At 73.4% G+C, this 55212-nt stretch carries 53 protein-coding genes and 4 pseudogenes (2 of these 57 cut by a window edge); 26 read left to right on the plus strand and 31 right to left on the minus strand.

Annotation, left to right across the window (positions count from 1 at the left end; genetic code table 11):
• The 7 genes in view from OHQ87_RS14305 to OHQ87_RS14335 are tightly spaced (each overlapping or abutting the next) and all read right to left on the minus strand, a layout consistent with a single transcriptional unit that may run on beyond the window.
• Positions 1-199: the beginning of a glycosyltransferase family 9 protein gene (locus OHQ87_RS14305; protein WP_328348567.1), read on the minus strand. The gene continues 782 nt to the left of window position 1, outside the view; 199 of the gene's 981 nt are visible here — the first part of the coding sequence; the start codon lies at positions 197-199; the stop codon falls past the left edge of the window.
• Positions 196-900, minus strand: coding sequence for an SDR family oxidoreductase (locus OHQ87_RS14310; RefSeq protein WP_328348568.1), 705 nt, complete (start codon positions 898-900; stop codon positions 196-198). Before OHQ87_RS14310 ends, OHQ87_RS14305 begins: the two co-directional genes overlap by 4 nt.
• A complete protein-coding gene (locus tag OHQ87_RS14315; protein WP_328348569.1) occupies positions 897-2405 on the minus strand; it encodes a PfkB family carbohydrate kinase in 1509 nt (502 codons plus the stop codon). Before OHQ87_RS14315 ends, OHQ87_RS14310 begins: the two co-directional genes overlap by 4 nt.
• On the minus strand, positions 2402-3175 hold the full coding sequence (locus OHQ87_RS14320) for a D-sedoheptulose-7-phosphate isomerase (RefSeq protein ID WP_328348570.1): 774 nt from the start codon (positions 3173-3175) through the stop codon (positions 2402-2404). Before OHQ87_RS14320 ends, OHQ87_RS14315 begins: the two co-directional genes overlap by 4 nt.
• Complete coding sequence (locus OHQ87_RS14325) at positions 3175-4392, minus strand: glycosyltransferase (protein WP_328348571.1); 1218 nt, start codon at positions 4390-4392, stop codon at positions 3175-3177. The genes OHQ87_RS14320 and OHQ87_RS14325 overlap by 1 nt, the downstream gene beginning before the upstream one ends.
• Positions 4377-5351 carry a glycosyltransferase gene (locus tag OHQ87_RS14330; protein ID WP_328348572.1) on the minus strand — a complete coding sequence of 325 codons (975 nt, stop codon included), beginning with the start codon at positions 5349-5351 and terminating at the stop codon, positions 4377-4379. The genes OHQ87_RS14325 and OHQ87_RS14330 overlap by 16 nt, the downstream gene beginning before the upstream one ends.
• Positions 5348-7117, minus strand: coding sequence for an HAD-IIIA family hydrolase (locus tag OHQ87_RS14335; protein WP_442930776.1), 1770 nt, complete (start codon positions 7115-7117; stop codon positions 5348-5350). The genes OHQ87_RS14330 and OHQ87_RS14335 overlap by 4 nt, the downstream gene beginning before the upstream one ends.
• A gap of 219 nt (positions 7118-7336) precedes the next feature.
• Here OHQ87_RS14335 and OHQ87_RS14340 point away from each other — a divergent pair, with 219 nt between their 5' ends.
• Both OHQ87_RS14340 and OHQ87_RS14345 read left to right on the plus strand, forming a co-directional pair.
• Entirely contained in the window at positions 7337-7777 is a 441-nt protein-coding gene (locus tag OHQ87_RS14340; RefSeq protein ID WP_328348573.1) for an SRPBCC family protein, read from the plus strand.
• A gap of 90 nt (positions 7778-7867) precedes the next feature.
• Positions 7868-8635 carry a polyprenol monophosphomannose synthase gene (locus OHQ87_RS14345; protein ID WP_328348574.1) on the plus strand — a complete coding sequence of 256 codons (768 nt, stop codon included), beginning with the start codon at positions 7868-7870 and terminating at the stop codon, positions 8633-8635.
• Between the two features lie 87 nt (positions 8636-8722).
• On the opposite strand, the gene OHQ87_RS14350 is transcribed toward OHQ87_RS14345, so the two are convergent.
• Positions 8723-10327, minus strand: coding sequence for a phytoene desaturase family protein (locus OHQ87_RS14350; protein ID WP_328348575.1), 1605 nt, complete (start codon positions 10325-10327; stop codon positions 8723-8725).
• 70 nt (positions 10328-10397) lie between these two features.
• Between OHQ87_RS14350 and OHQ87_RS14355 the strand changes: the two genes are divergently transcribed.
• On the plus strand, positions 10398-11831 hold the full coding sequence (locus tag OHQ87_RS14355; protein ID WP_328348576.1) for an aldehyde dehydrogenase family protein: 1434 nt from the start codon (positions 10398-10400) through the stop codon (positions 11829-11831).
• Between the two features lie 53 nt (positions 11832-11884).
• Here the strand turns inward: OHQ87_RS14355 and OHQ87_RS14360 are convergent, their stop codons facing one another.
• Complete coding sequence (locus tag OHQ87_RS14360; protein WP_328348577.1) at positions 11885-12286, minus strand: ChaB family protein; 402 nt, start codon at positions 12284-12286, stop codon at positions 11885-11887.
• Positions 12287-12452: 166 nt separating this feature from the next.
• Between OHQ87_RS14360 and OHQ87_RS14365 the strand changes: the two genes are divergently transcribed.
• From OHQ87_RS14365 to OHQ87_RS14380, 4 genes are all read left to right on the plus strand, one after another.
• Positions 12453-13433: a YihY/virulence factor BrkB family protein gene (locus OHQ87_RS14365; RefSeq protein WP_328348578.1), complete on the plus strand. Its 981-nt coding sequence runs from the start codon at positions 12453-12455 to the stop codon at positions 13431-13433.
• A gap of 65 nt (positions 13434-13498) precedes the next feature.
• Complete coding sequence (locus OHQ87_RS14370) at positions 13499-13915, plus strand: DUF2795 domain-containing protein (RefSeq protein WP_328348579.1); 417 nt, start codon at positions 13499-13501, stop codon at positions 13913-13915.
• A 52-nt stretch (positions 13916-13967) separates the two neighbouring features.
• Positions 13968-14429: an SRPBCC family protein gene (locus OHQ87_RS14375; RefSeq protein WP_328348580.1), complete on the plus strand. Its 462-nt coding sequence runs from the start codon at positions 13968-13970 to the stop codon at positions 14427-14429.
• A 128-nt stretch (positions 14430-14557) separates the two neighbouring features.
• Positions 14558-14824 carry a hypothetical protein gene (locus tag OHQ87_RS14380; protein ID WP_328348581.1) on the plus strand — a complete coding sequence of 89 codons (267 nt, stop codon included), beginning with the start codon at positions 14558-14560 and terminating at the stop codon, positions 14822-14824.
• 25 nt (positions 14825-14849) lie between these two features.
• On the opposite strand, the gene OHQ87_RS14385 is transcribed toward OHQ87_RS14380, so the two are convergent.
• On the minus strand, positions 14850-16166 hold the full coding sequence (locus tag OHQ87_RS14385; protein ID WP_328348582.1) for an MFS transporter: 1317 nt from the start codon (positions 16164-16166) through the stop codon (positions 14850-14852).
• 161 nt (positions 16167-16327) lie between these two features.
• On the opposite strand from OHQ87_RS14385, the gene OHQ87_RS14390 reads away from it, so the two are divergent.
• Positions 16328-16540, plus strand: coding sequence for a hypothetical protein (locus tag OHQ87_RS14390; protein ID WP_328348583.1), 213 nt, complete (start codon positions 16328-16330; stop codon positions 16538-16540).
• Positions 16541-16558: 18 nt separating this feature from the next.
• Here OHQ87_RS14390 and OHQ87_RS14395 read toward each other — a convergent pair whose 3' ends face one another.
• Positions 16559-17392: a hypothetical protein gene (locus OHQ87_RS14395; RefSeq protein ID WP_328348584.1), complete on the minus strand. Its 834-nt coding sequence runs from the start codon at positions 17390-17392 to the stop codon at positions 16559-16561.
• A gap of 174 nt (positions 17393-17566) precedes the next feature.
• Here OHQ87_RS14395 and OHQ87_RS14400 point away from each other — a divergent pair, with 174 nt between their 5' ends.
• The 3 genes from OHQ87_RS14400 to OHQ87_RS14410 all read left to right on the plus strand — a co-directional run bounded on the left by OHQ87_RS14400 (position 17567) and on the right by OHQ87_RS14410 (position 18656).
• The gene (locus OHQ87_RS14400; protein ID WP_328348585.1) at positions 17567-17833 is read left to right on the plus strand and encodes a hypothetical protein; all 267 of its coding nucleotides are present in this window, start codon (positions 17567-17569) and stop codon (positions 17831-17833) included.
• Positions 17834-17845: 12 nt separating this feature from the next.
• On the plus strand, positions 17846-17977 hold the full coding sequence (locus OHQ87_RS14405; protein ID WP_328348586.1) for a hypothetical protein: 132 nt from the start codon (positions 17846-17848) through the stop codon (positions 17975-17977).
• A 313-nt stretch (positions 17978-18290) separates the two neighbouring features.
• Positions 18291-18656: a DUF6401 family natural product biosynthesis protein gene (locus OHQ87_RS14410; RefSeq protein WP_328348587.1), complete on the plus strand. Its 366-nt coding sequence runs from the start codon at positions 18291-18293 to the stop codon at positions 18654-18656.
• A gap of 98 nt (positions 18657-18754) precedes the next feature.
• On the opposite strand, the gene OHQ87_RS14415 is transcribed toward OHQ87_RS14410, so the two are convergent.
• Positions 18755-19630 (minus strand): mechanosensitive ion channel family protein, encoded by an 876-nt coding sequence (locus tag OHQ87_RS14415; protein ID WP_328348588.1) that lies wholly within the window; start codon positions 19628-19630, stop codon positions 18755-18757.
• Positions 19631-19830: 200 nt separating this feature from the next.
• On the opposite strand from OHQ87_RS14415, the gene OHQ87_RS14420 reads away from it, so the two are divergent.
• Both OHQ87_RS14420 and OHQ87_RS14425 read left to right on the plus strand, forming a co-directional pair.
• Positions 19831-21957, plus strand: a complete 2127-nt coding sequence (locus OHQ87_RS14420) for an ATP-binding SpoIIE family protein phosphatase (RefSeq protein WP_328348589.1) — start codon at positions 19831-19833, stop codon at positions 21955-21957.
• A 125-nt stretch (positions 21958-22082) separates the two neighbouring features.
• On the plus strand, positions 22083-23378 hold the full coding sequence (locus OHQ87_RS14425) for a cation:proton antiporter (protein ID WP_328348590.1): 1296 nt from the start codon (positions 22083-22085) through the stop codon (positions 23376-23378).
• A 158-nt stretch (positions 23379-23536) separates the two neighbouring features.
• Here OHQ87_RS14425 and OHQ87_RS14430 read toward each other — a convergent pair whose 3' ends face one another.
• A complete protein-coding gene (locus OHQ87_RS14430; RefSeq protein WP_328348847.1) occupies positions 23537-24484 on the minus strand; it encodes an NAD(P)/FAD-dependent oxidoreductase in 948 nt (315 codons plus the stop codon).
• Between the two features lie 93 nt (positions 24485-24577).
• Here OHQ87_RS14430 and OHQ87_RS14435 point away from each other — a divergent pair, with 93 nt between their 5' ends.
• Positions 24578-24793 carry a DUF3072 domain-containing protein gene (locus tag OHQ87_RS14435; RefSeq protein ID WP_328348591.1) on the plus strand — a complete coding sequence of 72 codons (216 nt, stop codon included), beginning with the start codon at positions 24578-24580 and terminating at the stop codon, positions 24791-24793.
• Between the two features lie 2 nt (positions 24794-24795).
• Here OHQ87_RS14435 and OHQ87_RS14440 read toward each other — a convergent pair.
• The 3 genes and pseudogenes from OHQ87_RS14440 to OHQ87_RS14450 form a co-directional block, all read right to left on the minus strand.
• Positions 24796-24975, minus strand: a pseudogene (locus OHQ87_RS14440) (YfcE family phosphodiesterase); the annotation flags it as partial.
• A gap of 88 nt (positions 24976-25063) precedes the next feature.
• Entirely contained in the window at positions 25064-25843 is a 780-nt protein-coding gene (locus tag OHQ87_RS14445; protein ID WP_328348592.1) for an SDR family oxidoreductase, read from the minus strand.
• Between the two features lie 125 nt (positions 25844-25968).
• Positions 25969-27732, minus strand: a pseudogene (locus tag OHQ87_RS14450) (glycoside hydrolase family 15 protein); the annotation flags it as partial.
• 219 nt (positions 27733-27951) lie between these two features.
• Here OHQ87_RS14450 and OHQ87_RS14455 point away from each other — a divergent pair.
• A complete protein-coding gene (locus tag OHQ87_RS14455; protein WP_328348593.1) occupies positions 27952-28539 on the plus strand; it encodes a general stress protein in 588 nt (195 codons plus the stop codon).
• A 162-nt stretch (positions 28540-28701) separates the two neighbouring features.
• Here the strand turns inward: OHQ87_RS14455 and OHQ87_RS14460 are convergent, their stop codons facing one another.
• Complete coding sequence (locus OHQ87_RS14460) at positions 28702-28893, minus strand: DUF397 domain-containing protein (protein ID WP_328348594.1); 192 nt, start codon at positions 28891-28893, stop codon at positions 28702-28704.
• A pseudogene (locus OHQ87_RS14465) lies at positions 28884-29652 on the minus strand (DUF5753 domain-containing protein). The gene OHQ87_RS14460 and the pseudogene OHQ87_RS14465 overlap by 10 nt, the downstream one beginning before the upstream one ends.
• A gap of 422 nt (positions 29653-30074) precedes the next feature.
• Between OHQ87_RS14465 and OHQ87_RS14470 the strand changes: the two are divergent.
• The gene (locus OHQ87_RS14470; protein WP_328348848.1) at positions 30075-30344 is read left to right on the plus strand and encodes a hypothetical protein; all 270 of its coding nucleotides are present in this window, start codon (positions 30075-30077) and stop codon (positions 30342-30344) included.
• 797 nt (positions 30345-31141) lie between these two features.
• Here the strand turns inward: OHQ87_RS14470 and OHQ87_RS14475 are convergent.
• Positions 31142-31738, minus strand: a complete 597-nt coding sequence (locus OHQ87_RS14475; protein WP_328348595.1) for a DUF1684 domain-containing protein — start codon at positions 31736-31738, stop codon at positions 31142-31144.
• Between the two features lie 202 nt (positions 31739-31940).
• Entirely contained in the window at positions 31941-32468 is a 528-nt protein-coding gene (locus tag OHQ87_RS14480) for a GNAT family N-acetyltransferase (protein WP_328348596.1), read from the minus strand.
• 146 nt (positions 32469-32614) lie between these two features.
• On the opposite strand from OHQ87_RS14480, the gene OHQ87_RS14485 reads away from it, so the two are divergent.
• Together OHQ87_RS14485 and OHQ87_RS14490 are read left to right on the plus strand one after the other, a co-directional pair.
• A complete protein-coding gene (locus OHQ87_RS14485) occupies positions 32615-33097 on the plus strand; it encodes a MarR family winged helix-turn-helix transcriptional regulator (RefSeq protein ID WP_328348597.1) in 483 nt (160 codons plus the stop codon).
• A 10-nt stretch (positions 33098-33107) separates the two neighbouring features.
• A complete protein-coding gene (locus OHQ87_RS14490; RefSeq protein WP_328348598.1) occupies positions 33108-34094 on the plus strand; it encodes a pirin family protein in 987 nt (328 codons plus the stop codon).
• 91 nt (positions 34095-34185) lie between these two features.
• Here OHQ87_RS14490 and OHQ87_RS14495 read toward each other — a convergent pair whose 3' ends face one another.
• Positions 34186-34314, minus strand: coding sequence for a hypothetical protein (locus OHQ87_RS14495; RefSeq protein ID WP_328348599.1), 129 nt, complete (start codon positions 34312-34314; stop codon positions 34186-34188).
• A 133-nt stretch (positions 34315-34447) separates the two neighbouring features.
• Here OHQ87_RS14495 and OHQ87_RS14500 point away from each other — a divergent pair, with 133 nt between their 5' ends.
• Both OHQ87_RS14500 and OHQ87_RS14505 read left to right on the plus strand, forming a co-directional pair.
• A complete protein-coding gene (locus tag OHQ87_RS14500; RefSeq protein WP_328348600.1) occupies positions 34448-36037 on the plus strand; it encodes a phospholipase D family protein in 1590 nt (529 codons plus the stop codon).
• A 274-nt stretch (positions 36038-36311) separates the two neighbouring features.
• Positions 36312-37136 carry a SigB/SigF/SigG family RNA polymerase sigma factor gene (locus OHQ87_RS14505; RefSeq protein ID WP_328348601.1) on the plus strand — a complete coding sequence of 275 codons (825 nt, stop codon included), beginning with the start codon at positions 36312-36314 and terminating at the stop codon, positions 37134-37136.
• Between the two features lie 146 nt (positions 37137-37282).
• Here the strand turns inward: OHQ87_RS14505 and OHQ87_RS14510 are convergent, their stop codons facing one another.
• The 3 genes from OHQ87_RS14510 to OHQ87_RS14520 are packed head-to-tail and all read right to left on the minus strand — an operon-like array spanning position 37283 to position 40096.
• The gene (locus OHQ87_RS14510) at positions 37283-37876 is read right to left on the minus strand and encodes a GNAT family N-acetyltransferase (RefSeq protein WP_328348602.1); all 594 of its coding nucleotides are present in this window, start codon (positions 37874-37876) and stop codon (positions 37283-37285) included.
• Positions 37873-39393, minus strand: coding sequence for an APC family permease (locus OHQ87_RS14515; RefSeq protein ID WP_328348603.1), 1521 nt, complete (start codon positions 39391-39393; stop codon positions 37873-37875). Before OHQ87_RS14515 ends, OHQ87_RS14510 begins: the two co-directional genes overlap by 4 nt.
• A gap of 52 nt (positions 39394-39445) precedes the next feature.
• Positions 39446-40096, minus strand: a complete 651-nt coding sequence (locus OHQ87_RS14520) for a GOLPH3/VPS74 family protein (RefSeq protein ID WP_328348604.1) — start codon at positions 40094-40096, stop codon at positions 39446-39448.
• A 118-nt stretch (positions 40097-40214) separates the two neighbouring features.
• Between OHQ87_RS14520 and OHQ87_RS14525 the strand changes: the two genes are divergently transcribed.
• From OHQ87_RS14525 to hrpB, 3 genes are read left to right on the plus strand one after another with little or no spacing between them, the layout of a single operon-like run.
• On the plus strand, positions 40215-41060 hold the full coding sequence (locus OHQ87_RS14525) for a helix-turn-helix domain-containing protein (RefSeq protein WP_328348605.1): 846 nt from the start codon (positions 40215-40217) through the stop codon (positions 41058-41060).
• Positions 41061-41100: 40 nt separating this feature from the next.
• Positions 41101-41301 (plus strand): DUF397 domain-containing protein, encoded by a 201-nt coding sequence (locus OHQ87_RS14530; RefSeq protein ID WP_328348606.1) that lies wholly within the window; start codon positions 41101-41103, stop codon positions 41299-41301.
• A 25-nt stretch (positions 41302-41326) separates the two neighbouring features.
• Complete coding sequence (gene hrpB / locus OHQ87_RS14535; protein ID WP_328348607.1) at positions 41327-43930, plus strand: ATP-dependent helicase HrpB; 2604 nt, start codon at positions 41327-41329, stop codon at positions 43928-43930.
• Positions 43931-43936: 6 nt separating this feature from the next.
• Here the strand turns inward: hrpB and OHQ87_RS14540 are convergent, their stop codons facing one another.
• Entirely contained in the window at positions 43937-44662 is a 726-nt protein-coding gene (locus tag OHQ87_RS14540) for a PP2C family protein-serine/threonine phosphatase (RefSeq protein ID WP_328348608.1), read from the minus strand.
• Between the two features lie 254 nt (positions 44663-44916).
• On the opposite strand from OHQ87_RS14540, the gene OHQ87_RS14545 reads away from it, so the two are divergent.
• Both OHQ87_RS14545 and OHQ87_RS14550 read left to right on the plus strand, forming a co-directional pair.
• Positions 44917-47526, plus strand: a complete 2610-nt coding sequence (locus OHQ87_RS14545; RefSeq protein ID WP_328348849.1) for a glycoside hydrolase family 9 protein — start codon at positions 44917-44919, stop codon at positions 47524-47526.
• A 269-nt stretch (positions 47527-47795) separates the two neighbouring features.
• Positions 47796-48206, plus strand: coding sequence for a hypothetical protein (locus OHQ87_RS14550; RefSeq protein ID WP_328348609.1), 411 nt, complete (start codon positions 47796-47798; stop codon positions 48204-48206).
• Between the two features lie 1189 nt (positions 48207-49395).
• Here OHQ87_RS14550 and OHQ87_RS14555 read toward each other — a convergent pair.
• The 6 genes and pseudogenes from OHQ87_RS14555 to OHQ87_RS14580 all read right to left on the minus strand — a co-directional run.
• Positions 49396-49897 (minus strand): annotated as a pseudogene (locus OHQ87_RS14555) (snapalysin family zinc-dependent metalloprotease); the annotation flags it as partial.
• Positions 49898-50018: 121 nt separating this feature from the next.
• Positions 50019-50276 (minus strand): UBP-type zinc finger domain-containing protein, encoded by a 258-nt coding sequence (locus OHQ87_RS14560; RefSeq protein WP_328348610.1) that lies wholly within the window; start codon positions 50274-50276, stop codon positions 50019-50021.
• Complete coding sequence (locus OHQ87_RS14565; protein WP_328348611.1) at positions 50276-51853, minus strand: Na+/H+ antiporter; 1578 nt, start codon at positions 51851-51853, stop codon at positions 50276-50278. Before OHQ87_RS14565 ends, OHQ87_RS14560 begins: the two co-directional genes overlap by 1 nt.
• Positions 51854-51890: 37 nt before the next feature.
• Complete coding sequence (locus tag OHQ87_RS14570; RefSeq protein WP_328348612.1) at positions 51891-52856, minus strand: TIGR03885 family FMN-dependent LLM class oxidoreductase; 966 nt, start codon at positions 52854-52856, stop codon at positions 51891-51893.
• An 87-nt stretch (positions 52857-52943) separates the two neighbouring features.
• Positions 52944-54356 carry an NADP-dependent succinic semialdehyde dehydrogenase gene (locus OHQ87_RS14575; protein WP_328348613.1) on the minus strand — a complete coding sequence of 471 codons (1413 nt, stop codon included), beginning with the start codon at positions 54354-54356 and terminating at the stop codon, positions 52944-52946.
• A 12-nt stretch (positions 54357-54368) separates the two neighbouring features.
• Positions 54369-54632: a DUF6343 family protein gene (locus OHQ87_RS14580; protein WP_328348614.1), complete on the minus strand. Its 264-nt coding sequence runs from the start codon at positions 54630-54632 to the stop codon at positions 54369-54371.
• A 246-nt stretch (positions 54633-54878) separates the two neighbouring features.
• Between OHQ87_RS14580 and OHQ87_RS14585 the strand changes: the two genes are divergently transcribed.
• Positions 54879-55212: the beginning of a GDSL-type esterase/lipase family protein gene (locus OHQ87_RS14585; RefSeq protein WP_328348615.1), read on the plus strand. The gene runs 521 nt beyond the window's last position; 334 of the gene's 855 nt are visible here — the first part of the coding sequence; its start codon is at positions 54879-54881; its stop codon lies beyond the right edge, outside the window.

A 55212-nucleotide genomic window follows, 5' to 3' on the forward strand; every position in this document is an offset into this window, starting at 1 on the left:
GGCCGGGCCAGGGTGGCGGGCCGAGGTCGTCGGTGGGCAGCAGCCGGTCGATCCCGCCGACCAGTTCGACAAGCGGTCCCAGCCAGGCGGGCGCGGCCAACACCAACTCCTCGTCCGGATACCCGGCCCGCACGGCACGCAGGGCGGGGACCGCGGTGGCCAGGTCCCCGACGCCGAGCGCCCGCAGCACCAGGATCACGGGTACGAGGTCTCCTGTTCGGCACAGACCACCAACTCCCGAACGGCACAGCCGGGCGGCTGGGACAGCGCGAACATGACTGCGGCGGCGGTGTCCTCCGGGGCGTTGAGTTTGGCATCCGGCCCGGGTCGGTACTGCGGGTCACGGTCGTCGAAGAAGGCGGTCCGCATCCCGCCCGGGATCAGCAGGGTCACCCCGACGCTGCCGGCCAGCTCGGCGGCGAGCGACCGGGTGAAGCCGACCACCCCGAACTTCGCCGCGCAGTACGCGGTGGCGTCCCCGACCGCCTTGACGCCCAGGGTGGAGGCGACCGTGACGACGTTGCCCCGGGACGCCTCCAGGTAGGGCAGCGCGGCCCGGACCACCGCCACCGTGGCGAGCAGGTCCACCACGACGATCCGTTCCCAGGTCTCGCGGGGGACGTCGGCCAGCCGGCCCGGCACGTCCATCCCGGCGGCGGTCACCACCGCGTCCAGCCCGCCGGCCCGCTCGGCCAGTTCCCGGGTGGCCTCCTCGGCGGCCCGGGTGTCGGCCAGGTCGCACCCGACCCACGGCACCCCGTCGTCGTCGGGGCGGCGCCGGTCCAGCACCAACGGTCGTCCGCCGGCCCGCGCGACGGCGGTGACCACCGCCGCGCCGAGCCCGCTCGATCCGCCGGTGACCAGGACGGTCCGACCGGCCCGGAATGGACTGCTGCTCATCGTGCTCCCTCCGCTGTCGAACCCGCCGGCCCCGCCGCCTCCACCGGGGAACGGGCCGGTTCCGGCTGCGGGGCGTCGGCCGACGCGGCGGTCCGGCGTTCGCCCCGGGCCGCCGCGATCATGTCGGTGGTGGAGCGCCCGTCCAGGTACGGCACCACCACGCTGTCCCCACCCCACCGGCGGAGCAGGTCGGCCTCCGGCAGGATCGGTTCGTCCCCGACGCCGGTGGCGTAGTCCCCGCCCTTGACCCAGATGTCGGGTCGCAACCAGCCCAGTGCCGCGTGCGGGGTCGCCTCGTCGAAGACCACCACCGCGTCGACACAGCTCAACGCGGCGAGCAGCCGGGCGCGGTCGCCCTGCGTGGTCACCGGCCGGTCCGGACCCTTCAGCCCGGTGACGCTGGCATCGGAATTCAGGCAGACCACCAGGCAGTCGCCGAGTTGCCGGGCGGCCTGGAGGGTCGCCACGTGCCCGGCGTGCAGCAGGTCGAAGCAGCCACCGGTGGCCACCACGGTCCCGCCGGCCGCCCGTACCTCGGCCACCACCGCGCCGGCGGCGGCGGCCCCGATCCGCTCCCCGCCGCCGACGAGCACCGGCGGGCAGGCGCGCACGGGCGCGGGCAGCGCGGCGGCCACCCCTCCGTCCGCCACGTACGCCGATGCCGCACCGACCGCCGCCTGGACCGCTTCGGAGACCAGCGCCCCCCGGGCCAGCGCCAGCCCGGCCGCCGAGGCGAACCGGTCCCCCGCCCCGCAGGTGTCCCCCTCGGCGGAGACCGGCGCGGAGACCATCAGCGGAGTCTTCCCCGCGTGGGAGAGCAGCGCACCGTCACCGCCGAGGGTCACCACCACCGCGCCGGCCCGCCAGCGGTCCCGTAGCCTCTGCGCGGCCTGCGCGGCGGTCGTCAGCCGGGAGCCGCCCGGTGGCACCTTGGCCAGTTCCCGGGCCTCCGACTCGTTCGGGGTCACCAACTGCACCCCGGGTACGGCGACCGGGCCACGCGGATGCGGATCCCAGACCACCGGCGCCCGGGTCGCGGCCAGCGCCGCCCGCAGCGCCGGCTGCCGGGCCACCCCCCGCCCGTAGTCGCTTACCAGCACCGCGGACGCCCCGGCGATCAACCGGAGCACCGCATCGGTGGGGGGCCCCGGTTCACCCACGGCGCCGCCACGGTCGTGCCGCAGCAGCACCCGGCCCCTGGCCCGCAGCCGGATCTTCTCCGGCGTCGTCCCGGCCAGCGACAACCCGTACACCTGCACCCCGGCGGCGGTCAGCAGGGAGCTGAGCCGGGCGGCCCCGGCGTCGTCGGCGAGCGCGGTCACCAGCGCCACCTCGGCGCCCGCGGCGGCGGCGAAGACCGCGGCCAGGCCCGCCCCGCCGGGCCGGTCGGCGTACGCGGTCTCGTCCAGCACCGGCACCGGCGAGTCGGGACAGAGCCGGTTCACCGCGCCTTCGACGTCCCGGTCCAGCAGGGTGTCGCCGATGACCACCAGGGGACCTCTCACGCCGCGCCTCCCCGTTCCCCGTCGGCCGACGCCCCGTCGACGACCACCTCCACCCCGGTCCGCACCGGTCCACCGTCCGCCACCGGCGGGGCGGGCAGGTCGTCCACCGCCGGACCGTCCACCGCCGGACCGGGCAGGTCGGCCGCCACGGTGGCCGCCTGCCCGGCCAGGGCGGCCAGTGCCGTGGGCAGCGCCCGGTCGACGTACTCGCAGAGCACGTGGGTGGAGACCAGGTGCAGCTCCTGCACCACCTGGCTGTCCGGGGAGGCGACGGCGAGGGCCTCGTGGCAGACCCCGGCGAGCGGGTTCGGCGCCGGTCCGGTGAACGCCCAACAGCGCACCCCCGTCTCCCGGGCGGCGGCGACCGCGGCGAGCAGGTTGCCGCTGGCCCCGCTGGTGGACATCACCAGCAGGACGTCACCCGGGCGGCCGTGGGCCCGGACCTGGCGGGCGAAGACCTCCTCGTAGCCGTAGTCGTTGCCGATCGCGGTCAACGCCGAGGTCTCGGCGTGCAGGGCGATCGCCGACAGCGGCTGCCGGTCGTCGCGCAGCTTGCCGACCAACTCGGCGGTCAGGTGCTGGGCCTCCGCGGCGCTGCCCCCGTTGCCGGCGACGAGCAACCGGCCGCCGCCGACGAGGATCCCGGCCAGCTCGGTACCCCACCGGGCCAGCAACGGCTCCGCCGCGCGGTACGGCAGCAGCGCCTCGGCCAGCAGGTTCAGGTGCGCGTCCAGCAGGCCGGCCCGCGCCGCCCCGGTCGACGTCGTCATCAGGCGCCCACCCGGCTCGGCCGGCGGACCGTGGCGACCTCGGCGTACACCTCGGCCAGCCGGTCGGCGGCGGTCGCCCAGGAGTAGCTGCGGCGGGCCCGCTGCAACGCGGCGGTGGCGTACCCGAAGCGGCGGATCCGGTCGTCGAGCAGGCTGGCCAGCGCGGCGCCCAGGGCCTGCGGGTCGCGGGCCGGGACCAGGTCACCGGTCACCCCGTCGACCACGGTGTCCCGGATGCCGCCGACCGAGGTGCCGACGACGGGTACCCCACAGGCCATCGCCTCCAGCGGGGTGAGCCCGAACGGCTCGTACCAGGGGGCGGCGACCAGCACGTCCGCCGACCGGTACCAGCGGCCCATCTCCTCCCGGGGCACCGCCCCGACCAGCCGGACCCGGTCGGCGACCCCGCAGGTGCCGGCGAGCGCGCGCAACCGCCTGGCGTACGGGTCGGTCTCCAGCAGCCCGCCGGGCGGGCCGCCGACCACCACGCACTCGGCCTCGGGGACCAGCGCCATCGCCCGGATCACCGTCTGGAAGCCCTTACGTTCCACCAGCCGGCCGACGGTGAGCACCCGGGGACGGCCGGGTTCCCGCGCGACGGCCGGACCGAGCGGGGCGAAGGTGTCCAGGTTGACCCCGGACGGCACGACTGTCATCCGGGACCGGGGGACGCCGAGCCGGACCAGCTCCCCCACCTCGTCGCGGCACTGGGCGATCACCCGGTCGACCGCGCGGCCCAGCTCCCGTTCGTAGCCGATCCGGCGGGCCGGGCTGGTGTCCTGCACCCCCTGGTGGCGCTTCTTGACCGCGCCCAGCGCGTGGTACGTCTGCACCACCGGCACCCCGGTCTGCCGGCCGGCGGCCAACGCGGCCAGCCCGCTCATCCAGAAGTGCGCGTGCACCACCTCGGGGGTCCAGTCCCCGCCCCGCCACCGCGCGGTGAGCCAGTGGCTGAACTCCTTCATGTGCGGCAGCAGGGCGTCCTTGGCGACCGGCTCGGCGGGGCCGGCGGGGACGTGCACCACCTCGTACCCGTCCGGGGCCCGGACGGCGACCGGCAGGTCGACGGCATCGCGCCGGGTGTAGACCCGGACATCGTGCCCGGCCGCCACCAGCGCGGCGGAGAGTTCCGCGACGTGGGTGTTCTGCCCGCCGGCGTCCTCACCGCCCAGCACGGCGAGCGGGCTGGCGTGCTCGGAGATCATCGCGATGCGCATACTTCCTCCTCCAGCAGGCGGTCCCAGTCGGCGAGGAAACGGTCCAGGCCGTAACGGCCCAGGGCGGCGGTACGCGCCTCGGCACCCGCCCGGCGGGCCTCGGCGGGGTCGGCGACGAACCGGGCGGCGGCGGCCAGCAGGGTGTCGACCCGGGTGGCGAGCGCCCCCGCGCCGGGTGGCACCGCCTGTACGGCCTCGGTGGTGGCCAGCGCGACCACAGGCATGCCGATCGTCATGGCCTCGATCAGGCTCAGCCCCAGCGAGGTCCACCGGCACAGGTGCAGGTACGCCCGCCGCCGGGCCAACTCGGCGTGCATCAGGTGCTGCGGGACGTCGTCGTGGCTGGTCAACCGGTCGGCCGGCAGGCCGAGATGGTCGGCGAGCCCGGTCACCCCCATGCCGAAGACGTCCAGCGGGGCGATCTCGGCGAACCGGGCCAGCAGGTCGGTGCCGGTGATCCGGCCACGGCGTACCGGCTCGTTGATCACCACGGCGAGCCGGTCGAGTTCGCCGGTCCAGGTCACGGCGGGTGGCACGACGCCGTGTTCGACGACGGCGGTGCGGGTGCTCCCGTTGTCCCAGAACAGCTCGTTGAAGTGGGTGACGTGGGTGAGCAGCAGGTCGTCCCGGTCGGCCACCGGGTGCCGGGTGTTCGGCACGTCGCCCTTCGGGGTGTTGTGCTCGACGTAGATCGCCGGCACCGCCCGACCCACCGGTCGGCCGAGCCACTCGCAGGCCAGGTCGAACTCCTCGGGGCGTTGCAGCAGCACCACGTCGACGTCCTCCCGGCGCAGTTGCTGCGGGGTCACCTCGACGGTGCTGTCCGGCCAGGGGTAGGTGCGGGCCCGGCCCAACCCGTACGGTCCGCGGTCGGGGGTGACCGGCACCAGGTAGCGGTGCCTGCCGTGCACGAAGGACGTGGTCCAGGACCCGTGTACGTGCCAGAGCAGGATGTTCATCGGGCACTCCCCCGCCCGACGGTCACCGGCGTCACCCCGCCCGACGGCGGGCCGGACCGGACCGTCGGCGGCGAGCCGGCCGGTCGGGCCGGCGCGTCGGCGACGACGCCCAGCAGGCGTACCGCGTCGAGGACCCGGCCCGGTTCGACGGCCGACAGGCAGGGGTGACCCGCCACCGGGCAGATCGTCGCCCGGGTGTCCCGGCAGGGCGCGCTGGCGTCGCCCAGCCGCACCGCCGGCACCCGGTACGGCCCCCACTGTCCATAACCGACGGTGGGGGCGAACAGGCTGACCACCGGCACGCCCAGCGCGGCCGCCAGATGGGCGGGGCCGGTGTTGCCGACCACCAGCGCACCGGCCCCGGCGAGCACGGCGGCCAGCTCGGCCAGGCCGGTCCGGCCGCCGAGGTCGATGCCGGTGTCGCCGGCCACCCGGGCGGTCAACGCGGTCTCGTCGGGTCCACCGGTGACCGCCACCCGGTGACCGGCCGCGGTGAGCACCCGGACGATCCGGGCGGCCAACTCGGGCGGGACGGCCCGGCTCGGCACCGCCGAGCCGGGATGCAGCACCAGGTATCCGGGACCGCCGAGCCCGGCCGGGGCGGGCGGCACCCGGTCGGTGCGGATGCGCAGCCGCGGGTCGTCACCGTCGGGCAGGGTGAAACCGGCGGCGGCGGCCAGCGACAGGGCCCGTTCCGGCTCGGGCAGCCCGTCGGGGATCCGGTGCCGGACGTCGAGCAGGGAACCGGGGTAGTCGTCGCTGATCGCGCTGACCCTCGGCGTGCCGGCCATCCGCAGCAGCAGCGCCAGCGGCAGCGCCGACTGGTGGAAGGAGGTGAAGACGACGGCCTCGTCGGCCCGGACGGCGCGCAGCCGCTCGACGAGCCGACCGATGTCCCCCGGGTCGACCGGGGCGGGTACGCCGTCGATCCAGGGCAGCGGCCACTCGACGATCTCGTCGACGCCGGGCAGCAGAGCTGCGGCGTCCCGGCCCCGGGGACCGCAGAGCAGCACGACCCGCTCGGCGTGTGCGGCGACGGCGCGGACGGCGGGACCGGTGACCAGGACGTCCCCGGCGGAGTCGCTGCGGACCACCAGCACGGTGCCGGGCCGGCGACTGGGCAGGCCGGCGACCGGTGCGGGGACGGGCCGGTGCGGGGACAGGCCGGCGAGCAGTGCGGCCCGGTCCAGGATCAGCTGCACCGCGGCGGGCAGGTCGACGGCCACGTGCCCGGCGGCGGCCACCTCGGCGGCCCGGGTGGCCGCAGTGGGCACCAGCACCCCGGCAGCGCCGGCCGCGTCGGCGGCGGCCAGGTCGGCGCCGATGTCCCCGACCAGCACGCAGCGGTCCGGGGTGGTGCCGAGGGCCCGCGCGGCGGCGTGCACCATGCCGGGGGCCGGTTTGCGGCAGGCGCAGCCGGCCCGCTCGTCGTGCGGGCAGCACTGCCAGGTGTCGAACGGCCCGAGCAGTTGCTCGACCCGGGCGTTGACGGCCCGCAGTTGGGCGGTGGAGAACAGCCCACGGGCCAGGCCTGACTGGTTGGTCACCACGCCCAGCCGCAGGCCTGCGGCGCGCAGCCGGTCCAGCGCCGCCCGCGCCCCCGGCACCGGCCGGACCTTGTCCGGGTCGCCGTTGTAGGGCACGTCCTCGACCAGGGTGCCGTCACGGTCCAGCAGCACCGCGTCGTACAGCGCGGGGACGCCCTGGCCGGCGACCGGGTCGTCCCGGCCTGGCCTGCGCTGATACGGCTCCGCGTCCCGTCGCACGGGCGGCGGGTTCCCGAGGCCCCGAGGAGTAAACCTGGGCCTACCGGCCGGTACGGCGGGCGGGTCCGCGCGTGACCCGTCGCCGCCGGTCCGCCGCGCACCCGTTCGTCGTCAGCCGCGTCCGTCGGTGCAGCGTTACCCGTCGGCCCGGAGAAGCTAACCCGGCGGGTTAGCGTACGCCGGCCCGGGTACTGGTCGACGGTGGCGATTGTGGAGAAAGTGATCGATGCACCCCCGCAGCAGGTCTTCGACGTGCTGGCCGACGGTTGGACGTACAGCGACTGGGTGGTCGGCACGGTGCACGTGCGTGACGTCGACGCGCAGTGGCCCCGGGTGGGCACCCGCCTGCACCACCGGGCCGGCCCGTGGCCGTTCTCGCTGGAGGACGCCTCGACGGTGCTGGTCTGCGACCCGCCGCACCGGCTGGTGCTGCGGGCCGGGTTGTGGCCGGTCGGCGAGGCGGTAGTGGTGTTCACCCTGACCCCGGAGGGCGACGGCGCGACCCGGGTACGGATCGGTGAGGACTTCGCCGCCGGCCCGTTGCACTGGTTCCGCAACAGGCTCAACGACCTGGTGCTGCACCAGCGCAACAGGGAGACCCTGCGCCGGCTCTCCGACATCGCCACCCGGCAGAAGGCCGACGAGCGCGCCGAACGGTGACCGGGCGGTCGCGGGGAGCCTCGGCAGGGCCTCGGTCGGGCTTTGGCTACCCTGTGGGGGAATGCCGTCCGCCGACTGAGGATGTCCGAGATGATCGAACCCGTGGAGCTGCCGTCACCGTGGCGGGACGCACGCCTGACCGTCGTGGTCCCCACCTACAACGAGGCGGGCAACCTCCCGGTGTTGGTCGACCAGTTGCTGGCCCTGCCGCTGCCCGGCCTGAAGGTGCTCGTCGCCGACGACAATTCGCCGGACGGCACCGGTGAGGTGGCCGACAAGCTGGCCCTTGAGCATCCGGACCGGGTGCAGGTCGTGCACCGGGCCGGCAAGGAGGGCCTGGGCCGGGCGTACGTGGACGGCATCGGCCGGGCCCTGGACGGCGGCGCGGAGTACGTGGCGCAGATGGACGCCGACCTGTCGCACCCGCCGGCGGCGCTGCCCGGGATGCTGGGCGCGCTGCTCTCCACCCAGGCCGGCGTGGTGATCGGCTCCCGGTACGTGCCGGGCGGCCAGCTCGACGAGGCGTGGCCGCTCTACCGTCGCGCGCTCAGCGGGTGGGCCAACCTCTACGTGCACACCCTGCTGCGGGTGCGCATCCGCGACCTGACGGCCGGCTTCAAGATCTGGCGGGCGGACGCGCTGCGCGACATCGGCCTGCACCGGGTGCAGTCCAACGGTTACAGCTTCCAGGTGGAGATGCACTACCTGGCCACCAAGCTGGGGCACACCATCCTGGAGGTGCCGATCCGGTTCGAGGAGCGGCGCGACGGCTTGTCCAAGATGACCACCGCCACCAAGGTGGAGAGCGCGCTGATGCCGTTCAAGCTGCGTACCCGGCACCGCAACCTGGACTCCTGACCGACAGTCGCCGGCCCGGTGCGGACGCCGGGCCGACGACTGTGGTGGACGGCGACAGCCGTGGGGTGCCGCACCGGGGACACGGCGTCAGCGGTAGAGCGTCCGGTGCGCGGCGTCGATCATGCCGGCGTACAGACCACCGGTGACGGCGCGGTCGCGGGCCAGGGCCGCCCGGGCGGCGTTCGCGCCGGGTGCGCCGTGCACCCCGCCGCCGGGGTGCGCCGAGGCACTGGCCAGGTAGAGCCGGTCGACCGGGGTGTCGGCCCGGCCCAGGCCGGGGATCGGGCGCAGGAACAGCTGTTGGTACGCCGCGGCGGTGCCACCGCCCAGCGCCCCGCCGACCAGGCTCGGGTCGCCCTGCTCCAGCTCGGCCGGCCCGGCGACGTGCCGGCCGACGATCCGGCTGCGGAACCCCGGGGCGGCCGCCTCCAGCACGTCCTCCATCCGGTCCACCTGCCGGGCGATGTCCTCGGCCCGCCAGTGCCGCCGGAACGGCAGGTGGGTGTACGACCACATCGACTCGGTGCCGGCCGGCGAGTGCGTCGGATCGGCGGTGGTCATCTGCCCGGCGAGCAGGAACGGCTTCGCCGGGATCTCGCCCCGGGCCAGTTCGGCGGAGTAGGTGGTGAGCCCGTCGAGGTCGGCACCCAGGTGCACGGTGCCGGCGCCGGCCAACGCCGGGTCGGTCCACGGCACCGGGGTGGAGAGCGCCCAGTCGACCTTGAGGGTGGAGCCGTCCCAGCGGAAGTGGGCCAGGTCCTCCACCAGTCGGGGTGGCAGCTGGGCGGCGCCGACCAGGTCCAGGTAGAGGGCGGGGGCGGGCACGTCGGCGAGCACCGCCCGGCGGGCCCGCCAGGTGGCCCCGCCGACGGTGCGTACCCCCATCGCCCGGCCCCGGGCGGTGAGCACCCGGTCGACCTCCGCCCGGTAGGAGATCCGGCCGCCCCGCTCGGTGAGCCGGGCGACGAGCGCGTCGGTGATCCGCTGGGCGCCACCGACCGGCACCGGCCAGCCGACCTCCTGGCCCAGCATGGCCAGCAGCCAGCCGTACACGCCGGAGCCGGCCTCCTCGGGGGACAGGTCGGTGTGCAGGGCGCAGCCGGCCAGCAGCGCCGGGCCGCCCTCGCCGGCGAACAGCTCGGCACCGAGCTTGCGGACCGGCAGGACCAGCCGACGGGCCAGCCGTAGCGCACCGCCGACACGCAGTCGACGCAGCAGCCCCAGCCCGCCGCGTACCGGGGGGAACGGGGTGGTGATGGCGTCGAGCATCGGCCCGGACACCTGCGCCCAGTCGGCGTACGCGTGCCGCCAGCGCTCTCCGTCGCCGGGGGCGAACCTCTCCAGCGAGGCGGCGGTGGTGTCGAGGTCCCGGTTGATCACGGCGGCCCGACCGTCGGGCAGCAGGTGCGCCAGCACGTCCGGGGCGTGTGTCCAGTTCAGGCCGTACCGGGGCAGGTCGAGGCCGCCGAGCACCGGAGAGGCGTACCCGAGGGGGTAGAAGGAGCTGTAGAGGTCGCTGAGGTAGCCGGGGGCGGTGACCTCGGCGGAGCGGACCGCCCCACCGGGCGCGGCGGTCGCCTCCAACACCACCACGTCCCAGCCGGCGTCGGCGAGCAGGTTGGCGGCCACCAGGCCGTTGTGTCCGGCGCCGATGACGACGGCGTCCGCGGTGTCCGTGCCGGGCGAGATCATCGGATCCGGCTACCCCGCCGGCAACCGGGCGAAACGTGTTTGCTCCGCCGGGAGCCGGGCATCCCGCCGCATGTACCGGGTGGAGCAGTTGATCGGTGGGGTGTGGGGCGCGGGCGGCGAGGGCGGTGAGCTGACGGTGCACGACCCGGCCGACGGCTCCCCGGTCGGCACCGTGCCGGTGGCGACGGCCGACGAGGTGGCCAAGGCGGTCGGGGCGGCACGGGAGGTGGTCGCCGGGTGGGCGGCGACGCCGGCCGCGCAGCGGGCGCAGTTGCTGCACGAGGCGGCGGACGCGGTCGCGGCGGAGGCCGACGAACTGGCCGCCGCGACGACGGCGGAGATGGGCAAGCCGCTTGCCGACGCCCGGGGCGGGGTGGCGGCCGGCGTCGGCACCCTGCGCCAGTACGCCGAGCTGGGACCGCTGCGGGGCGGCCGGACGCTGCACGGCGGCGGTGACGCGATCGACTTCATGACGCCGCAGCCGCGTGGGGTGGTCGCCGCGATCACCCCGTGGAACGACCCGGTGGCGGTCTCCTGCGGTCTGCTCGGTGCCGCCCTGGTCACCGGCAACGTGGTGCTGTACAAGCCCAGCGAGCGCACCCCGGTCACCGGTTGGCTGCTGGCCCGGCTGTTCGACGGGGTGTTCCCCGCCGGGGTGCTGTCCCTGCTGACCGGGGGCGCCGAGGTGGGCGCGGCGCTGGCCGCCCAGCCGGTGGACGTTGTCGCGCACGTCGGTGCCACCACGACCGGCCGGGCGATCGCGGCGGCCTGCGCCCGCACCGGAGCCAAGGCGCTGCTGGAGAACGGCGGCAGCGACCCGCTCGTGGTGGACGCCGGGGTGGATCCGCGCTGGGCCGCCGACCAGGCGGCCATCGGGGCGTTCGCCAACGCCGGGCAGCTCTGCGTGGCGGTGGAGCGGATCTACGCGCACCGGGACGTCGCCGAGGACTTCGTCGACGCGCTGGTGGAGCGGGCCACCGCCCTGGTGGTCGGCCCGGGGCGCGACCCGGGCACCGAACTCGGGCCGCTGGTCGACCGACGGCACCGCGACCACGTGCACGGCCAGGTGACCGCGGCGGTGGCGCAGGGGGCGACGCTGCGCGCCGGTGGGGTGCTGCCGGACGGGCCGGGGGCGTTCTATCCGGCGACGGTGGTCACCGACTGCCGGCACGAGATGACAGTGGTCCGCGAGGAGACGTTCGGGCCGGTGGCCGCCGTGGTGACGGTGGACTCGTTCAGCGAGGCGCTGCGGTGCGCCGCCGACTCTCCGTACGGGCTGGCCGCGACGGTGCTGACCGGGTCGATGAGTCATGCCCAGCGGGCCTGGCGGGAGCTGCCGGTGGGCACCGTGAAGGTCAACGCGGTGTTCGGGGGCGCGCCGGGCGGTGCCGCGCAGCCACGCCGGGGCAGCGGCCAGGGCTTCGGGTACGGCCCGGAGCTGCTTGACGAGTTCAGCACGGTCAAGGCGGTCCACCTGGAGGCGCCGGGCGGCGGCCACTGGTGAGCCGGGGCCGCCCCGGTCGGGGCGGCCCCGCGTGGCGCGTACCCCGCAGTCAGTCAGTCGCCGCGGGCCCTGCGGGTGGCCCGGTCGTTGGCCTTCTCGATCGCCTTGACCAGTTCCGGCTTGGTCATCCGGCTGCGGCCCGGTACGTCGAGCTTCTTCGCCACCTGCATCAGGTGGTCCTTGGTGGCGTTGGCGTCCACCCCACCGGCGGTGGGAGCCCGCCGGCCGGGGCCGCCACCCTCCGCCTGCCGGTCGCTGGGCCCCTTGCGACCCTTCGGCTCCCAGTGGTCGCCGACCTTCTCGAACTGGTGCTTGACGGCGGCGAAGGCGGCACGGTGCGCCCGCTCCCCCTCGCCGTAGGTCTCCACCGCCGAGTCGTGCGTCTTCTCCCAGGTGCGCTGCGCCTTCTCCGGGGAGCGTCGCAGCGTGCTGGGCAGTACCTCGCGCCCGGGCATCTCGTCCTCCTTCGCGTCGACTGTCTGGCTGCCTGAACGGTTCCCGGCGCCCGCACCGGCAAACGCCGGCGTCGGGTTTGTCGATTTCCACCGTCGGGTACCGCCCGGCCCAGACGCGCGCCGGACGTCGGGTCCGCCGGGTCGTCGGGTGGACGAGGAGCCGAGGATGGCAGCGACGGAGCCGACCGTGGTCACCGGTGAGGGGCCGCAGGTGCGCATTCCCCGCCGGATACGTCAGCTGAGCTGGTCGACCTGGCGGGGGGTGCTGGTCCGCAGCGGTCAGGGCTTCGTCAACGACAACTGCGCCGACTGGGCGGCGGCGCTGACCTACTACGGGGTGCTCGCCCTGTTCCCGTCCACCGTCGTGGTGGTGGCCCTGGTCGGTCTGGTCTCGGACGGCGAGCGGACCGTGGACACGGTGCTGGACCTGGCCCGAGACATCGGGGCCGGTTCGGTGGTCGGCAACGAGGGCTTCGTCTCGGTGGTCCGCACGGTGGTCGACCAGCAGAGCGGGACGAAGGTGCTGCTCAGCTTCGGTCTGCTCGGCGCGTTGTGGTCGGCGTCCGGATACATCGGCGCGTTCACCCGGGCCTCCAACGCGATCTACGGGGTCGAGGAGGGTCGCCCGTTCTACCGGCTGCGCCCGTTGCAGATCGGCATGGCCGCGCTGTCGCTGCTGCTGCTGGCGGTGGTGGCGCTGGGCCTGATCGTCAGCGGTCCGGTGGCCGACGCGGTGGGCGACCTGGTCGGCGCGGGTGGTTTGGCCCGGACGATGTGGAGCGTCGCGAAGTGGCCGGTGCTGGCGATGGTCATGATGGCCCTGCTGTCGCTGATGTTCTGGATCGCGCCGAACGTCCGGCAGCCCCGGTTCCGCTGGCTCACCCCGGGCGGGGCGGTGGCGCTGCTGTCCTGGATCGTCGTCTCCTTCGGCTTCGGCCTCTACGTGGCCAACTTCGGCTCGTACGACGTCACTTACGGCAGCCTGGGCGCGGTGATCGCCTTCCTGGTCTGGCTCTACCTGTCGAACTCGGCGCTGATGTTCGGGGTGCAGATCAACGCGGAGTTGCAGCGGGGGCGCCGGTTGCAGGCGGGCCAGGAGGACCCGGGTGAGCCGGCGCTGCCACCGAAGGCCACCGCCGGTTCGTGACCGGTTGCCGGGTTCGGCGTCCGATCCGGCGTTTCCCCGGGACGGCTGCGGGTAGCACACCAGACATGGAACGTGGCAGCAGCAAGCACGCACCGAGGGTCGACGACCAGATGAGCCAGGAGGTCAGCGGCCTCGTCCAGGGGCCGGGCACCGGCGGCTCACGGGTCGAGGAGTTCCGCGAGGCGGAGCCGGCCGGCGAGGACCAGCCGGGTGCCACCACGGCCCCGGCGGGCGACCTGCGCACCGGCACCCCGCAGGGGATGAGTGCGGAGGACGTGGAGGCGCGCAGCCGGTTGGGCCGGTTCATCACGATGACGGCCCTGCCCGGCGACCGGCTGGCGTTGATCGCCAACGCCCGGGAGAACCAGGCGCCCGACGACCTGGTGGCCGCCCTGGAGCGGCTGCCGGAGGAGACGCGTTACCAGACGATCTCCGAGGTGTGGGCCGCACTCGGGCACCGGAACGAGACGACGCGCTGGTGACCGGATCGGCCCACGATCCGGACGACCACCAGCGGGCAGAGGAGGACTTCCAATGAGCGGCGTTATCGAGCATGTGGACGTGTCGGTACCGGTACGGACCGCCTACGACCAGTGGACCCAGTTCGAGGAGTTCCCCCACTTCATGGAGGGGGTGCAGGAGGTCCGGCAGCTGTCGGAGACGATGACCCACTGGACCGTGGAGATCGCCGGGGTCAAGCGCGAGTTCGACGCCGAGATCACCGAGCAGCTGCCCGACGAGCGGGTGGCCTGGAAGTCGACAGGCGGCACCCAGCAGGCCGGCGTGGTGACGTTCCACCGCCTCGACGAGAGCAACACCCGGGTGACCCTCCAGATGGACTTCGAACCGCACGGCGTGGTCGAGCAGGCCGGCGACAAGCTGGGCGTGGTCGACCGTCGGACCAAGGGCGACCTGGAGCGGTTCAAGCAGTTCATCGAGCGTCGCGGTCAGGAGACCGGGGCGTGGCGCGGGTCGGTCGACCGGCCCCAGCCCTGATCCCCACCCCGCACCCCACGAACCATCGACGGCCGCCGGCTCCCCCGGCGGCCGTCAGCGGTTCGCGGCCGGTGGTTCCTCCCGGTGCCTGGCCGTTTGCGACCACCGGGTCGGGGTACCGCGATGGGATGACGGACAACAACGACGGCAGGGTCTGGCGGGACGAGCAGAAGACACCGCTTGAGGAGTTGGACCGGGCGATCGCCCGGTCGACAATCGACGGGCAGGCCGACGACCCGACCGGCAACGACGCGGGCGAGGAGGCCGCCTTCGGGCACGGTCCCGAACCGGTGGACCGGGACGCCGGCCCGGCGGCCGAACGGCGGGAGATGACCGACACCGAGCGCGCCTACCGGCCCTCCACGACCGGACGTACCGGCCCCGACACGATGTGACGTCCACGCCCCGCCCGGCGGCGGTTCAGGCGGCGGGCGACGGGGCGGTACGGCGGGCGGCGGCGGCGTGCACCACCAGTAGCGCCACCGCCAGCACCGTCAACGCCGGGCCGAGCAGCCGGACGGAGATGTCGCCGAGCAGCACGCCGAGACCGGCCGGGATGAGGGCCGCCCCGATCCCGGCGGCACCGATCTGCACGCCGATCACCCGGTCCGCGTGCTGCCGGCCGACCCGCTCCGCGGTGCTCAGGGTGAGCAGCGGGAACACCGGCGCGGCGGCGAAGCCGAGCACCACCAGACCGGCCACCGTCACCGCGCCCGGGGCCGGCAACGCGATCAGCACCGCACCGGCCGCCATCCCCAGCAGGCTGCCCCGCAGCACCCGGGCGGTGCCGAGCCGCTCGGCCACCAGCCCCTGCACCACCCGGCCGACGAAGAGGCTGCCCCAGTATGTCGACACGCACACCCCGGCGACGGCGGCGGGCAGCCCTCGGCCCTCGGTGAGCAGCAGGAACGCGTAGAGCCCCGCGGACACCTCGATCGCCACGTAGACGGCGAAGGCGAGCGCGCCGAACCAGACCGCGGGCAGCCGGAGCGTCTCGGAGACCCGCACCACCGCCGGCCCGGTCGGCACTGACGCTCCGGTCCGGTCCGGCACCGACCCCGCGTCGACCGGAACAGCACGCTCCGACCGCGACTCGGACCCGGCAGGCAACGGGTCGGACCCAGCGGCGGGCAACGGGTCGTCGGCGGCCGACGCGGGCCGGGCTGCCGTACCTGCCCGGTCCCGCCACGCCCCGACGGTGAGCGCGAACGCGGTGGCCAGGGCGAGCTGGGCGGCGGCGGTGACCGCGTACCCCCAGCGCCAGCCCGCGCCGGTGCTCAACATCGCGGTCATCACCAGTGGGCCGATCGCCACGCCGAGGCCGAAGAAGGCGTGCATCCAGTTCATGTGCCGGGGGCCGAACGCTCCGGCGGCGTAGGCGTTGAGGCCCGAGTCGATGGCACCGGAGCCGAGGCCGAGGACCAGCGCGCAGCAGATCAGCACGGTCAGCGCGGGTGCGGTGGCGTACCCGGTCAGGGCCAGGCTCGCCAGCAGGGTGCTGCCGGCCAGCAGCCGGCCCACGCCGAGCCGGGCGAGGGTGAACCCGGCGAGCACGCTGGAGGTCAGGTACCCGACCGTGCCGGCGGTGAGCACCAGGCCGACCGCTCCGGTCGGTACGCCGAACTCGGCGCTGATCGAGGGCCAGCCGACGCCGAGCAGTCCATCGGGCAGGCCGAGACTGACGAAGGCGAGGTAGGCGAGCAGGAGCAGCGAGGAACGCGGCGGGGCGACGGACACGGAGGCTCATCCTGCCGCATCAGCGAGAACGGGTCGACGTGATTGTCGCCTCCCCCGAACCGGCAGAGTGGAACGCCCGGACGGGCAGGAAACCGGACAGGTCGTCCAGAATCCACCGTTCGGCTGCCGGCAATCCGAGGCGACCGCGCAAGACTTTCCGGATGCAACAGGGTTCCGGTTTCCTCACCCCTCGTCAGCGCCGCCTGGCTTGGCTCGGCTTCCTGCTCGCCGCCGTCCAGGCCCCGGTCGCCGCCAGGTTCGCCTCCGACGACTCGTGGTTGTTCAGCATCTGCGTCGCGCTCATGGTGGCCACCGTGATCATCGCCGACGACGCCAGCCGTCGCCGTCCGGCCGACGCCACACCCGCCGACTGACCTGCCCGGCACCGCCCGTCACGGGGTCGGGCCGGGGAACTCCCGCTGCGGGCAGCTGAGCGGGCGGGCCGGGTCGACCCGGTGCAGGGCGTACCCGGTGCCCTGGGTCGGGACGTGCGTGCTCGGCGTCCGGTCGCCGATCTGGACCAGAGCGTGCCAGCCGGTGCGCTGCGCGGTATAGCGCGTGCAGCCGTCGAGGACCTGGGTGTGCTGTCGGGCCGCCACGGTGGCCCGGCCCTGCACGAAGGTCGCCGCATCGGCGGGGTCGCTCTCCGCCAGCAGCAGCGACGACGCGGCGGTCGTGGTGTTCGCCCAGAACGACTCTCCCGCCGCCAGCCAGAGGTCGGCGACGGCGACCACGTCGTGGTCGACAAGGCTGGAGAAGGCCAGGTCGGGGTCGGCGGCGCCGGTGGTGCCGGAGTGGGTCACCGGCGGCAGGGTGATCGTCGCGGTGTCGGTGCGCTGCTGCACCCAGTAGGGACCGGCGGTGTACGCGGTGACCACTGCCGTGTACCCGCCGAAGGGTCGGTGCCCGGCGGTGGAGTCGACCACCACGAAGTCGGTCAGCCCGATGCCGTACCAGCTCGTGGCCAGGGTGACGCCGGCGGTGTCCCGCAGGGTCAGGTCCCAGTCGGCGGTCGCGGCGGGCTGCACGGCGACCACCGACCAGCGCCGCTGGTAGGTGCGGTAGGTGTAGTCCTGCGCGGTGCGGGCGACCAGCACGTCGCCGTCCCCGAGCGCGGTGCCGGCGACCGCCGCCCCGGGGTGCGGCAGCGGCGCGGCGAGGGCCACCACGAGGAGGCCGGCGAGGTGCACGCCGCACCACCGGCGGTCGGTTCGGGACGATGCCATCGACGGGATTCCTTCCGGGCGGGATCTGGACTGTAGCGACGGCGAGCGACCCGGGGGCGGTCACGCACTGTCGGATATCGGCCCCGCCGCGCCGACCGCGCCTGTGCAACCTTGTGGTCACGCCGCCACACGCCGAGGAGCGCCGACCGTGACGAGACGACCGACGGTGTGGATGTGGTGTGGTCCACCGGCCCGGTCGCCGCCGGTGCCACCCAGGGCTGGGTGTGGAACAACGCCAACCCGCTCGACGCGGCCTACCAGGTCGGCTTCTCCCCGACCGGGGCCAGCTCCACGACCCTCTGCCAGTTCGAGCTCAGCCGGAGCTGGTACTCCCGGGAGCCGAGCGGCGAGCGGCGCTTCCACTTCGTGGTCCGCAACAGCGGCACGGCCACCTGCGCGGCCACCATCCTGCTGTCCTGGCTGACCCCGACCCACGACTGATCGACCGGGACGTTGGCACCCGGGGCCACCGGCAACTACGGCTGGCCGGACGGCACCAGCCAACGGCAGTACGTCCTGACCGTCGGCAACGTCGGGCAACTGCCCTGCACCGGCACCCTCCTGCTCGGGTCGCTCACCCCCTGAGCCGGGCCACTGCCGTCCCGGGTGACCGCCGGCCGGCACCGATCCCACCGTCCTGCTGCGCGGCGATACCCCGCAGCAGGACGGGTTGCTCTGTCAGGCGGTTCCGGCCCACCCGGGGTCGCCGTCCCCGTTGGGCCGGTCCGTCACGTCGATGCCCACCTCGGTCCGGGAGGCGGCGGGTGCGCGCGGTGCTCCCGCTGGCCGCCGGGACCGGGTCGGTCCGCGCGGCGGAGTCCGACCGGCCGGAGGGGGTGCCGGTACCGGCCGAGCGGCCGACTCCGCCCCGGTTACCCGGTGGTTAACCTCGGTCCTCATGCGAGTGCCGTACCCCCAGGTCGCGACCGGGACCGCCGTGAGCGCGGCGCGCTCCCGCCTGGCCCTGCTCACCGCCTCGGTCGGCGCTCCCGGCCTCGCCGCCGCCGCGGCCCGGCCGGGCCTGCTCGCGCTGGTCGACCAGCACGCCGCGGCGATCCGGGACAGCCTCGACGGTGACCGTCGACCGCTGACCCCGGCGGCCCTGGCCGGCTATGCCGAGGGCGTCCGCGACACGGCCGGCGCCTACGGCCTGCTTCCCGCCGGCGCGGTCGACTTCGCCGCGCCGGACTGGGTGCTGACCCGACTACTCGCGGTCTGCGTCCTGGCCCGCGCCCTCGACCCCCGGCACCTCGACCCGGCCTGACCCGCCCCGGCCTGGCCCGCCCCGGACCGCGCCTGGCGCAGCGCCGACGGGAGGGCGCCCGCGTCGCGCGGACACCCTTCCCGGTGGTACGTGCCGACTCAGCTGCCCGGACGGCCGAACTGCTGGGTCTCGTCGCCGGGGGCTCCCGACTGGTAGGTGCCCCGGCCGCCGGCCATCGTCCGGGCCTCGTCGACGCGCGGCATGGCCTGCGTCCGCTCGCCGCCCCGGTCGGCCATCTGCCGGTTCATGTCGCCCTGTCCGGCCGCACGGGCCCGCCGGTGCTCCTGGACCGCCCGCGACTCCTCGGCCGCCCGGTCCAGCCAGCCGTCCCAGCGGGACTGCATCGGCTTCACCAGACCGCCGCCGACGCCGACGATCAGGATGCCGGCCACGGTGGCGAGCACCGCGATCAGGACCGGCGTGGTGACCGTGGTGGCGATGCCGACCTGGTTCAGTGCGGCGATCACCCCGAGCGCCAGGATGAAGATGGCCGTCACGTCGGCCAGCACCTTGCCGTACGACAGGCCGCCGAGCGCTCCGGAGACCAGGTCCCGGACGGCGTTGGCGATCGCGGCGGCGACGACCACGATGACGATCGCGATGAACGCCCGCGGCAGCCAGGCCACCACCCCTCGGATGAGGTCGCTGATCGCGTTGGGCCCCCACACCCCGAAGGCGAACTGCAGGGTGAACAGCAGCACCGCGTAGTACGCGAGTCGGGCCAGGATGTCACTGGCGTCGTACCTGGTCCGTTCCAACGCGCGTCTGATCCCGCCCCGTTCGACCGCCCGGTCGAAGCCCACCCGTTCCAGCGCCGCGTCCACGATCTTGAGTACCGCGCGGGCGATGAGCCAGCCCACCACGAGGATGACGATGAATGCGATGGCCCGCGGCACGAAGAGCAGCACCGAGCGCCACATGTCGGTCAAGGCGCTACCGATGTCGACCTGCCTGACCGCAAGGGTTTCCGGCATGATGTCCCTCCCTGTCCAATGGACTGCGCCGCCCGGTTACCCGTCCGCCGCGGCAGCACGCCGCAGAACCCGTACGGATTTTCCCGACATGTCTTTAGAAAAGGCCCCTGACCTGCACGAACATCTTCGGCAACGACGCCGGCCCGGCTGCGCGGGACACGATCCGTTCGGCCCGGGGCGGAGCCGGATAGGCTGCGGACATGCCAGGCACGGTCGGGCGGGCCCCGACGTCACCAGCCCCCGTACCGGGACCGGCCGGGGTCTCACCGGTGGTGGCGGCCGTACGGGCCCACCCGTGGGCCGACACCCCGCTCGGCCCACAGCAGGGCTGGGATGTGGCGGTCCGCGTGCTGGTCGACGTGATCCTGTCCTGTCCCGTCCCGATGGCGCTGCACTACGGCGACGACTTCGTCCTGCTCTACAACCAGGCGTACGCCGAGGTGATCGGCGACCGGCACCCCGGCGCGATGGGCCGCCCGGCCCCCGAGGTCTACGCCGACCTGTGGCACGCCCCCGGTGTCGGTGAGGTGATCGAACGGGCCTACCGGCACGGCGAGTCGTTCCTCCAGAAGGAGTCGGTGCTCCCGATCCACCAGCACACCGCCGCCACCGGTGAACACGCGGTTTTCACCCGTGGCCACTCCCCGGTCCGCGACAGCACCGGCCGGACCGTCGGCGTGCTCACCGTCGCCGCCCAGACCACTCAACTCACCCAGCAGTTGCAGAGCCTGTCCGATTTCGCCGCAGCCCTGTCGGGCACCCTCACCCTGGACGACGTGGCCCGGGTGACGCTGCGCTACGCGCTGCACTCCTTCGACGCCGACCAGGTGTCCTTCGCGGTCGACGACGGTCCCGCCTGGCGGCTGGTCCGGCGGATCCGGGGTGAACTGCTCGACGAGGCCGACGAGCGGCTGCCCCCGCTGTGGCGGCCGGTCCCGGCGGACACCACCGCTCCGGTGGTGGTCGGTGCCCGCAGCGGGGTGCCCTTCTTCGCGGGGGACGGCCAACCGCTGCGGGACATCGCGGTCGACCGGCACGACCAGAAGATCCGCTCGCTGGCCGCGGTGCCGCTGCGCTCGTCGGTGATCCGGGGTGGCCTGGCCGTGGGCTACCAGGCCCCGCACGGCTGGTCGGCGGCGGAACGGGCGCTGCTGGCCGCCTCGGCCGAACTGGTCGGCCAGGCGGCGGAGCGGGCCCGCCGGTTCGAGACCCAGCACGGCACCGCCCAACTGCTGCAACGCAGCATGCTCCCGGAGCAGTTGCCGGCGCTGCCCCGGCTGCGCATCGCCGCCCGGTACGACCCGGGTGTCGACGGTAACGCCGCCGGTGGTGACTTCTACGACGCCTTCCTGCTGCCCTCCGGCGACCTGGGTGTGGTGCTCGGCGACGTCGCCGGACACGACGTGCAGGCCGCAGCCCGGATGGGGCAGGTACGCGCGGCCCTGCGGGCGCTGGCGCTTACCGATCCGCGCCCGGACGCGGTCCTGGCCGGCCTGGACCGGCTGGTGGCGAGCCTGGGCACCGAGACCGGCACCCATGAACTCTTCGTGACGGTGGTCTTCGGGGTGGTCGACGCCGACCGGGGGGAGATCACCATGGCCAGCGCCGGCCACCCCCCGCCGTTGATCCGGCGTAGTGGGCCGGACGGCGTCGCCACCGCCACCTTCGTCGAACTGCCGACCGGGGCACCCCTGGGGCTGGGCTGCCGGCCCCCGACCGCCATCGTGCCCTTCGCCCCCGGCGACACCCTGCTGCTCTACAGCGACGGGGTGGTCGAACGGCGACGGCAGAGCCTCACCACCGGCCTGGCCGGGCTGGCGGCGGCGGTGACCGGGGCCGCCAGCGGTGACCCCCGGGCGCTCTGCGCGGTCGCCACCGGCGCCGTGCCCGGCGCCACCGAGGACGACGTGGCGGTGCTGGCGGTGGAGCACGCGCTCAAGCCGAGCCGGTCCGCCGGGATGGAGATGCCGGCCGAGCCGACCGCGCCGAGCCGGGTACGCCACTGGATGACGGCGCAGCTGGGCGAGTGGCAGGTGCCCGAGGCGGTGATCGGCGCGGCGGTGCTGTGCACAAGCGAGCTGACCACCAACGCGCTGCTGCACGCCGGCACCGCCGCCCGGGTGGAGATCGATCTCAGCCCGGAACGGCTGCTGGTGTCCGTCGCCGACTCCGGCACCCGGGGCACGGTGACCCGGGCCCAGACCGACACGCTGAGCAGCCGCGGCCGTGGCCTCGGGCTGATCGAACAGCTCTCCGACGCCTGGGGCACCGACCCGACCGTACGCGGCTCGACAGTCTGGTTCGAGATCCTGCTGCCCGCCGGCTGACCCCGGATCGGCGCCACCTTCCCACCGACCATGGGACAAGCCGGACACCCACGCTTAGCCCTGCCATCCACGGGGCACAGTCCCACCCCCGCTCACATTCGTGGCGGGGGTGAGAGGTGGTCGGGGTGGAACTGGTCGATGTCGAGTTCGCGCTGGTGGGCGCGGGGGCGCTGCTGGCGGGGGTACTCCCCCGGCTGCTGGAACGTCGCCCGCTGTCCATGCCGATAGCGTTCCTCGGCCTGGGGATGCTGGTCTTCGCCCTGCCCATCGGCCTGCCCGCCCCGGACCCGTTGCGCTACCCGCAGGTCGCCACCCACCTGACCGAGATCGGCGTGATCGTGGCGCTGATGGGTGCCGGGTTGAAGATCGACAGACCGTTGAGCTGGAAACGATGGTCCTCCACCTGGCGGTTGCTGGCCATCGCGATGCCGATCTGCATCGCGGCGGTGGCGCTGCTCGGCTGGTGGTGGGCGGGTCTGGTGCCGGCCGCCGCACTGCTGCTCGGCGCGGCCCTCGCCCCGACCGATCCGGTGCTCGCCTCGGACGTCCAGGTGGGCGAACCCACCGACGCCGAGGACTCCGAGGACGAGGTGCGCTTCGCGCTGACCTCCGAGGCCGGCCTCAACGACGGCCTGGCCTTCCCGTTCGTCTACGCGGCAATCGCGATCGCCACCGCCGGGCTGGCCCCGTCGGGCTGGTTCACCGAGTGGTTCACCGTCGACGTGCTCTACAAGCTGGCCGTCGGCGTCGGCGGTGGCCTGCTGATCGGCTGGCTGCTCGGCAAGCTCTTCTTCCGCGCCCCGAGCGAGCTGCGGCTGGCCCGGCACGCCGAGGGCTTCCTCGCACTGGCCGCCACCTTCCTGGCGTACGGGCTGGTGGAGGTGGTCGGCGGGTACGGCTTCCTGGCCGTGTTCGTCGCCGCGCGGGCGATCCGGGCCGCCGAGCGGACCCACGAGTTCCACGCCGTGCTGCACGACTTCGCCGAGCAGACCGAGCGACTGCTGACCGTCCTGCTGCTGCTGCTCTTCGGCGGCGCGGTGATCACCGGGCTGCTCGCCCCGCTCACCTGGCAGGCGGCGACCGTCGGGCTGGCCCTGGTCTTCGTCATCCGACCGCTGGTCGGCTGGCTGTCGCTGCGTGGCGCGCCGGGTCGACCGGCCGAGCACTGGGTGATCTCGTCGTTCGGCATCCGGGGCGTCGGCTCGTTCTACTACCTGGCGTACGCCACCACCAAGGCGGACTTCGCCCAGGCGGATCTGATCTGGGCGACGGTCGGCCTGGTGGTGGTGGTCTCGGTGGTGGTGCACGGGATGGCCGCGACCCCGGTGATGCAGTTGCTGGACCGGGCCGGTGAACGCACCTCCGACCCGTCGGAGCAGGGTCGACGCGACGAGCCGGCCCTGGACGGCGCCCGGGGCTGAAGGGGATCCCGCACCAGAGCCCCGGCCGGGTGGGACCGGCAGCGTCAGCCACCGGCAGCGTCAGCCACCGACCACGTCGGCCGCCGACCACGTCCGCCCCGCCAGCCGCCGACAACGCCGGACATCGGCCACGTCAGCGACAGAGCGCGGCGGCGGGGTCAGCGACCGGCGGTGAGTCGGCGGGCGAGTTCCCGGCCCAGGTCCCGGCCGGAGCGCCAGGCACTCTGGACCCGGGGTTTGCCGAAGGCGTCCCCGGCCAGCCCCACCAGGTCGTCGTCCAGATAGAACGTCCCGTCCGGAGCCGACTCGACCGGGCGGGCGTACGTCCACCGGTGTACGTGGGTCAGCTCGGCCGGGTCCGGCAGGCCGAGCAGGTCACGGACGGCCTCCTCGATCGCCGGCCCGGCAGCGCTGGGCTGGGCCAGGTGGCCGGCGGCGAACTCCGGCGTGGTGTGCGCGACCAGCACCGGGGCGTCGTCGCCACGCCGGTCGCCGTCGTCGCAGACCAGGGCGAGCACCGGATGCGCGTTGACGAAGGCACCCCGGAAGTCGACCCACCGCCGGTCGGGGAAGCGCAGCACCCCGGTGAGCACCGGTGACCACCGCTGTCCTTCGGCGGCCCGGGTGACACCGGTCAGCGCCGGGTCGAGCAGCAGGGCGGCCTGCGGACCCGGCGTGCAGAGCGCCACCGCGGCGGCGGGCGCGCCGTCCACCACCGGGCCCGGCCCGACGCCCGACACCCACCGGTCGACGGTCACCGGTAGCTCCCGGGCCAGCTCCTCGACCAGGGACCGCAGGCCGCGCGGCGCGGCCCAGCGGACCGGTCCGGGCACCTCCCGCCGGCCGTCCGGGCCGTACGCGACGAAGGTGTCGGTCCACTCCCGCACCAGCCCGGCGGCCTGCCAGCGGCGGACCACCTCGACGAAGCCGGGGTCGTCCGCGGTCAGGTACGCCGCACCCAGGTCGACCGGGCGACCGTCGAAGCGTCTGCTCGCCATCCGGCCCCCGGCCACCCGACCCCGTTCCCGGATCCCCACCCGTACGCCCGCCCGCACCAGCTCACCGGCGCAGGCCACCCCGGCGATGCCGGCACCCACCACGATCACACCCGAGTCCACCTGTTGATCGTATGCGCCTCGACCGGCATGACGACCCGACCGGCGGGGTATTGGCACGGCTGTTCGAGGAGAGGTGACCTGATGACCGACCGCAACGACCAGCAGCCCGACCCACGTGGGGCGATCAAGGACCCGGAGCAGTGGGTGACCGGCGACGAGCCGCCGACCGCCGCCCAGGAGTCGTACCTGCACACCCTCGCCCGGGAGGCCGGCGAGGAGGTGCCGGACGACCTGACCAAGGCGGAGGCGTCCCGGCGGATCGACGACTTGCAGGAGGAGACCGGCCGGGGCCGGTGACCTCAGCGGGGCGGCAGGCGGTGCAGCACGACCCGGTCGAGCTGTCCCGCCGCCGCCCCGGCGGTCAGGTACGTGGCATACGGCTGGGCCCGCCGGTCGGTGGGTGAGCCGGGGTTGAGCAGGCGTAGGCCGCCCGGTGCGACGCTGTCCCACGGGATGTGCGAGTGGCGGAAGACGAGCAGTGCGCGACGGGGCAGGTGGGTGTCCGCGATCATGAGCAGCCGCATCGGGCGGGCCTTCCGGGAGCGGGGCCGGGCGCGGCCGGTCGGCTCAGGCGCCCTGGCCCTGATTCTGCATCAGGCCGCCGTCCATGAAGTACGTCGACCCGGTCACGTAGTCGGCGTCGTCGCTGGCCAGGAAGACAGCCAGTTTGGCGATCTCGGCCGGTTCGGCGGCCCGCTTCCACGGGATGCTCTGCACCTGCTCCGCCAGGTAGTTCGGGTCGTCGATGGCCTGCTGGTTGAACGGGGTGAGCACCATCCCGGGCCCGATGTTGTTGACGTTCATCCGCATCGGGGCGACCTCCAGGGCGAGGCTCTTGGCCAGTTCGAGCATGCCGCCCTTGCTCGCGTCGTAGTCCGCGCCACCGGCCCGGGCCACCTCCTGATGGATCGAGGTGATATTGATCATCTTCCCACCGCCGCCCTGGTCACGGCGGTGCCGCACGAACCGCCGGGCGCAGAAGAACATCCCGTACAGGTTGGTACGGATGCACCGGTCCCAGGTCTCGGTGTCCAGGTCGGCCACACCGATGCCGGAGGCGTCGACCCCCGCGTCGTTCATCAGCACGTCCAACACGCCGAACTCCGCCAGCGCCTCGTCGAACATCGCCTCGACCTGGTGCTCGACGCTGATGTCGCCCTGTACCACCACGGCCCGCCGGCCGGCCTTCTCGATCTCGGCCCGGGTGTGGTTCGCGCCCGCGTGGTCGTCCAGGTAGTGCACCACCACGTCGGCACCCTCCCGGCCGAACTCGATCGCGGTGGCCTGCCCGATGCCCGAGTCCGAACCGGTGATCAGGGCGGTCCGGCCGTTCAGTCGTCCGCTCATCAGCGTGCTCCCTCCGTCGGTGCCGTGCCGGTCGGCACGGCTCGCGTCGACGTCGCCACGACATCGGCGCCGGTCGCCACGAGGTGTGGCCGGTCCGCCGAAACCTCGTGCCGTCGCTTGGCGACGTCGGTGAGCAACCCGGCCGCGTTGATCAGGCCGATGTGCGAGAAGGCCTGCGGGAAGTTGCCCAACTGCTCACCGGTGAACTGGTCGATCTGCTCGGCGTAGAGGCCGAGGTCGTTGACCCGCCCGGCGAGCTGCTCGAACAACCGGGCGGCCCGCTCCTGCTCGCCGGCCAGGGCCAGGCAGCTGGCCAACCAGAACGAGCAGATCACGAAGCCGGCCGGGTCACCGTCCCAACGGCGTAGCAGACCGTCGTGGGACAGCCGCCGTTCCACCACCTCGATGGTGGAACGCATCCTCGGGTCGTCTGCCGGCAGGAAGCCGACAAGCGGCATGAGCAGCACCGAGGCGTCCAACCGGTCGGAGTCGAAGGCCCCGGTGTACGCGCCCAGCCGGTCGTTCCAGCCCCGCTCCAGCACCGCCGCGCGGACCTCGTCGCGGGCCCGCGCCCAACGCTCGATGTCGGCCGGGTCGCCGAGCCGGGGACCGAAGCGCACCGCCCGGTCCAACGCCGTCCAGCACTGGACCTTCGACGACACGTAGTGCCGTTCGGCGTCACGGGTCTCCCACATCCCGGAATCCGGCAGGTGCCAGGCCCGCACCGCCTGGTCGGCCAGGGCGCACAGCAGATGCCGCACGTCGGGCGACATCGGGTCCAGGTAGTGCCGCATCAACCAGGCGGCGTCGAGGATCTCGCCGAGCACGTCGTTCTGCCGTTGTTTCCACGCGTCGTTGCCGACGATCACGGGCCGGCTGTCGGCGTACCCGCGCAGGTGGTCGAGGGTGTGTTCGGTGAGGTCCCGCTCCCCCTCGACGCCGTACATGATCGGCACCCGGCCGTCGTCGATCCGGCCCATCGCCCGTGCCACCCAGGAGAACTGCCTGTCGGCCTCGTCGGGGCAGGCCGACCGCCACAGCGCCTGGAGGGTGAGGCTGAAGTCGCGGACCCAGACGAACCGGTAGTCGTAGTTGCGGGGGCCACCGAGTTGTTCCGGTAGCGAGGTGGTCGCCGCCGCGACGACCGCGCCGCTGGGCTGGTAGGTCATGCCCTGCACCACCATCGCGCTGCGCCGTACCTCGTCGCGGTAGTGGCCCCGGTAGTCGTGCAGGTCGGCCCAGGAGCGCCAACCGGCCACCGCGTCGGCCACCGCCCGGTCGGCGTCGGGCAGCGCCGGATCACCGCCGCCGTAGGTCGGGGCGTACCCGAGGGTGAACCGCAGGGTGTCCCCGGCCCGGACCGTCGCCCGGCCGACGGCGTCGCCGTGTCGGCAGGCCAACGGCACGTCGGAGCGCAGGCTGAGCCGGCAGGCGCCGGCCCGCGCGTCGACCACCCCGGCGGACCGCCTCAGGTACGCGGTGACCCTGCCGTACTCGAACCGGGGTGCGAACTCGACCCGCACCGGCACCTCGCCGGAGAGCCCTTCGACCAATCGGGCGAGCACCCGGGGCGAGCGCAGGCCGATGTCGTGCCCGCGCGCGCCCGGCTCCAGCGCCAGGGCGTCGGTGACCGCCACCGACCCGGTGCCGGTGTGGAAGACGGTACGCAACACCAGCGTGTCGTCCAGATAGGAGCGGGTCACCCGCACGTCGTCGCCCTCGGGCGCGATCGTCCAGTGACCGGCCCGGTCGTCGAGGATCCGCCCGAACACCGAGGGGCCGTCGAACCGGGCGGGGCACCACCAGTTGACCGAGCCCTGCCGGTCCACCAGCGCGGCACTGCGCCCGTCGGCCAGGAAGCCGTGCTCACTGATCCGTCCGCTGTCCACGGGCCGGGTTACCCGGGCACCGCGTGCCGCATTCCTCGGCCGGGCCTGGTTCTCCCGGCCCGGCCCGGCCGAGTCGGGCCTGGTTCTCCCGGCCCAGCCCGGCCGAGTCGGGCCTGGTTCTCCCGGCCCGGCCCGGCGCTGCCGGACCGCATTGCCGCACCACCCGGTGTTAGGCCGGCGGACGTGCGGGAACGCCGGTCGTTGACGAAGGAGGATGCCATGACCAGAGCATCGAACCCGACCGCCACCTGGCGACCTGGGATGCCGGGCGGCGACAACCTCCCGTCCGGTCCGGCCGGACGGCCGGCGACGCCCCCGGGGGACGGGTACGGCCCGCAGGCCGGTGCGCCCGCGGTGACGATCGGCGCATACCCGGACTATCCGTCCGCGCAGCGGGTGGTGGACTACCTGGCGGACAACCGGTTCCCGGTGGAGCACACGGCGATCGTCGGGACCAATCTCACCCTGGTGGAGACGGTGCTCGGCCGGCTCACCACGGGACGCGCCGCTCTGCTGGGCGCCGGCACCGGCGCGTGGTTCGGCCTCTTCATCGGCCTGCTGTTCGGCATCTTCACCGTCGGCAGCTGGCTCGCGGTGATCCTGGTCGGGCTGGTGATCGGCGCGATCTGGGGTGCCGTGTTCGGCGCGGTGGCGCACGCCATGTCCGGCGGCCAGCGCGACTTCACCTCGGCCAGTTCGCTACGGGCCGGCCAGTACGCGGTCACCGTGGACGCCGCCCGGGCCGACCAGGCCCGGCAGCTGCTCGGCCGGATGCACCTGACCCCGACCGGGGCCACCGCCCGCTGACCGACCCGACTCCGCCGCCGCCCCGACGCGCCCAGCGCCGGGGCGGCGGTCGCGTCGGCGGCCCCTGACCGGGGCGAGCAGCCCGGCCACGACACGCCAGGGAGCACCCGTCACTCGGGCGACGAGATGGCCCCAGCCGACCGGAGGCCTTGAGATTCCTGATTAGCGGGACGTCCTCGCGAAGTCCACGAACCCCCGCCACGCACCCGGCGCGAACGCCAGCGTCCCACCGTCACGGTCCTTCGTGTCCCGTACCAGGACGACGCCGGGCAGATTGTCGGCGACCTCGACGCAATTTCCGCCGTTGTCCCCGCTCTTCGTGCTCTTACGCCACCGCGCGCCGGTCATGTCCATGTCGCCACCGCTTTCCTGATGAGGTCGAGAGACTGCGACCGAGGTAGGGCCTCGCCGACTATGCGAGCCCACCTCCGTTCAAGGCTAGCGATCTCTGCCGCGTCGTCGGTGATGTGTGCGCTGGCCGGACCGTCCTGGTGCGCCAGACGCGCACCGTCCGGCAGCTCGGCCAGCACGAACGGACCGCCCATGCCCAGATAGATCGGCGTGTCGAGCGGCACGACGTGCACCTGCACGCACGGCAGTTCGGCGCAGCCCGCGATGTGCTCACACTGCTCGCGCATCAGCTTGCCGTCGCGTCCTGCGCGCCGCCGGAGGGCCGCCTCATCGATCACCGCGACGACGAGCGGAGGCTGTGGCCGGTGGCAGAATCTCCTGCCGCTGCATCCGCGCCGTCACCAGCTCGTCGACCTCGTCGGGGGCGTGTGTCGCCAGCGCCAGCGTCGCCCGCGCGTACGCTTCCGTTTGCAGGAGCCCCGGGACCCACGCGAGTTCGAACCCCCGCAGCGCCACCGCCTCGCGTTCGATGTCCGCCCATCGTCGAAACCAGACAGGCTCGTGGCGCTTCAGCGCATCCGGCCAGAGGTCCAGAACGTCGCGGCCCAGAACCGCCGCGACCTTGGCGCGATGCCGGGTCTGCGGGATGCTCCCGTGGCGTGCCCACCTCGCTGCGGTCTTCGGGTCGACCCCGACCTGAGCTGCCAGGCTCTCGGCGGTCTCCCCGGTCTGCGCCATGGCCTCTTTGACTGCCAGATTCATCCCGCTCCCTCCCACGTTCCGGCCGGACGTTCCGAACGTCTGCCTTCATATCGCAACGCCATGTGTTCGGTCCACAACACTCGGCAAGGTAGATCCCAGAGCGACGCCGCCGGTTGGCGGGGACACCCGCCGGCCGTGTCTGCTGCGGGGGCCGTCTCTTGTTGAGGGGCAGGAGGCGGCCCCCCTTCCACCCGCCACGACGAAGGGGAGCACCATGCCGGACACACCGGAGCCCGACAGCTCACCGCCGCCCGAGCCGCGCCGGAAGCCTGAGGACGACCCACCGCCGGCACGCCCGTCGGTGCCCGGCCCGATCGGGCCGTTCATCCCACCGTGGCGGGGCCCCGGCCGGCTGGCGAACGCCGTCCCCTGGCACCGCTGGGCCGCCGGCTGGAACAGGAGCTAGCCCGGTGACCCCGCACATGATCCGCCCCGGCGACGTGCTCCAGCTGACGCGCGCCGCGAGCGTGCAGTTCATCCGCCCGATCACGGTCCGGGTGATCCGGGTGCTGACCGACTGGCACACGTACGACGGTTGGTTGTGGATCGACGCGTACGAGCTGGACGCCGCCGGCGACGCGGTCCGCCGACGGACCCTGTTCCTGATGCCGTCCGGAGCCACACTCCTGGAGCCCTCGCCCCGTCGACCGGCTCCGCGCAGACCGGTCTCGCGAAAGGTCGTGGTGACGTGACCGACCTGGTTCCCGGCCGACACACGCCACTACCACCCACCTGGCTCTGCCGGATCGACGCCCACCCGTGGCTTGCGGGGAAGCGAAGCTCGCGCCCCTCGCGGCGTACGCCGACGACCGGCCGGGCCTGCTGACCCTGCTGTCGAAGCTGAAGGAGGCGGCGGAAGACCATCTCACGCAAGTCGACAGCGGCAGGCCCGTGGACGTAACCGACCGATTCCTGACCTGGACCCGCCAACCCGGCCGCTGACCTTCCTCTCCCCATTGGTCCCGTGCCGGGTCGTACGCCCGTCTCCGGGCGGGGCAGCGACCCGGGACGGGTCGCTTTCTCTGCACACTCCTCGGCTCCCAGTGCAAGGCACCGCCGGTCCGACCCACCCCGAGCCTGGTACGGCGATACGGGTGGACATGTCGGTACCAGCCATGATCGTGCTCTATCCACGATGCAGTTGCCTCGTGACGATCAGATGCCACTACATCGTGGACAGCACCGTTGCGTTAGGTGGAACGGCTGTTCGTCAACCACCGCTGCCTCGCCGATCATGGAGTTGTGGTGGGTAACAGAACGCCCGTAAAGCCCCCAAGGTCGGCACCACCACTCCATGATCGCCAAGCGGGCCCACCCCGCTCCCCGATCGGGCACTTCCTGTCCCGGGTTGACCAGCCACCCACGGCGTTAACGCAACGGTGTTGACAACCAGGATCGAGCACGATCTTGCGGCGGGCGGCGGGCGGCGGGCGGCGGGGCGGGCGGCGGGCGGCGGGCGGCGGGGCGGGTGAGGCGGGGACGTGGAGGGTCAGCGGTCGCGGCGGGGATAGTCCAGTTCACCGGCCCGGATGGGCACGTCGACCGTGTTCTCCGGGGGTGCGAGAGGGCACGCGTACGAACTGTTGATCGCGCAGGAGGGGTTGTAGAGGTAGTTCGGGTCGAGCCGGACCCGATGGCCGGGAAGCACGGTCAGGCCCCGACCGAAGGTCCCCTTGACCGTGTCGGTGAGGTACCGACCACCGCCGTACGTCTCCCGGCCGCTCGTGCCGTCGCGGACCGGCACGAACAGTCCGCCGCCGTACGCCTCGATCCACCACAGGGTCAACGGCCCCCACGGGGTCTCGGCGACCGCCACCCGCCGGTAGCGCACCACCCCGTCCGGGCCGCCGGTGTCGATGCTCTCGGTGCCCGAGGCGGGGCGCAGCGGGGCCTCGACCACCGCCCCCGAGTCCGGCGGGAACCACCCCAGCCCGGGAAAGCCCGCCCGGTCGCCCGCCGGTAACGGGCTGGCCGGATGGGTCCGGAACAACTCGTCACGGCCCGTCCGGAAACCGACCAGGTCGGCGTCGGACAGGTACAGCGCCGCGGTGCGTTCCCGCCAGTCGAGCACATCAAGGTCGTCCACCCACCGACCCTAACCAGCCACCCGGTCCCACCCCCGGCCATCCCCGCCATCCCCGGTGATCAAGAGGTTTACGTCAACATTCCGTCGAAAAGTGACACGAACCTCTTGATCACCGGGGCGGGCAGCGGGCGGCGGGCGGGCGGGCGGCGGGCGGGCGGCGGGCGGGCGGGCGGCGGGCAGCGGGGTGGGTGGGGGTGGGGGGTCAGGGGTCGGTGGTGAGGCGGGCGTGCAGGTGTTCGTCGTGGCGGTGGCCGTCGCCGTAGCGGTGGGACTCGCGCAGGGTGCCCTCCAGCCGGTAGCCGGCGCGCTCGGCGACCCGGCAGGAGGCGGGGTTGGCCACGGCGTGGCACAGTTCGATCCGGTGCAGGTCGAGGTGGGTGAAGGCCCAGCCGGTGAGCGCGTGCAGCGCCCGGCCGGCGACCCCGCGTCCCCGGGCCGGGGCGGCGGTCCAGTAGCCGACGGCGGCGTTGTCGTGCCGGATCTGGTGTACGGAGACCGAACCGAGCAGCGTCCCGTCGGTGCCGTCGGTCACCGCGAGGGAGACGTGGCTGCCGTCGCTCCGGTCGGCCCGCCTGGCGATCCACCCGGCGGCCTGCGCCAGGTCGGTCACCCCCTGCCCGTTCCACCGGACGATGTCGGGGTCGACCAGGGCGGCCAGCACGGCCGGCGCGTCCGCCGTCCGCCAGGGGCGCAGCAACAGGCCGGCGGTGGTGATCTCCACGGGTTCCACCCGGGCAGTCTGGCAGGTCGCCTGGCGACCACCCGTCCGACTTTCCTTCAAATACCGAAGTTCCGCACCTCAAGTACGACTGTCTCGCCGCTCACACCACCCAAGGAGGGCTTGTTTAAATTTTAAGGAGTGCTACTGTTCGGGGCATGACGGAGAGCCTGGACAGCGAGCGGATGGCCTGCTGGCGTGCCTACATCGAGGCGAGCCAGCGGCTGTTCACCCAGCTCGAAGAGGACCTGCGCGCCGACGGGGAGCTGAGCTTCGCCGACTACCACGTGCTGGTCCTGCTCTCCGAGGCGCCGGGCCAGCGACTGCGCATGGGTGAGCTGGCCGGTCGGCTGGTCTTCTCCCCCAGCCGGCTCACCTACCAGATCTCCACCATGCAGCGGCGGGGTCTGGTCGCCAAGCAGTCCTGCCCCGGGGACCGTCGGGGCAGCGAGGCGGTGCTCACCGCCACCGGGCTGCTGACCCTGCGCGAGGCCGCGCCGGGGCACCTCGCCTCGGTCCGGCGGCACCTGATGGACGACCTCGACGACGCCGAGGTCACCACTCTGACCCGGGTCTTCGATCGACTCGGCCGGCGGCTACGCGCCGACCGGGACGCGTCGTCCACCCACAGCGACACCTGAGGAGCCCGAGATGCCCGCGATCACCGTCGACGACGTCCTCGTCCTGCCCCGCCTGCCCCGGCTCGACGAGACCACCAGCTACCGGCCGGTCCGCCGGCTGACCACCGCCCCCAGCGGTTACGAGGGTGAGGGCTTCCCGGTCCGCCGGGCCTTCGCCGGGGTGCCGATGTCGGATCTCGACCCGTTCATCCACCTCGACCAGATGGGCGAGGTGGACTACGCGCCGGGCGAGCCGAAGGGCACCCCGTGGCACCCGCACCGGGGCTTCGAGACGGTCACCTACATGATCGACGGGATCATGGACCACCAGGACTCGCAGGGTGGTGGCGGCACCATCACCGACGGCGACACCCAGTGGATGACCGCCGGCAGCGGGTTGCTGCACATCGAGGCCCCGCCGGAGCACCTGGTGGCCAGCGGTGGGCTCTTCCACGGCCTCCAGCTCTGGGTCAACCTGCCCCGGGTGGCCAAGATGATGCCGCCGCGCTACCAGGACATCCGGGGGCGGGAGTCGACCCTGCTGACCACGCCGGACGGCGGCGCACTGGTCCGGATCATCGCCGGTGAGGTCGCCGGGCACCAGGGGCCGGGGTCGACGCACACCCCGATCACCATCGCCCACGTCACGCTCCAGCCCGGTGCGGAGCTGAGCCTGCCCTGGCGGTCCGACTTCAACGCCCTGGTCTACGCGCTCTCCGGTCGGGGCACGGTCGGCACCGACCGACGTCCCTTCCAGGGCGGCCAGTTGGCCGTGCACGGTCCGGGCGACGCGCTGCGGATCACCGCGGGGGGCAAGCAGGACGGCAACACCCCGGCCCTGGACCTCTACCTCATGGGCGGAAAGCCCATCCGGGAGCCGGTGGCGCACTACGGGCCGTTCGTGATGAACACCCGTGCCGAGCTGATGCAGGCCTTCGAGGACTTCCAGGCCGGCAAGCTGGGCGTCGTCCCCGCCCAGCGGCTGCCGCACACCGGCGGCCAGGGCGACCGCCCCTGACGGCACGCGGCAACCCGACGGGCGTCCCGGTTCCACCGGGGCGCCCGTTTCGGGCGGTTCCGCCGCGGGCAGATACAGGCGGCGGAGGCCGTCAGGAGACCGCGAAGATCCCGGCAACCCCGAGGATCACCATGAGCAGTACCGCCAGGATCGCGCCGCGTTCGCTCTCGACCGCCTGGGTACGGTCCTGGGTCGCGGGGTTCGTCGTCTCGGCGGGCATTGCGGTGCCTCCTCGGCGTTCGCGGTCTGGGGTGCGGCAGGCCACCCGCCGGAGCGGTTCCGGGCCACCCGGAGTGCGCTCCGCTGGTGGGGGTCCTACCGTGAGGACGTCGTCGACCTCGGGAGGTTGGAACGTGGCGATCGAGGACTGGTTCCTGACCGCTGAGGAACGCGCCAACCCGGCCTCGGGGTTACCCGTCTGGACGACCGGAAACCTCGCCGAGCCGCTGATTCACGGCGTGGCGTACTTCGACCGGCTGGTCAGCGCGGTGGAGGCTCTCGACGCGGGCGACCACCTCTTCTTCACCGACTGGCGGGGCGACCCGGACGAACTGATGCGCCCGGACGGCCCGACGGTGGCCCAGCTCTTCGCGCAGGCCGCCCAGCGTGGGGTGGTGGTCAAGGGGCTGCTCTGGCGTTCCCACCTCGACACGCTGTCCTACAGTGAGGCGGAGAACCGCGACCTGAGCGAGACGATCAAAGCCGCCGGCGGTGAGGTGCTGCTCGACCAACGCGTCCGGCGGGGCGGGTCGCACCACCAGAAGCTGGTGGTGCTGCGTCATCCCGACGACCCGGAGCGGGACGTCGCCTTCGCCGGCGGGATCGACCTGTGCCACAGCCGCCGGGACGACGCCGACCACCACGGCGACCCGCAGCCCCTGGCCATGTCGCCGCGGTACGGCCCGCACCCGCCCTGGCACGACGTGCAGCTCGCCGTCCGGGGGCCGGCGGTCGGCGCGCTGGACACCACGTTCCGCGAGCGGTGGACCGACCCGATGCCGTTGGACTCGGAGAACCCGCTGGCCTACCTGCGGGACCGGCTGCGCGGCTCCGACCTCAGCCCCGACCCGCTGCCCGCCCAGCCGGCCGACCCGCCGCCCTGCGGCCCGCACCGCATCCAGGTGCTGCGCACCTACCCGGCGGTACGTCCCCGGTACTCCTTCGCCCCGGACGGCGAGCGGACGGTGGCCCGCGGCTACACCAAGGCGGTACGCCGGGCCCGCCGGCTGATCTACCTGGAGGACCAGTACCTCTGGTCGACCGAGGTGGCCGAGCTCTTCGCCCAGGCGTTACGCGACAATCCGGACCTGCACCTGGTCGCCGTGGTGCCCCGCCACCCGGACGTCGACGGCGCGTTGGCGCTGCCGCCGAACATGGTGGGCCGGGAGCAGGCGCTCTCGCTGTGCGAGCGGGCCGCCCCGGACCGGGTGCACGTCTTCGACGTGGAGAACCGGGCGGGCGATCCGGTCTACGTGCACGCCAAGGTCTGCGTGATCGACGACGTCTGGGCGAGCGTGGGCAGCGACAACTTCAACAGGCGGTCCTGGACGCACGACAGCGAACTGTCCTGCGCGGTGCTCGACGAGACCCGCGACGAGCGGTCCCCCGTCGACCCGGCCGGCCAGGGCGACGGGGCCCGGGTGTTCGCCCGGGACCTGCGGCTGCGGCTGTGGCGGGAGCACCTGGACCGGGATCCGGACGGCGCCGACGACGCCGACCTGCTCGACCCGGCCAGCGCGGTCGAGGCGATCACCTCGACCGCCGACGCCCTCCAGCGGTGGTACGACGCCGGCCGGACGGGCCCCCGGCCACCGGGCCGGCTGCGCCCGCACCGGCCCGAGCGGCTGCCCTGGTACACCCGGCTCTGGGCGCTGCCGGCGTACCGACTGGTCTACGACCCCGACGGCCGGCCGCTGCACGCCCGACGGAAGGGCACCTGGTGAGCGTCCGAGGATACGCAGTTGCGACGGGGGCGGGTGGGCGGCGAAGCCAGCAGCGGTCACGCCGGGTCAGTCCATCCCGGTGCGGATGATCACAAACCGTGCGAACCGTGTCCGATATTGTGGTTTCATGACTGAAAATCACTTAAGTACATCAGCCTTTCGGCTAGATATCCCCTCACCGATCAGGCTATGGTGACTCCCGAACGGCCCATCTGAAGTTAAACCGAAGCGTCACGTCTTTTTGTCCGCGGACGAGGTGCAGGGAGGACCACCAATGACCGCGCCAACCATGAGCGAGCAGGCGACCACACAGCCGGCCACCACCGAGAAGCTGGACCCGCGCGCCCTCACCGACAGCGCCGCCGACCTGCTGAACGCGATGGCCGCGCTGCCTGCCAACCACCCGTCCCGGGCGGCGCTGCGGGACCGCGCCATCGAGGCCTGGCTGCCGCTGGCCAACCACCTGGCCCACCGCTACAGCGGCCGGGGCGAGCCCACCGACGACCTGGCCCAGACCGCCGCCGTCGGCCTGATCAAGGCGATCGACAAGTTCGACCCGTCGCGCGGCGTCGACTTCGCCGGTTACGCGATCCCGACCATCATCGGCGAGTTGAAGCGGCACTTCCGCGACCGCACCTGGGACATCCGGGTGCCCCGTCGGCTCCAGGAGCTGCGGCTGGCCATCTCCGACGCCAACAGCTCGCTGTTGCAGACCCTCGGCAGGTCGCCGACGGTCGCCGACATCGCCGCCCACCTCAAGCTCACCGAGGAAGAGGTCCTGGAGGGCCTGGAAGGCGCCCGCGCCTACAACGCGGTGTCGCTGTCCACCCCGACCGGCGACGGTGACCGCGCCACCGAGCTGGGCGACATGCTCGGCGGCGAGGACAACGAGTTCGAGCTGGCCGAGCTGCGGGTCGCACTCGGCCCGGCGCTGGCCACCCTCGACGAGCGTGAGCAGAAGATCCTCACCCTGCGCTTCTACGGCAACCTGACCCAGTCGCAGATCGCCGACCAGATCGGCGTCTCGCAGATGCACGTGTCCCGGCTGCTCGCCCGGGCGCTGACCAAGCTGCGCGGTCAGCTCGACGGCACCTACTAGGGGGTGGAGGCGGTCACCGACCCACCGGGTCGGTGACGGCCAAGACCACCGGGCCCGGTCGGCGGTTCGCCGGCCGGGCCCGCTCGGCTCCGGAACCAGAGCGGCCCCGACGCATGCGCGTCGGGGCCGCTCGGTCGTCGTGCGGGTCAGGCGCTCGCCGGGTCCCGCCACATCGGATAGAACGGCGTGCCGTCCGGCAGCCGGAAGACCTCCCGGAGCCGGTAGCCGTGCCGGGCGTAGAGGTCCCGCCCGGCTTCGCTGCTCGCCTCCAGGTAGCCGGGCACCCCGTGGGCGTCCAGCCAGGCGTGATGGTGACCCAGCAGGGCGGTGCCCAGCCCCTGCCCCTGACGGTCCGGCCGGACCGCGAGCAGGGCCAGGTGGTGGTGGTCGGGATGCGGGTGGTTGGCGGCGAACAACTCGTCGAGGTGCCGGAACCGGGGGGTCCACTCCCCGCAGGCGGCGGCCAGCCGGTCGTCGTAGTCCACAGGTGCCGGCGACTCGTCACCGACCTGCGGGAACCAGACGGCCACCGCGTCCCGGTCGGCGGTGCCGAAGACCAGCCCGTGCCGCATCGCGTGGTCGACCAGGATCTCGAAGTTGTCGGCGAACACGGCCTCCCGCTTCGCCTCGTCCGGCACCAGCCAGTGGGTCGCCGGCAGCACCAGGAACGCCTCGGCGATCCGCTCGGCGACCCACCGGGTGTCGGCGGCGTCGAGCCGCTCGATGGCCACCCGGCTCATCGCCGGGCCTCCACCGGCACCGGCCCGTCCACCGGCAGCGTGAACAGTGAGGTGGCGGCGCTCTCCGCGCCCCGCCCGATCCGGGCGTAGACGTCGGGTCGGTGGGACCGCAGCACCATGCCCCAGAGGATGCCGATCAGCGCGGCGACCGGGTAGACCCCCGGGATGATCCAGCGCAGCGGCGAGTCCGGCGCGACGCCGAGCAGGGTGGCGAAGTTCGCCACCGCCACCGCGACGATGGCCGCCAGCGCGACGGTGGCCAGCGCCGGGGCGATCGCCCGCCGCCACAGCGACTCCGAGGTGTCGGACCGGGCGAAGTAGACGATCACGGCGACGCTGGTGCTGGCGATCAGCAGCAGCACCCCGAAGCCGCCGCCCGTGCCGGCGTAGTAGAAGAGCTGCACCACCGGGTCCCAGCCGTTGACCGCGTACAGCACGATCACCAGCAGGCCGAGCAGGCTCTGGGCCAGCGATGCCACCCGGGGCGCCCCGGTGCGCGGCGAGGTCTGCCCGAAGGCGGCCGGCAGCACCCGCTCCCGGCCCAGCGCGAAGGCGTACCGGGCGGTGGTGTTGTGGAACGAGATCATGGCAGCCAGCACGGAGGTCATGAAGAGCGCCTGGCCGATGGTGACCGCGGTGTCGCCGAGGTGCGCGGCGGCCAGGTTGAAGATCAGTTCGATGCTCTGCTCGCCGGCGGCGGCGGAGATGTTCTCCGGCCCGACGGCCACGGTCATCGACCAGGAGGAGAGCGCGTAGAGCCCGGCGATGATCGCCACCGAGAGGTAGGTGGCCAGCGGCACCGTCCGCTTCGGATCCTTGCTCTCCTCGCTGAAGACCACCGAGGACTCGAACCCGACGAACCCGGTCATGGCGAGCACCAGCAACGCACCGGCCCCCGGCACCAGCAGGTTCGACGGGGCCAGCGCGGCGAAGCTGGTCGAGCCACCCTCCGGGTGGCTGAGCTGGCCCAGGTCGAACACGAGGATCACCACGATCTCGGCGATCAGGAGGAACGCCAGGACCAGGCCGTTGACGTCCACCCGCAGCAGGCCGAGGAACGCGACGAGCGCCCAGGCGACCAGGGCCACCACGGCCCAGTGCGGTTCGACGCCGAAGAGGGTGCCGAGCACCGGGGCGGCCGCGGCGCCGATCGCGCCGTAGAGGCCGACCTGGAGGGCGTTGTAGGCGACGAGCGCGACCCAGGCCGCGCCGACGCCGGCCGGCCGGCCGATACCCCGTGAGACGTAGGCGTAGAACGCACCGGCGTTCTCCACCCGACGGGCCATCGCCACGTAACCCACGGAGAAGAGCGCCAGGACGGCGCCCACGGCGAGGAAGGCCAGCGGCATCCCGGTGATGCCGGTGACCGCGTAGCCGGTGGTGACCACGCCGGCCACCACGGTCAGCGGCGCGGCGGCGGAGAGGACGAAGAAGATGACCGACGGCACGCCGAGGCGGCCACGGGCCAGGGCGTCACTGACGTTGCTGGGTCGAACGACTGTCGGATGGGAGGGCATGGGGCTGCTCCGGGAGAGGGGAGAGGAGGGGGAAGGGGGTGGCGCGGCGAGGTCAGGGGATGCCGCGCAGCACCGCCGCGCCGACCGCGGCCTCGGTGTGCACGACCAGTTCCTTCAGGGGGGCGGGCAGCGACTGGACCAGGGTGGCGAGCCGGTGGTGGGCGCGCGGGCCGGCGCTCCACAGCACCTCACGGGTCAGCCCGGCGGCGGCCACCAGCCCGAGCAGGGTGGTGTCCGACACCAGTGGCTGCTCCGGCCGCTCGACCAGGGCCCGGAGCCGGGTCGCCGGCCAGGCGGCGGCGTTGAGGTCGATCGGCAGGTAGCTGACCGTGGTCCGCAGCAGCCGACGGTTCTCCTGCCGGCGCAGCACCCCGGCGCGGGCCAGTCGTTCCCCCACGGAGGTGGTGGACGACTGGGACAGGAAGGAGAGCCAGGTACGCACCGCCTGGTGCTGCGACTCGCCGATCAGTTGGTCGAGCACTGTGTGGGCCAACGCGTCGGCCGGGGGACGCCTGTCGATCACGGCGACCATTCCACCGGAGACGGTGATCTGTCCGAACAGGATCAGCTCGGCGAGCAGCCCGGCGGCGAGACCCAACCCGGTGGCGCTCGGGTGGAGCTTGGCCTTGCCCCGGTTGTCGTTGTGCGCGATGAGAAAGAACTCGTCGGCGACCAGCAAACGAGCCTCCCACGCATTGTCCATAGATGATCCACGCCGGGTGACAGGATGCCTCCACAATGGCGTCTTTGCAACTCCCGGATTCAAAGGTTGCACTCCGTGCTCGGGTGACCTGCGGATCTTGTCGTGACAGACTCGGAGGGTGACCGCCAGCCCCACCGTTCGCCGCCGCCGCATCGCCCGAGAACTCCGCCAACTGCGGGAACGTGCGGGGATGACCCTCGACGTGGCCGCCCGCCAACTCGACATGTCCAAGAGCAACCTGTCCCGGATCGAGAACGCCCAGATCGGCATCAAGCCCCGCGACGTGCGCGCCGCACTGGCCCTCTACGAGGTGACCGGCTTCGATGCCGAGGCGCTCATCGAGATCGCCCGGGGTGCCCAGCAGCGCGGTTGGTGGCAGAACTACAGCGACGTGCTGCCCGAGTGGTTCGAGTTCTACGTCGGCCTGGAGGCGGAGGCGGAGAGCCTGCGTACGTACGAGGCGGAGTCCGTCCCCGGGCTGCTGCAGACCGAGGCGTACGCCAGGGAGATGTTCCGTCGCACCGCGGGCGAGGAGGGGGTGGAGCGCAAGGTGGCCGCCCGGCTGCGCCGACAGGAGGTGCTGCACCGGGAGTCTCCCCCGGTCGAGTTGTCGGTGGTGCTCAACGAGGCGGTGTTGCTGCGCCCGGTGGGCGGGCCGGCCGTCATGGCGGAGCAGCTGACCCACATGGCCCGGATCGCTCAGTTACCGAACGTGACGTGCCACGTACTTCCTTTCGCGTCTGGCGGGCACCCGGCGATGAGCACCCCGTATGTCATCCTCACGTTTGCCGACGCGGCCGACAATTCAGTGGTCTACCTGGACAATCTCACCCTGGGTCTGGCGTTGGAGGAAGCGGTGCACGTGCGCGGGTATACCCTTCTGCACGAGGAGCTGTGCCGGATGGCACTGGATCCGGCGGGGTCGTTGGCCCGCCTGGAAGAGGCTGCTCGTCACTTTGCGTGATCGCACCGCGGCACGCCCTGGGGGGAACGTGAGGTACGGGATGCAGGCGCTGCCTCTGTCCATGATGGACTGGCGGACCAGCAGCCGCAGTAGCGGCAACGGCAACTGCGTGGAGGTCGCCGCGACAGCCGACCGGATCGCGGTACGGGACAGCAAGGACCGGTACGGGCCCGCGCTGGTCTTCTCCGCCGACGCCTGGACAGCCTTCGTCACCGGCATGGAGGCGGTACGCCCGGGGTGACCCCCGGCATGCCACAGTGGCAGTCGTGCTCTCCGACGTACCACTCGACCTGCCGGTCCGGCCGGCGCTGCCACCGCTGCTGCGGGCGCTGACCGGCACCGGCAGCGCGGTCCTGGTGGCCCCGCCCGGCACCGGCAAGACCACCCTCGCGCCGCTCGCGGTGGCCGACGGGGTGGCCGGCCGGGTGCTGGTGGCCCAGCCCCGTCGGGTGGCCGCCCGGGCGGCCGCCCGGCGGATCGCCGACCTGCTCGGCGAGCGGGTCGGCGACCGGGTCGGGTACGCCGTGCGCGGCGACCGCCGGGTCGGCCCCGGCACCCGGATCGAGGTGGTCACCACCGGCCTGCTGGTCCGCCGGCTGCTGCGCGACCCCGAGTTGCCCGGGGTGGACGCGGTGCTGCTCGACGAGTGTCACGAGCGGCAACTCGACGCCGATCTCGCGCTGGCCTTCACCGTGGAGGCCCGCGCGGCGCTGCGCCCCGAGTTGTGGCTGGTGGCCATGTCGGCGACCCCGGAGGCGGACCGGTTCGCCGCGCTGCTCGGCGGCGACGCCCCGGCCCCGGTGGTCCGCGCCGAGGCGGCCCTGCACCCGGTCACCCGGGTCTGGACGCCGCCGCCGCGACCGGTCACGCCGCCGGGGGCGGGCCGGGTCGACCCGGTGCTGCTCGACCACGTGGCCGCCACCGTCCGGCGGGCCCTGCACGAACAGGACGGGGACCTGCTGGTCTTCCTGCCCGGGGCGGGTGAGATCGGGGCGGTGGCCCGCCGGTTGGCCGACCTGACCGACCGGTTGGCCGTCCTGCCGCTGCACGGGCGACTGCCCGCCGCCGCGCAGGACGCCGCACTGCGCCCCGCCGGACGACGCCGGGTGGTGCTCGCCACCTCGGTGGCGGAGAGCAGCCTGACGGTGCCCGGGGTCCGGGTGGTGGTCGACGCCGGGTTGTCCCGGGTGGCCCGTACCGACCTGTCCCGGGGGCTGGGGGCGCTGGTCACCGTGCCGGTGTCCCGGGCCGCCGCCACCCAGCGGGCCGGTCGGGCCGGCCGGGAGGCACCGGGGGTGGTCTACCGCTGCTGGTCCGAGGCCACCCACGGTCGGCTCGCCGCCCAACCCGAGCCGGAGGTCGCCACCGCCGACCTGACCGGGTTCGCGCTGGACCTGGCCGCCTGGGGCAGTCCGGACGGTGTCGGCCTGGCGCTGCCAGACCCGCCGCCGGCCGCCGCGCTGACCGTGGCCCGCGAGACGCTGACCACCCTCGGCGCGATCGACGCCGACGGCCGGGTGACCGCCAGGGGACGGGCCATCGCCGCCACCGGCACCCATCCCCGGCTGGGTCGGGCCCTGCTCGACGGCGCGGGCCGGGTCGGCCGGGACCGGGCCGCCGAACTGGTCGCCCTGCTCGCCGAGGACGGCCTGACCGGGCGGCACGACGACCTCACTGCGGGCTGGCGGCGGTTGCGCGACGAGGTGGACCCCGGCGCCACCGCCCGCTGGCGGGCGGAGGTCCGCCGACTGCGCGCCGCCCTGCCCGCCGCACCGTCGGCCGCAGACCCCGGCCGGACCGGCACGGTGACCGGCCCGGCCCACGCCCGCCGCGCCACCCGCCGGGAAGACGACAGCGGACGGAGCAACGACAGCGGCGACGGGTGGTTGCCGGACGATCTGGCGGCCGGGTTGCTGGTGGGGTTGGCCTACCCGGAGCGGTTGGCCCGGCTGCGCCGGGCCGGCGGGACGTCGTACCTGATGACTGGTGGCACCGGGGCGGAGCTGGCGGCCGGGTCGGCGCTGGCCGGGACGGGCTGGCTGGCCGTCGCGGTCGCCGACCGGTCACCTGGCGCACCCACCGCCCGGGTCCGGCTGGCCGCCCCGGTGGACGAGGCCACCGCGCGGGAGGCCGGCGCTCCGCTGCTGACCGAGGTACGCGAGGTCGGCTGGGTCGACGGCGACGTGCTGGCCCGGGAGGTGACCCGGCTCGGCGCGATCGAGCTGGTCAGCCGCCCCCTGGCCCGGCCGGCGCCGGACCTGCTGGCCGCCGCGCTCGCCGACGGGCTGCGCCAGGCCGGACTGGACCTGTTGACCTGGACCCCGGCGGCCCGGTCGCTGCGCCAACGGCTGGCGTTCTGCCGGCAGGCGTTGGGCGGGGACTGGCCGGAGGTCTCCGATGCCGCGCTGCTCGACGCCGCCGACCGGTGGCTCGGGTCGGAGCTGGCCGCCGCCCGCCGCCGTGCCGACCTGGCCCGGATCGACGTGACCGGGGCGTTGCGGCGACTGCTGCCCTGGTCGCAGGCGGGCCGGCTGGACGAGCTGGCCCCGGAACGGATCGAGGTGCCAAGCGGTTCCCGGGTCCGGGTCGACTACGCCGACCCGGCCGCGCCGGTGCTGGCGGTGAAGCTCCAGGAGACGTTCGGCTGGACCGATGCGCCCCGGCTGGCCGGCGGACGGGTGCCGGTACGGCTGCACCTGCTCTCGCCGGCCGGCCGGCCGGTGGCGGTCACCGCCGACCTGGCGTCCTTCTGGCGTACCGGATATCCGCAGGTGCGCGGGGAGCTACGCGGGCGCTATCCGCGCCATCCCTGGCCGGAGGACCCGACCACGGCCACCCCCACCCGGCACACCACCCACCGCCGACGCTGACCGCTGTCACTCGTCGACGACATCGGCGATCAGCACGGTGATGTTGTCGGGGCCGCCGGCCCGCAGGGCCAGGTCGATCAGGCGGCGGGCGCAGGTCTCCCGGTCCGGGGTCTCCCGGAGCACCTCGGTGAGGGTGTCCGGGCGGACCACGTTGGAGAGGCCGTCGCTGCACAGCAGCCAGCGGTCACCGGCCCGGGGCACCATCGTCGCGTACGACGGGGAGACCTCCTCGCCCTGCAACGCCTGGGTGACCACGGCCCGCCGAGGGTGGCTGGACGCCTCCTCGGGGCTGATCAGGCCCTGGTCGACGAGCATCTGGACGAAGGTGTCGTCCCGGGTCACCTGCTTGAGGATGCTCTCGCGGAACAGGTAGGCCCGGGAGTCGCCGACGTGGGCCAGCGCCAGGCAGCTCCCCGTGCGGGAGAAGAGCAGGGCGGTCAGTGTGGTGCCCATGCCCTGCCGCTCCGGGTCCTCCTGGACCGCCTGGTGGATCCGCGCGGTGGCCAGCTCGATGCCGGTCTGCAACGCCGCTACCAGGGCGTCCTCGGGGGTCTCCACGTCCAGTGGGGCAACCGCGTCGATGGCGATCCGGCTGGCCAGGTCGCCGGCCGCCATCCCGCCCATGCCGTCGGCGACGGCGACGAGCCAGGCACCGCAGTGCAGGGCGTCCTGGTTTCCGCTGCGGATCAGCCCACGGTCGCTCGTCCCGACGGAACGAAGCTTCAGGGTCATGGGTGGCAGCCTGCCAGGCGGAGGGCGTTGTTGTCTCTAGGAGATCAGGAGGACTCCGCGTGGCGCGGTGAATCTCACTGCCGCAGGCGTCGATCCGGGCCGACCCGGCCCGCTTCGACCAGGGCCGAAGGTCATCCAGTCGAATCGATTGACAGGGACGAGACGCGCTGGAAACATCTGGCTGGTATTGGGAGCGCTCCCATCGATGGGCGGCGTTTCCACACCTCCACCGCCCGGAAAGGAATCCCGTGATCCTGACCCGACGACGTCGGCGGCATCTCGCGGTACTGGCAGCGACGACCCTGATCCTCACCGGAGCCGGTGCCGGCACGGCCCATGCCGAGGTCCCGCCGGACGCCCCCGAGCAGATCACCAACGGTGACTTCAGCGAGGGCGTCCCGCCCTGGTTCTCCTATGGCACCGGCCCGCTCGACGTCGTCGACGGCCGGCTCTGCGTCACCGTCCCCGCCGGGCTGGCCAATCCGTGGGACGCCGGCATCGGCCACGACGGGGTCCGGCTCAACGCCGGCGCGGAATACAAGCTGGGCTTCGACGTCTCGGCCACACCCGGCCTCACCGTCACCGCCGTGCTCCAGCTCGGCAGCGCCCCCTACACGTCGTACGCGACCGTCCCGGCCGTCGCCGCCCCGACGAGCAAGCGGGTGGAGCAGACCTTCACCGTCCCGGACGACAACCCCAACGCCCAGCTCGTCTTCCAGGTCGGCGGGGCCGCCGCCGAGCAGCGCCTCTGCCTGGACAACGTCTCGCTGCGCGGTGGCGAGGCCGCCCCGCCGTACGTGCCGGACACCGGGCCCCGGGTCCGGGTCAACCAGGTCGGCTACCTGCCCCACGGCCCGAAGAACGCCACGGTGGTGACCGAGTCGACCGAGGCGCTTCCCTGGCAGCTCAAGTCGGCGGCCGGCACGGTCGTCGCCAGCGGCGCGAGCACCCCGCGCGGGGTCGACGCCGCCTCCGGGCAGAACGTGCAGACCGTCGACTTCTCGTCCTACCGCACGCCCGGCACCGGCTACACGCTCGTGGCCGACGGGGAGACCAGCCACCCGTTCGACATCTCCGGCGACCTCTACGACCGGCTGCGCGCCGACTCGATGCAGTTCTTCTACGCCCAGCGCAGCGGCATCGAGATCGACGGTGACCTGATCGGCGAGGAGTACGCCCGCCCGGCCGGCCACCTCGGGGTCGCCCCCAACCAGGGTGACACCCAGGTGCCCTGCCAGCCCGGGGTCTGCGACTACTCGCTGGACGTGCGCGGCGGCTGGTACGACGCGGGCGACCACGGCAAGTACGTGGTCAACGGTGGCATCGCCGCCTACCAGTTGCTGAGCGCCTTCGAGCGGACCAAGACCGCGGAGACCGCCGCCGGTGGCGCCGCGCTTGGTGATTCGACGCTGCGGGTGCCCGAGCGGGGCAACGCGGTGCCGGACATCCTCGACGAGGCCCGCTGGGAGATCGAGTTCCTGCTGCGGATGCAGGTGCCGGCCGGCAAGCCGCTGGCCGGAATGGTCCACCACAAGATCCACGACAAGGCGTGGACCGGCCTGCCGCTCGCCCCGCAGGACGACGCGCAGCCGCGTGAGCTGCACCCGCCGTCGACCGCCGCCACCCTCAACCTGGCCGCCGTCGCCGCCCAGTGCCAGCGCCTCTTCGCCCCGTACGACGCGGCGTTCGCCGCCCGCTGCGGCACCGCCGCGTCGACCGCGTACGCCGCCGCCAAGGCGCACCCGGCGGTCTACGCCGACCCGACCGACGGCACCGGCGGTGGGGCGTACGAGGACAGCAACGTCACCGACGAGTTCTACTGGGCCGCCGTCGAGCTGTACCTGACCACCGGCAAGAAGGCGTACCTGGACGACCTGACCGCCTCGCCCCACCACACCGGTGAGGTGTTCGCCGCGGGCGGCGCGTTCAGCTGGCAGAGCGTGGCAGTGGTGGGCCGGCTCGACCTGGCCACCGTGCCGAACGGCCTGCCGGCCGCCGACAAGGCCCGGGTCCGTGCCTCGGTGACCGCCGCCGCCGACAACTACCTGACCACCCTGCACGCCCAGGCGTACGGCCTGCCGGTGCCGGGTGAGGCGGCAAGTTACGTCTGGGGCAGCAACAGCAACGTCATCAACAACATGGTCGTGCTGGCCACCGCCTTCGACCTGACCCGGGACGCGAAGTACCGGGACGGCACGGTGCAGGCGACCGACTACCTGCTCGGCCGCAACGCGCTGAACATGTCGTACGTGACCGGCTGGGGCGAGCAGAACGCGCGCAACCAGCACAGCCGGATCTTCGGCCACCAGCTCAACCCGGCCATGCCGAACCCGCCGGCCGGCTCGCTCGCCGGCGGCCCGAACGCCGCCCTGCAGGACCCGTTCGTCGCCCAGCTGCTCAAGGGCTGCGCGCCGATGTTCTGCTACGTCGACGACATCAACTCGTACTCGACCAACGAGGTGGCGATCAACTGGAACTCGGCGCTGGCCTGGCTGGCGTCGTTCCTCGCCGACCAGGGTGACGCCAAGGCGGTGGCCCCGCGCACCTGCGCGGTCAGCTACCAGGTGCACGGCACCTGGCCGGACGGCTCCAACACCCAGGTCGTCGTCCGCAACACCGGCGACACCGCGATCGACGGCTGGACCCTGCGGTACGCCTACACCGGCGACCAGAAGGTCACCCAGGCGTGGACGGCCAAGGTGACCCAGTCCGGGGCCACCGTGACGGCGAAGAACGAGTCGTACAACGCGAAGATCGCGCCGGGCGGCAGCGTGACCTTCGGCCTGCTCGCCAGGACCGGCACGCTGGCCAACCCGGCGCCGGACCTGATCACCGTCAACGGCGCCGCCTGCACGGTGTCCTGACCACGGTGTCCTGACCGACGTGTCGACCCTCGGGCCCCGGGCTGCAGCCCGGGGCCCGGGCGCGCCGGGCGGTCGTCCCCCGATCGCCCGGCGCGCCCGCTCCTCTTCCCCGCCCACCGCGACCGCAGCGCCCACCCGGCGCGTCCCACCCGCACACCCCGCCCCCGGCCCGGCCGTCACACCCACCCGGCGCGTCCCACCCGACCGCCCGGTAGAGCCCGCCCGACCGCCCGACATGTCCCGCCCGGCCACCATTGGAGACGAGTTGCATGCCCGAGCTGACCACGATCTCCGACGCCGAACGTCGGCGCATCGTCTGCGAGTTCGTCGACGAAACCGTCGGCGACGCCCGCCCCGAGGTCGTGGCGATGGTCCGCGACCTCACCCACCGGGCCCGCGACACCGTCGAACTGGCCCGCGCCGCCGGGATCACACCGGAGTCGGCCCGCGCCGGCCACGTGGTGACCGCGCTGGTAGCCGCGTACGGCGAGGTCTTCGACCGGGTCGATGACGCCGATTACCGCAGCGCGTTGCTGGCCCGCCTGGAGGTGGCGAACGACCCGCGGACCGAGCGGTACTTCCAGCTCCTCACGACGGTCAACGGCTGGACCCCACCCCCCAACCTGACCCCCGTCCTGGACTGGTTGATCGCCGCCCTACGCCAACACCCCACCCCCTGATCCGCCCAGCCCCCTGCCCTCAGACTTCGATCCGCCCCGCATGCTGCCTCACCCGCATGCGGCTTCACCCACGCACTGACCCACCCACGCACTGACCCACCCGCGCACTGACCCACCCCGCACGCTGACCCACCCCGCACGCTGACCCACCCCCGCGCTCACTCCACTCGCCGACGTTCCTGCCCACCGGAGCCAAGGGGAGCTTTCCCGCCGTCTCCCCGTCGACAGCGGCTCCCCGGCGTCTCGGTCGGCGAGGCGGAACGGTGGCAGCCTGGCCGCCCCCGCCCAGCGCTGCAGACGACCCGGACCGCCACCTCACCCGGCGGGCCTGCCCTGGGTGCGCGCCTCGGGTCACTGCCGGGCTGAAGTCACTGCCGGGCACGAGGGCACCGCCAGGCACGAGGGCACCGCCAGGCACGAGGGCGACGCCAGGCACAAGGGCGACGCCAGGCACAAGGGCGACGCCAGGCACAAGGTCGCATGGGCGTCGCTCGGCCGATCGGTGCGGTGCCGGCGACCACCACTCGCGCTCGCTGGCTCGGCTCGTCCGCCCACCCGCAACCCCGCCCACCGCATCCGCCCCGCAAACCGCGCCCACGGCCGCCATACAACGTCCCGGGACGTCTATGCCTGTCCGTCATAATTATGACGGACAGGCATAGCAGTTAAAGGGAGGACATACCCACCCCCATCTCACTTAGGGTGAACACCCGCCAGCACCCAACCGCCAACCAGGACTACGGGTAGTCACCGAGTCGGACAGCCTGCAGACATTAGGAAGCCGCATACCCGGGCGATCGGGTGTATCGGCCGGACACCCAGGGCGAAAGCCGGGGCGGGGGCGGGGGCGGGGGCAGGGCGGGGGCGGGGGCAGGGCGAGCGGGAGCCGGACCATGGCTACAGCGCAGGCAAAGGCCGGCCGCCGCGAGTGGATCGGTCGGCGAGCCGGGCGAGCGGGAGCCGGGGCCGAAGGCCGAGGTTCGGGCGGGCATTCAGATCGGCGGCGGCATGTCGAGCCGAGCGCCCGCCTCAGGCACCGGAGCCGAGCGCCCGCCTCAGTACGGGAGGCGGGCGCCCGATCCGGGTGGCGCTCAGGCGGCGGGGCTGCCGCTGACCGCGACGGGAACGGCGGCGGGCCCGACGACGGTCCCGCCGGTCCAGACGTAGCTGGTTCCGACGGGCGGGGCGGCGAGGGAGCCGGCGAAGAGGGCGTTGACCCGGGACGCCTCGGCGGCGCTGGGCTGGGCGTTGCGGCACGAGACCGGGGCGCTGCTGCCGGACATCAGGTCGGTGCACAGGCCGGTCCGGTTGTCCGGCAGGCCGAGGATGTGGCCGATCTCGTGGGTGGCGATCCGGGTCCGGTCGTATCCCTGGTCGACGGCCTGGGTGCCCATCCAGACCCGGCCGTTGCCCAGGCTGGTGGTCTGCGCCCGGGGCCAGCCGGTGTCGACGTAGATGGTGATGTTGCCCGGCGTGCGCGCGACCAGCCTGACGTTGGTCACCGAGCTGTTCCAGATCGTCGCGGCCTGGTCGAAGTTGGTGCGGAACTCCCCGGCCCGGCTCGCGTCGTAGTAGACGGTCCGCGCGGCGGCGGACGCGCCGGTGCCGGCCGCGGTGACCGCGCCGGTCGCCGCCAGCACCAGGGCCAGCAGGGTCCCGGCGGTACGCGAGAACTCTCGTCGTCGGAGCATCCGACCTCCCATCGATAGATGTTCACCGATGTTAGACCGTCGGCCGGTCCAGGGTCGAATAGCGGATCCGTCATACCGCCGCGACCGTCCGGTCAGCCGCCCCGCTCAGCCGCTCCCCGCCTCAGCCGATCTCCTCGTCGACGTAGCACCAGCGCCAGGACTCCCCCGGCTCGATCGAGCGCATCACCGGGTGCCCGCTCGACTCGAAGTGCTTCGTCGCGTGCTGGTACGGCGACGAGTCGCAACATCCCACCTGCCCACACTCCAGGCAGGACCGCAGGTGAACCCAGTCGTCGTTGCCGACGGCGACGCACTCCGGGCAGACGTCGGTGACGGTCGGCTCGGCGGTCCCCGCCCCGGTCAGGTGCGCACAGCTCATCAGTCGGTCTCCCGTCGCAACAACGACTCCTCCAGGTCCAGGTCACGGTAGGCCCGCACCAGCACCTCCTCGGGAATCCGTCCCTCGTCGCGGGCGGCCCGGAAGACCTCCCGCTCGGCGTCGATCATCTCCTGCCGCAACCGACCGTACGCCTGGGACGGGGTCTCCCGGTCGGTGCCGCCGAGCCGTTCCCAGGCCAGATTGGTGCGGCTCTGCACCAGCCCGCGCAGCCGCTCCACCACGGCTGCGGGAGCGCCCTCGGCCAGTTCGTCCAGCCGCTCCCGGGCCGCCCGCCCCGCCTGCTGCTGCACCGTCGCGGCGGAGAGCGCGTCCTGCACCGGGTCGTCCGGGGGCAGTTTCAGCCGGCGGGCCAGCCAGGGCAGGGTCGCCCCCTGTCCGAGCAGGGTCGCCATGATCACCGCGAAGGCCAACCAGATGAACAGCGCCCGCTGGTAGGGCTGCTCTCCGGCCAGCGTCAACGGCAGACCGAGCGCGGCGGCCAAGGTCACCACCCCGCGCATCCCCGCCCACCCGATGACGATCGGGAACTGCACCGGTGGGGCCGGGTCACGCTGCCGCACCCGGGGCACCAGCCGGGCCAGATAGGTGGCCGGGAAGACCCAGACGAACCGGGTCAGAAAGACCGCCGCCAGCACCGCCGCGGTGATCCCCACCAGCCGCTCGGTCGGCTCGTCGAGATCCCGCAGCACCTCGGGCAGTTGCAGGCCGACCAGCAGGAAGACCAACCCCTCCAACAGGAACTGGACCAGTCGCCAGAACGCGCCGGTCTGCAACCGGGAGGCGGCCGACAACAGCAGCGGCATCTTGTGGCCGATCCCCAGCCCGGTGACCACCACCGCCACCACCCCCGAGGCGTGGATCTCCTCGGCGGCGAAGACCACCGCGAACGGCACGATCAGCGACAGCGCATTGTCCAGCAACGGGTCGGTGGTCCGCTTGTGCAGGAACCCGAAGACCACCACGCCCAGCAGCCCGACCAGCACCCCGCCACCGGTGGCGACCACCACCTCCTGCGCGACGTACCCGAAGCTGACCGAGCCGGCGCTGGCGGTGGCCGCGACGATCGCCACCCGCAGCAGCACCAGCGCGGTGGCGTCGTTGACCAGGCTCTCCCCCTCCAGGATGGTCACCACCCGCCGGGGCAACCCCACCCGCCGGGCCACCGCGGTGGCGGCGATCGCGTCGGGCGGCGCCACCACCGCGCCCAGCGCCACGCAGATCGCGTACGGCAGATCGGGCAGGAACAGGTGCACCACCGTCCCCACCACGAAGGCCGTGAAGATCACCAGCCCCACCGCGAGCAGCAGGATCGGCCGCAGGTTGAGCCGGAACGCCGGTACCGAGGTGCCCAGGGCCGCCACGTACAGCAGCGGCGGCAGGATGCCCACCAGCACCAGGTCGGGATCGAGCCGGACGTGCGGGAAGCCCGGCACGAAGGAGAGCCCCAGGCCCAGCACCACCAGCAGGATCGGGGCGAGCAGACCCAGCTTGCGGGCCAGCGCGGCGCCGAAGGTCGCGATCGCCAGGAAGACCACGACCTCGAACAGAGCTTCCATGGGGTAGCAGCCTAGGCGTACGACCAGGCCGCCGTGATCACCCGGCGGCGCGCAGCTTCGGCAGCACCTCCGCGCCGAACGTGTCGATGAAGGCGCGCTGCTCCTGCCCGACGTGGTGCAGGGCGATCTGGTCGACGCCCAGCGACAGGTACTCCTCCAGCCAGCCGACGTGCCGGCCCAGGTCGGCCGAGACGTTCACCACCTCGGTGACCTTCTCCATCGGCACCTGCTCGCTGACCGCGTCGAAGTGCTCGGCGGTGTCGAGGTCCCAGCAGACCGGCGGGGCGAAGACGTTGCTGCGCCACTGCTCGTACGCGATCGACTCCGCCTCGGCCTGCTCCGGCGCCCAGCTCACGTGCACCTGGAGGTGCACCGGCCCGCGCCCGCCGGCGTCCCGGTAGGCGTCGATCATCTCGCGCAGGTGCGCGGTCGGCGCGTTGACGGTGATCAGGCCGTCCGCCCACTCGGCGCACCAGCGGGCGGTGGCCACGCTGACCGCCGCCCCGATCAGCGCCGGCGGTTCCTCCGGCCGGGTCCACAGCTTCGCCCGGTCCACCCGGACCAGCCCGTCGTGGCTGACCTCCTCGCCGGCCAGCAGTGCCCGGATCACCTCGACACACTCCCGCAGCCGGGCGGTACGCACGTCCTTACGCGGCCAGCCGTCCCCGGTGATGTGCTCGTTGCTCGCCTCGCCGGTGCCCAGCGCCGCCCAGAACCGGCCCGGGTACATCGCGCCGAGAGTGCCGATGGCCTGCGCGATGATCGCCGGGTGGTAGCGCTGGCCGGGGGCGTTGACCACGCCGAACGGCAGCCCGGTGGCCTGGAGCGCGGCCCCCAGCCAGGACCAGGCGAACCCGGACTGCCCCTGCCGGGTGCTCCACGGCGAGAAGTGGTCCGACGACATCGCGGCGTCGAAGCCCGCGCGTTCGGCGTGCACCACCGCCTCCAGCAGGCGACTCGGATGGATCTGCTCGTGGGAGGCGTGGAAGCCGAACACCGTCATGGCGTCCTTCCGTACCCATGACGGTGTCCGGTTAAAGCTCGGGGCCGCGCCCGCCACCCGGCGGGGTGGGCGGGCGGCGGCGGGCGGTCACTCGGCGTGTGCGCCGGCGCCGGCGGTGGCGGCGCCCTCCCCCACCCAGACGGTCTTGGTGTTGCAGAACTCCCGCATCCCCAGCGCCGACAGCTCCCGGCCGTAGCCGGAGTTCTTCACCCCACCGAAGGGCAGCTCCGGGTACGAGGTGGTCATGCCGTTGACGAAGACGTTGCCGGCGTCCAGGTCGGTGGCGAACCGCTCCTGCTCGGCCGGGTCGGTGGTCCAGGCGTTCGCGCCCAACCCGAAGGGAGTGCCGTTGGCCACCTCGATCGCCTCGTCGTACGACGACACCCGGTAGAGGCCGGCGACCGGCCCGAAGACCTCCTCGGCCCACATCCGCATCTGCGGGTTCAGGTCGGTCACCACGGTAGGCGGGTAGAACCAGCCGTCGCCTGTCGGCTTCTCGCCGCCACAGAGCACCGTCGCGCCGTGCGCCACCGCGTCCTGCACCTGGGCGTGGATCTCGTCCCGCCCGCTCTCGCTGGCCAGCGGGCCGACGTCGGTGTCGGCGTCCATCGGGTCGCCGACCCGCAGCGCGGCCATGTTCGCGGCGAACTTCCCGGCGAAGGCGTCGAAGACGTCGGTGTGCACGATGAACCGCTTGGCGGCGATGCAGGACTGGCCGTTGTTCTGGCAACGGGCGGTGGTGGCCACCTCGGCGGCCCGGTCCAGGTCGGCCGAGGGCATCACCACGAACGGGTCGCTGCCGCCCAACTCCAGCACCGTCTTCTTCAGCTCCCGGCCGGCGATCTGGGCGATCGAGCGGCCCGCGCCCTCACTGCCGGTCAGCGTGGCTGCCCGCACCCGGGGGTCGCTGAGCACCCGGTCGACGGCGTCCGAGCCGACCAGCAGGGTGGTGAACGCGCCCTCGGGGAACCCGGCGCGGCGGAACACGTCCTCCAGGTAGAGCGCGGTCTGCGGCACGTTGGAGGCGTGCTTGAGCAGACCGGTGTTGCCGGCCATCAGGGCCGGCGCGGCGAACCGCAGCACCTGCCAGAGCGGGAAGTTCCACGGCATCACCGCGAGCACCGGCCCGATCGGTTGGTAGCGCACGAAAGCCCGCTTGGCCTTCACCGCGGCGGCGTCGGCGGGCTCGTCGGCGAGCATCCGCTCGGCGTGGGCGGCGTAGAACCGGCAGGCGGTCGCACACTTGGTGACCTCGGCCTTCGCCGCGGCGTACGTCTTGCCCATCTCGGTGGTCATCAGCCGGGCGGTCTCGTCGCGCTCGGCGTCGAGCAGGTCCGCGGCGGCGTTCATCCACTGCGCCCGCTGGGCGATCGTGGTCCGGTGCAGATCCCGGAACGCCAGGTCGGCCCGTTCGATGGCGGCGTCGATCTGCTCGGTCGACATCGGCTCGTACGACTTGAGCAGTTGACCGGTGGCCGGGTTGGTGGTGGCGATGGGCATCTCGTACTCCTGTCACTCGAAGAGTGAGTGCCGCGCGCCCGGCTGCTCACGGCGGCGGGCAGCGCGGCGGCGCTGGATGACGACCAGGTCGACCACCGCCACGACGGCGAACAGCACGCAGACCGCCCCCAGCCAGACCAGCCCGGCCCAGAACGCTCCGACCGCGAAGACGGTCATGGTGACCAGGCCGAACAGGGCCAGCGCCAGCCGGAGGTTCAACGCACTGTACGCGTGGCCGACCGTGCCACGGGCACGCCGGGGCTGCGATCTCGTCATCGTCTCGGGCTACCCCCGCACGGACGCCACTAACCGGCCCCGACGCCCGAATCGCCCGCAGCGGTGCCGCTGGCCGCCCGACACCGACCCGGAGGCCGCCCGCACCCCGCCGACGCCACTCCTACCAGATTCATGTTTCCAGATGTGGATTCTGCCCGGAAGCCGACACGAGCGGACCATCCCACCCCACCCGGCCCGTAAAGTGACCGCGCTGTCGCTCTGCGCCATCGGACCGGGGGAAGACGCATGCCTCGACGCTGGGTCGCCGCCGTGGCCTGCCTGTTGGCGCTGGTCGCGCTCGGCTGCGAGGAGGGCGGTGGGGCATCCCCCCGGCCCACCAGGAGCGGGTCGACACCGACCGGGCTGCCCACCACGATGGCCGCCCTCGGCGACTCGATCACCACCGGCTTCGGCTCCTGCCTGGTGCTCACCTCGTGCCAACGCAACTCCTGGTCCACAGGCGACGGCATCCGGGTGGAGAGCCACTACCGACGGCTGCTCGACGCCGACGCGCCGATCCGCAACCGGGCCCGCAACCATGCCGTACCGGGCGCCCGCGCCGAGGCCCTCGCCGGACAGG

It is taken from the genome of Micromonospora sp. NBC_00421, assembly GCF_036017915.1.
GTDB lineage: Bacteria > Actinomycetota > Actinomycetes > Mycobacteriales > Micromonosporaceae > Micromonospora.

What these genes read in the sequence shown, in the direction of transcription:
- OHQ87_RS14310 (WP_328348568.1), bottom strand. Translation starts at nt 900, where the DNA reads ATGAGCAGCAGTCCATTCCGGGCCGGTCGGACCGTCCTGGTCACCGGC.
- OHQ87_RS14320 (WP_328348570.1), bottom strand. Translation starts at nt 3,175, where the DNA reads ATGACGACGTCGACCGGGGCGGCGCGGGCCGGCCTGCTGGACGCGCAC.
- OHQ87_RS14325 (WP_328348571.1), bottom strand. Translation starts at nt 4,392, where the DNA reads ATGCGCATCGCGATGATCTCCGAGCACGCCAGCCCGCTCGCCGTGCTG.
- OHQ87_RS14330 (WP_328348572.1), bottom strand. Translation starts at nt 5,351, where the DNA reads ATGAACATCCTGCTCTGGCACGTACACGGGTCCTGGACCACGTCCTTC.
- OHQ87_RS14345 (WP_328348574.1), top strand. Translation starts at nt 7,868, where the DNA reads ATGATCGAACCCGTGGAGCTGCCGTCACCGTGGCGGGACGCACGCCTG.
- OHQ87_RS14350 (WP_328348575.1), bottom strand. Translation starts at nt 10,327, where the DNA reads ATGATCTCGCCCGGCACGGACACCGCGGACGCCGTCGTCATCGGCGCC.
- OHQ87_RS14355 (WP_328348576.1), top strand. Translation starts at nt 10,398, where the DNA reads ATGTACCGGGTGGAGCAGTTGATCGGTGGGGTGTGGGGCGCGGGCGGC.
- OHQ87_RS14360 (WP_328348577.1), bottom strand. Translation starts at nt 12,286, where the DNA reads ATGCCCGGGCGCGAGGTACTGCCCAGCACGCTGCGACGCTCCCCGGAG.
- OHQ87_RS14365 (WP_328348578.1), top strand. Translation starts at nt 12,453, where the DNA reads ATGGCAGCGACGGAGCCGACCGTGGTCACCGGTGAGGGGCCGCAGGTG.
- OHQ87_RS14370 (WP_328348579.1), top strand. Translation starts at nt 13,499, where the DNA reads ATGGAACGTGGCAGCAGCAAGCACGCACCGAGGGTCGACGACCAGATG.
- OHQ87_RS14375 (WP_328348580.1), top strand. Translation starts at nt 13,968, where the DNA reads ATGAGCGGCGTTATCGAGCATGTGGACGTGTCGGTACCGGTACGGACC.
- OHQ87_RS14380 (WP_328348581.1), top strand. Translation starts at nt 14,558, where the DNA reads ATGACGGACAACAACGACGGCAGGGTCTGGCGGGACGAGCAGAAGACA.
- OHQ87_RS14390 (WP_328348583.1), top strand. Translation starts at nt 16,328, where the DNA reads ATGCAACAGGGTTCCGGTTTCCTCACCCCTCGTCAGCGCCGCCTGGCT.
- OHQ87_RS14395 (WP_328348584.1), bottom strand. Translation starts at nt 17,392, where the DNA reads ATGGCATCGTCCCGAACCGACCGCCGGTGGTGCGGCGTGCACCTCGCC.
- OHQ87_RS14410 (WP_328348587.1), top strand. Translation starts at nt 18,291, where the DNA reads ATGCGAGTGCCGTACCCCCAGGTCGCGACCGGGACCGCCGTGAGCGCG.
- OHQ87_RS14415 (WP_328348588.1), bottom strand. Translation starts at nt 19,630, where the DNA reads ATGCCGGAAACCCTTGCGGTCAGGCAGGTCGACATCGGTAGCGCCTTG.
- OHQ87_RS14420 (WP_328348589.1), top strand. Translation starts at nt 19,831, where the DNA reads ATGCCAGGCACGGTCGGGCGGGCCCCGACGTCACCAGCCCCCGTACCG.
- OHQ87_RS14435 (WP_328348591.1), top strand. Translation starts at nt 24,578, where the DNA reads ATGACCGACCGCAACGACCAGCAGCCCGACCCACGTGGGGCGATCAAG.
- OHQ87_RS14445 (WP_328348592.1), bottom strand. Translation starts at nt 25,843, where the DNA reads ATGAGCGGACGACTGAACGGCCGGACCGCCCTGATCACCGGTTCGGAC.
- OHQ87_RS14455 (WP_328348593.1), top strand. Translation starts at nt 27,952, where the DNA reads ATGACCAGAGCATCGAACCCGACCGCCACCTGGCGACCTGGGATGCCG.
- OHQ87_RS14460 (WP_328348594.1), bottom strand. Translation starts at nt 28,893, where the DNA reads ATGGACATGACCGGCGCGCGGTGGCGTAAGAGCACGAAGAGCGGGGAC.
- OHQ87_RS14470 (WP_328348848.1), top strand. Translation starts at nt 30,075, where the DNA reads ATGATCCGCCCCGGCGACGTGCTCCAGCTGACGCGCGCCGCGAGCGTG.
- OHQ87_RS14485 (WP_328348597.1), top strand. Translation starts at nt 32,615, where the DNA reads ATGACGGAGAGCCTGGACAGCGAGCGGATGGCCTGCTGGCGTGCCTAC.
- OHQ87_RS14490 (WP_328348598.1), top strand. Translation starts at nt 33,108, where the DNA reads ATGCCCGCGATCACCGTCGACGACGTCCTCGTCCTGCCCCGCCTGCCC.
- OHQ87_RS14495 (WP_328348599.1), bottom strand. Translation starts at nt 34,314, where the DNA reads ATGCCCGCCGAGACGACGAACCCCGCGACCCAGGACCGTACCCAGGCG.
- OHQ87_RS14505 (WP_328348601.1), top strand. Translation starts at nt 36,312, where the DNA reads ATGACCGCGCCAACCATGAGCGAGCAGGCGACCACACAGCCGGCCACC.
- OHQ87_RS14510 (WP_328348602.1), bottom strand. Translation starts at nt 37,876, where the DNA reads ATGAGCCGGGTGGCCATCGAGCGGCTCGACGCCGCCGACACCCGGTGG.
- OHQ87_RS14515 (WP_328348603.1), bottom strand. Translation starts at nt 39,393, where the DNA reads ATGCCCTCCCATCCGACAGTCGTTCGACCCAGCAACGTCAGTGACGCC.
- OHQ87_RS14520 (WP_328348604.1), bottom strand. Translation starts at nt 40,096, where the DNA reads ATGGACAATGCGTGGGAGGCTCGTTTGCTGGTCGCCGACGAGTTCTTT.
- OHQ87_RS14530 (WP_328348606.1), top strand. Translation starts at nt 41,101, where the DNA reads ATGCAGGCGCTGCCTCTGTCCATGATGGACTGGCGGACCAGCAGCCGC.
- OHQ87_RS14540 (WP_328348608.1), bottom strand. Translation starts at nt 44,662, where the DNA reads ATGACCCTGAAGCTTCGTTCCGTCGGGACGAGCGACCGTGGGCTGATC.
- OHQ87_RS14550 (WP_328348609.1), top strand. Translation starts at nt 47,796, where the DNA reads ATGCCCGAGCTGACCACGATCTCCGACGCCGAACGTCGGCGCATCGTC.
- OHQ87_RS14560 (WP_328348610.1), bottom strand. Translation starts at nt 50,276, where the DNA reads ATGAGCTGTGCGCACCTGACCGGGGCGGGGACCGCCGAGCCGACCGTC.
- OHQ87_RS14565 (WP_328348611.1), bottom strand. Translation starts at nt 51,853, where the DNA reads ATGGAAGCTCTGTTCGAGGTCGTGGTCTTCCTGGCGATCGCGACCTTC.
- OHQ87_RS14570 (WP_328348612.1), bottom strand. Translation starts at nt 52,856, where the DNA reads ATGACGGTGTTCGGCTTCCACGCCTCCCACGAGCAGATCCATCCGAGT.
- OHQ87_RS14575 (WP_328348613.1), bottom strand. Translation starts at nt 54,356, where the DNA reads ATGCCCATCGCCACCACCAACCCGGCCACCGGTCAACTGCTCAAGTCG.
- OHQ87_RS14580 (WP_328348614.1), bottom strand. Translation starts at nt 54,632, where the DNA reads ATGACGAGATCGCAGCCCCGGCGTGCCCGTGGCACGGTCGGCCACGCG.